The following is a 46,727-nucleotide window of genomic DNA, read 5'->3' on the forward strand; positions in this document are numbered from 1 at the left end:
ACGCGGGCCTACTCGGTGACCATCACAGGATCAACCGGGAAGGTACGCCTGCCGCGCTCCTCCCGTCGTCGATCCACAGGTCTTGAGCATTGCTCGCTGCACACGATCGAGGGGCGGTCCCAGGAAGACCGCCCCTGACGGGCATCAGCCCACTACACTCACCGCGCAGCCTTCTGATCAGGCAAAACGTCGAAGTCCTGCTGGAGTACTAGCTGTCCCTGTGCAGACCGTCTCCCCTGAGGGCGGCGTCGCAAGACCTTCGGCGACGCCCGCCTCTGCGCGGCCATCGCCGACCGGATCACCTTCCGCTGCACCCTGATCCAGACCGGCACCGAGTCCTACCGCTACCAGGCCACCCAGGAATCCCTCTTCCCAGCCCCGAACTGACGCACTGTTGGGCGAATCTCTGCGTGAGCACGTAGGCGGGGTCGGCGTCACCGGGGGTGGACATGAGGGCTGGGCAGGGGCTGGGTGGGCAGCGGTCAACAACATCGCCTGAGTCCCTCATCGCCGCCTTCACCCAGGAGAACGGCATCGTCGACGCGCCTCTCTTGTCCGACTACAGAATCAGCAACGGTGGCACTGGTGCCACCATGGATTCGGATGCCAGGCTCATGGCAGACCCCCGTCGAGGTGTCCTAGCGTCGATCCCATGAAACGCAATCGCCGTATCAGCGCTGTCGCGGTGCTGACGCTCGCCGCCCTCATCACCGGAACCGGCGCCGGGTTCGCCGCCACGACCACACCGTCGGCCACACCGGTGGCCACGCACGCGTTCGACACCGCACCGGCCACGGCCACGGCCACCGCGCCCACGCCGTCCTTCCACGGCACGCTCCCCGCGCCGACCGGCCCCTACGCCGCCGGCGAGGACATCATCCACCTCACCGACACGAGCCGCCTCGACCCGTGGGTGCCGTCGTCCGGCCCCCGCCAACTGACCGTCACGATGGTCTACCCCGCCGTCCCCGGGACCGGGACTCCGGCCCCTTACATGACCGTCGCCGAGGCAGCCGGAATCACCGAGCGCCGGAAGATGCCGGCGAGCTACGGCGTCACCCCGCAGACCCTTTCCAGCGTCACCACTCACGCCTTCGACGGCGCGCGGCCGCAACGCGGCAAGCATCCGCTGGTGGTCCTCTCAGCCGCGTCCGAGAACCCGCGCATGATGCTCACCTCGCTCGCGACCGACCTGGCCAGTCACGGCTACGTCGTCGCGCTCGTCGGCCACACCTACGAGGACAGCGGCGAGACGCTGGCGAACGGCCAGACGCCGCCGTGCGCGATCTGCGACCACCCGGAAACGATCGACTTCGACGCCGAAGCTGTCAGCCGCGGGCGGGACGTGTCCTTCGTGATCGACCAGTTGACGCACGGCAACACCGCGTGGCGCCTGGCACACCTCATCGACAAGCACGAGATCGGCATGGCCGGACACTCCCTCGGCGGAGCGGCGGCGGCCGCCACGATGATCGCCGACCCGCGAGTACGGGCCGGAGTGGACATGGACGGCACCTTCCACCCGGTCCCGATGCCCGGCCAGATCAACCGGCCCTTCCTCATGCTGGGTAGCGACGGCCACACGCCCGGCAGCGGCGACAGCATCGTGGGGCGGGCCTGGGCCGCCCTCGGCGGCTACAAGAAGTGGCTGACGGTCGCCGGCGCCGACCACTTCAGCTTCTCCGACCTGGACGTGCTTCAGGAGCAGGCCGGGTTCCCGACGGGGCCCCTCTCCCCGGAACGCGGGGTGGTGATCACCCGCGAGTACGTGACGGCGTTCTTCGACCAGACGCTGAAGGGGATCCACAGTCCGCTGCTGGACGGCCCCTCGCCGAACAATCCGGAAGTAGCCTTCCAGTCCTAGTGCAGCGCCGCGTTGATCCTTCGGGGGTTCATGCGGCTTTGAGTGGGCTGCCGTCGTAGGTCCGGCGGTAGGGCTTGGCGTCGTGTTCGTCGTAGGCCAAGACGAAGGTGTCGATGGCCGCGGCCAGTTCGTTGCGGGAGGCGAACTGGCGCTGATCACCGCCGCGTTCGCACCGGGGCATAGTGCCTGTTCCACCGGGCCCGGTTACCTGCCAGCGGCCAGCAGAAGTCGACCTACCGACCCGAGATGCTGTCCGCCCACAGGCCGAGATCAAGATCTACAGCTGGTACTAGGTTCACCATGAGATCGGGTACAGGTTTCATGGCACCGTCCTCCTGCGGTGCCCTAGCGTCGTGCCATGACGATTCCAGCTGGACTGAGACGCACGGTCCTCCGGGCGCGGCGGGACACCGGCTTTCTTGTCGCTGGTGTGCTGCCGCACCTGGCGCTGGTGCCCGTGTGGGCCTGGGCGGCGGCGACTACCGCCAAGACGGGGAACTGGCTCCTTACGGTTTCCGTGTCGGCCGCCCTGGTCCTGCTCGGCACCCCGGTGCTGACGGCCGTTCAGCGGGCTCGCTACCGGGTGCTCATCGGTGTGGACGTCCCCCGGCTCACCCCCACCGCGCCGGAACAATGGACGTGGGCCTCGACCGCCCGGCGGCTCGCGGCGGCGCGGCCTTGGCGCAAGATCGGCTACCACCTCCTGCTGGGCCCGCTGCTCGCGCTGCTGGAGCTGCTGGTGCTCGCGGTGGCAGCGGCGTGCCTGGCGGGCGTCATCGCCTACACCTGGTCATGGGCGCTGCCAACCGGAATCCGCCAGGACTGGTTCGGCTACCTGACCCAGCTGCCGGCGTACACAGGGGCTGGACTCCTCCTCCTGTGCGCCCTGCCCTGGACCGCGCGGGCAGTAGCCCGGGCCGAGGCGCGGCTGGCGTTGGGCCTGCTCGGGCCCAGCCAGACGCAGCGGCTCCAGGAGCGGGTCGATCAGCTGGCCGTGAGCCGGACCGACTTGATCGAGGCCGTCGACGCGGAGCGCCGCCGGATCGAGCGCGACCTGCACGACGGCACCCAGCAGCGGTTGGTGTCTCTCGCGGTCAACCTGGGTCTGGCCATTGCCACCCGCCCGGACCTGCCGAGTGATGCCCGCGAGGTGATCGCGAGAGCGCACCTGGAGGCGAAGGAGGCGATCGCCGAACTCAATGACCTGGTGCGGGGGCTGCACCCGGCCGTGCTCGAAGACCGAGGTCTGGACGCGGCGTTGTCCGGGCTGGCTGCCCGCACGCCCCTGCCGGTGCGGCTGCGGGTCAATCTGGAGGAGCGGGTGGCGCCCAGCGTGGAGTCGGTCGCGTACTTCGTGATCTCTGAGGCGCTGACCAATGCGACGAAGCACGCCAACGCGATGCGTGCAGAGGTGATAGTCCGTCAGGTCGGCGAGGTGCTGCGAGTGCGCGTTACCGACGACGGGCTGGGCGGTGCCGACGCCGCCGCCGGCACGGGGCTGACCGGGCTGGCCAAGCGGGTCGGCTCCCTCGACGGGGCCTTCCACGTCAGCAGCCCCGTTGGCGGGCCCACCACCATCACCGCGGAGCTGCCATGCGCGCGGTGATCGCCGAGGATTCGGTGTTGTTGCGGGTTGGCCTGATCAAGGTGCTGGAGATGGCCGGGTTCCAGGTCGCCGCGGAAGCCGGCGACGCGGAGGGGCTGTTGGCGGCAGTGGCGGAGCACCGGCCCGAACTCGCCTTGATCGACGTCCGGATGCCGCCCGGCTTCACCGACGAGGGGGTGCGGGCGGCGATGGAGATCCGTCGGCGCTGGCCGGGGACGCCGGTGGTGCTGCTTTCGCAGTACGTGGAGGAGCGGTACGCGGCTGACCTGCTGTCTGCGAACACCAGCGGTGTGGGCTACCTGCTCAAGCAGCGGGTTGCCGATGTCGCCGACTTCGTGGCGGCGGTCCGGCGAGTGGCGGACGGGGGCACGGCCCTGGACCCGCAGGTCGTCGCCCAGTTGCTGCTGCGGCGCGACAGCGACCCGCTCGCGCGGCTGACCCCCCGCGAACGGGAGGTGCTCGGCCTGATGGCCGAGGGGCGCTCCAATGCCGGCATCGCGCAGGCGCTGGTGGTCAGCGAGAGCGCCGTGGCGAAGCACATCAACAACATCTTCGCCAAGCTTGACCTGCCCGTGGTCGACGCGGACCACCGCCGCGTCCTGGCCGTGCTGCGGTTCCTCGGAACGTCCCGGGCCTGACCTTCCCATCCGTGATCACGATCTACGGCTGGAGTAAGCGGCAGCCCGGGCTCCCGCCCCCGAGCCATGGGGCTCCGGGCGCCCGTACATGCAGTGGACGAGGGCGCCGGCCTTCACACGGGTGTGGCCCATCTCCAGCCCCGAGGCATCAGGACGGTAGCCACCGGTTCACCCCACTACACGCTGCGCGACTCCCCGTCGGACGCCGTGCCGACGGGGTCGGGCACGGCGCCGTTGCGCGCCCGCCTGGCACGGTACTCCGCCTCGTAGGCAGCGGCCAGGGGCAGGGCGGCGGAGGTAAGCCCCAGTGCGAGCACGACCGGGGTGACGTAGCCGGGGACGGTGTCGACGGCGTAGCTGCGACCCCCGGGGACGTGGCAGACGAAGTCGATCGGCAGGTAGTCGACTTCGTAGCCGTCGACCTCGACGGCCTTCTCCATCCCGGCCGCCCGGCAGGGCCGGATCGGGGAGGAGTCCGTTCCGCCGTCCTCGCCCTCCAGGACGGCGAGGCCGACGTGCAGCGCACCCCAGACATACATGGCGACGGCGCCGGCGCCCGCGAGGGCGGCGAGGCCGCGAACGGTCCGAGGTCGGCCGTCGCGGCGGCGGGCCAGGGTGGCGCAGCCGTATCCGCCGAGTCCGAAGGCGACGACCGGCCCGGCCAGGATGATCAACAGAAGGACCACGACCCCCACCCCCTCGGGCGCCGCCGTCCGGCGCCGCACAACAGGATCATAGGATCACCCGAACTCGCGCCCGAGTACCCGTTGGAGGACGCCTCGCGTGCCCGGACCGGCCCGGGGACGCGGAGTTCGCGGCTCAGCCGCAGGCCGCCCGCCGGTCCGCCACGCCCCGGAGTGGCCGTGTTGCCCGAAAGGGCAACTCGCATCGCCCTTTCGGGCAGGCGTCGCCATCCGCCGCCCGGGCCTTCTCCATCGCCGCGGCTCCGGCACAGGTCACTGCCGGTCCGGGTGGTCACAGCAGCACCATCCGGCTCCCCCGGAACAAGGGTTGACACCGCAAGTTGGTCTAGTCCACCGTAGGGGAAAGCACGTTCGACGAGGCGGAAAGTCCTGGCGAGACGCCCTGCCGGACAGGCGAGTTGGCCCACGACTCCGCATGTCCGCAGGCGGTGTCAACGACCCGCGAGGGGCGCCCAGCACCAGAAGGAGGAAGGAACCCCGACCCTGTCTCCGCGGGCGACCGCAGCACGCGCAGCGACGCAGCAGCACCTGCAACGGCACCTGCAACAGCAACAGCGCCCCCAGCCACGGCGTGACCGTGAGAACCCGCCCGGGAACCGCGCGCACCGCAACCCTCCCTGACGGCCCGGCAGCCCTGCCCGGGCCGTCACGCCCCGACCCACGGACGGCGGGCCCGGCCGCCCGGCCTCAGCCCGGCCTCGACCCGACCTCCCCCAGTACCCCTTCACGCCGGTCCGTTCGCGCCCACCGGCCGGTACCGCCGCTCCTCCTTCGAACGCCACATCGGATCCGCAAGCGCCGGCCCCCGTCCGCACACACGCCGGTCCATGGCGCCCCTCGACACCACCACACGCCCACACGCCCACATTCCCGCACGCCCATGCGGCCACACGCCCACACTCCCGCGCGCGCCCGGCCGGACGCGACCGCCACGAACCCACCGCCAGGCCGCAGTTCACGCCTGGCCGCACGAAGTATTCCGATCCTTGGAGTGATTGCATGCCGACCCCTGACGGATATCTCTACCGGGCCGCGTCGGACCGTCCGTACTTCAGCAACGACGGCGAGGCCTACCTCGCCCGGACGCCGCTGAAGGACATCGAGAAGTCCCGGCCACTGCGCGTGCTGTCCGAGGCGGACTTCGACTTCTGGCAGACCTACGGCTACGTGGTCGTGAAGGAGGCGATCCCCGCCGAGGCCGCCGAGCGCCTGCTGGACTTCGCCTGGGACTTCCAGGGGCTCGACCCGGAGCGGCCGGAAACCTGGTACGAGGAGCGGGAGTTCCGTGACGAGCTGGACCAGCACCTGCACGTCTACGGCTTCGTGGAGGCGTACCAGCACCAGTTGCTCTGGGACAGCCGCCAGGCGCAGCGGGTCTACGACGCGTTCGTCGACGTCTGGGACTGCGAGGAGCTGTGGGTCACGCTGGACCGGCTCAACCTCAACCCGCCGAACGTGAAGAACCGTGACCGCGCGCTGATCGAGCCGACCGACGAGGGCTTCGACATCGAGCTGCACTGGGACGTCGACACCACCCAGGGCATGCTGCCGCAGCGCGTCCAGGGCATCATCGCGCTCAACGACACCCGGCCCGACCACGGCGGCTTCCAGTGCAACCCGGAGCTGTTCCGGCAGTTCAACCAGTGGCAGGCCGCCCAGCCGGCCGGCCGGGACCCGATCCGGCCCGCCGTCGACCGTGCCGAGTTCCCGGTGGTCCGGCCCGAGCTGAGCGCCGGCGACCTGCTGATCTGGAACGGCATGCTGGCCCACGGCGTGGCCCGGAACACCTCGGCGAGCGGCGTCCGCGCGGTCCAGTACCTGTCGATGATGCCGGCGCTGGAGGAGCACGAGGAGCTGAAGCGCTCGCGGATCGAGTCCTGGCGCGACCTCTCCACGCCGACCTGGAACAAGACGCTCGTCGGGGACGCGCGCCGGCACGAGTCGCTGCGATACGGCCGCGCGGAGCTGAACGGCCTCGGCGCCAAGCTGCTCGGCCTCGACCCCTGGCACGAGCAGGACCAGAAGCCCGCCACCGACCAGGTCCCCCAGCAGACCGAGACGCAGGACGCCGAAGGGTGAACCGGAGAACCGGCATGCACAGGATCTGCCTGACCCTTCCCACCAACCGGCCCTGTGCCGACACCATTTCGGCGATCGGCGAGGAGGCGGCGTACGCGGCCGAGCAGTTCGGCGTCGAGGTCCACCTGCTGGTCCTGGACTCCTCGGACGAGCCGACGTTCGCCGTGCACGCCAAGGCGGCCGCCGCGCTGCCCGCGGCGCCGAACGTGATCGTGCACCACCTCGACGAAGCCCGCCAGCGCGCGTTCCTGCGGGCGGTGATCCACCGCTCCGGCGTCACCGAACCGGACACCGTCCTCGGCCTGATGCTCCCCGACGCCGTCTCCTACGGCGCCTGCACCAACCGGGCGTTCCTGCTCGCCGCCGCCCTCGGCTGCACCTCCGTCCACCGCCGGGACTCTGACAGCACCTACCAACTCCGCGACGGCAAGCCGGTGTTCCCGATCCACCACGAGCTGCTCTCGCTCGGCAAGCGGGCCGCCGACGCGATATCCGGCGTCACCCACAACGCGCTCGACCCGGCGCACGCCGAAAAGCCGGTGGCCATGGTGGGCAGCTCCTTCATCGGTGAACTCTCCGTCGACATCGGCGAGATCAGGGAGCTGGATCCGGCCCTCTACTACGAGGTGGTGGGCCTCTGGGCCCCGGCCGGGGCGTCGGAGGAGGAGAAGCGGGAGCTGGTGGACGACTCGTTCGTCGGCGCCGGCACCGAGCCGTTCACCGCCGACCGGTCGGTGCTGGACCTCCCCGACATCTGGCGGGTGGACATGTGCAACCTCGGCCTCGACCACGAGGTGTACGAGCGCGTCCCGCTGCCGCCCGCGACCGACACCATCGGCAGCGACTACTTCCTCCTCCACGTGGTCCGCGACGCGACACTCCCCGGCGTCGTCCACAACCGCAACATCGTGAACCACTACACCCCGGAACGGCGGACCGGCTTCGGATTCACCGCCTACCAGGTGCGGTTCACCAAGTTCCTGCTGTCCATGCTCTACCTCTACCCGGTCTACGTCGACATGGAGGAGGCGCTCGACGCCCTGCTCGACGAGGAGCACCACATCCGCGTCGACGCGATCCTCGACTCGGTCCGCCGCAGCATCGGCACCGACCGCGCCGAGAACCACCGCCGGCTCGCCGTGCTCGACTGCTGCTACCGGCAACTGGGCGGCAAGTATGCCGAGTTCGCCGACCATCTGGCCCCCAGGCGCGAGCAGCTGCTGGACGAGGCGCAGGCCGACGCCGAGTCCTTCGCCCGGCTGATCGAGGCCTGGGGCCCGCTGGTGCGGGCGAGCCGGGCCATCGGCCTCGACCGGCCGGCCCGGTAGCCGGGGGTGCTGGAGTTGTTGACGATGCATCAGAAGAGACCCCTCGGCAGTGCCACCCTGCGCGCCGCCCTGGCCGCGGCCACCGACGACCGGATCGTCTACGACCTCGACGGCATCGCGGGCCAGTACGCGGCGCTGCTGCGCGAACTGCCCGGCATCACCGTCCGGTTCGCCATGAAGGCGTGCCCGGTCGACGAGGTGCTCGCCACCCTGGCCCGGTCGGGCGCCGGCTGCGACGCCGCCAGCCCGTACGAGATCGGGCAGGCGCTGCGGGCCGGCGTCCCGGTCGGGCGGATCCACTATGGCAACACCATCAAGTCCGACCGGAACATCGCCGAGGCGTACCGGCTCGGCGTCCGCGACTTCGCGACGGACAGCCTGGCGGACGTCGCGGCGCTGGCCGTCCACGCCCCGGGCGCCCGGGTGTTCTGCCGGCTCGCTACCACCGGGGAGGGGGCACTCTGGGGCCTCAGCCGGAAGTTCGGCTGCTCGCCCGAGGACGCCGTCCTGGTCCTGGAGGCGGCGCGGGCGGCGGGGCTGACGCCGTCCGGCCTCTCCGTCCACGTCGGTTCGCAGCAGATGACCTCCGGGGCCTGGCAGAGTGCGCTGGACGAACTAATCGCCCTGGTCGAGATGTTGAACGGCCGGGGCATCCTGCTGGACCACGTCAACCTCGGCGGCGGCCTGCCCGCCCTCGGCGTCCTCGACAAGCGGGGGCGGGTACTCGACCCGCCGGTGGACAAGATGTTCGCCGTGATCCGGGAGGGCATGCAGCGCCTCCGGGAGGTGTCGGCCTCGCCACTGGAGTTCCTGATGGAACCCGGCCGCCACCTGGTCGCCGACCACGGTGCCATCCGGGCCCACGTCTCCCGCCTGTCGGCGCGGCAGCAGCTCTCCGGCGAGCGGCAGCACTGGCTCTACCTGAGCTGCGGCAAGTTCAACGGCCTGTACGAGATGGACGAGTTGCAGTACCGGCTGGAGTTCCCCACCCACGCCTCCGGAGCGAACGGCTGGGCCGGCGAGCCCGGCGATCTCGGCGGGGCCGGCCAGGACAGCCAGGCCGGCCAGGACGTGCCCGCCGTCGTCGCGGGCCCGACCTGCGACAGCGACGACGCGTACGCCCACGAGGACGGCCTGGTCCGGGTGCCGCTCGCCGCCGCCTCGGGGGACCCGGTCTGGATCTTCTCCTGCGGTGCGTACGCCACCGCCTACATGACCCAGGGCTTCAACGGCTTCCAGCCGCTTCCGTACACCTGCATCCGCGGTGGCGACGTCTCAACGGGAGGTTCCGAGTAGATGTCCGACGACATCCGCATCCGCCGGCTGGCCGCCGGCGACTGGGACGGCGTGGTCGCGCTGGAGGAGCGCGCCTACGCCGCGAGCGGCCTGTCCGAGGGCCGGGCCGCCCTGGAGTCCCGGGGCCGCGCCTCGCCCGGCTCCTGCTTCGCCCTGGAGTACCGGGGCCGGTTCGGCGGCTACCTGCTCGCCCTGCCGTACCCGCTGTTCCGGTGCCCGGACCTGAGCCTGGCGGAGGCGTCCGGCGACCTGGCGGAGGCATCCGGCGGCCCGGCAGAGGCATCCGGCGGCCTGCCCACCGGGCCGGTCGGCAGCCAGGCGAACATGCACGCGCACGACCTCGTCATCTCCGAGGAGCTGCGCGGCCGCGGGCTGGCGCCGCTGATGCTCAACCACCTCGCCGAGACCGCACGGGCCCGGGGGTACGCCACCATCTCGCTGGTGGCCGTCCGCGGCAGCGAGGTCCTCTGGGCCCCGCTCGGCTACCGGGCCAGTCCCGAGGTCGCGCTCCCGGCGAGCTACGGCGACCGCGCGCTCTACATGTCGATGGCCCTGTCACCCCTGCAGCCCGTCCCGGCCGCCACCACCATCACCGTCGCGGCAGGGGCCGGGACCGGGGCAGGCGCCGGAGCCACCCCGCACACCACCGACCCGCTGGCCGGGTCACCATCGAGAGTCGAAGTGGGCTGATGCACATGTTCCGCGTTCGCGATGACTACCGCCGGGCACAACTGGCCATCGCGGCACTGTTCCTCTTCCTCGGCTTCCAGTACGCGACCTGGGTCTCGCGCCTCCCCGCGCTCCGCACCCGGCTCGACCTGAGCGAAGCCGAGATCGGCCTGCTGCTGATGGTCTGCGGCATCGGCGCCGCCGCCTCCTTCCCGCTCGTCGCCGTCCTGATGAAGCGGCTGGGCTCGCGCGTGCTGGCGTCCGTCTCGGCGCTCGCGCTGGGCGCCGTCCTGCTCGCCCTCTCCGTGGTGCCGAACTACCCGGTCACGCTGCTGGTCGTGTTCTGTGACGGCGTCGCCGTCGGCTGCCTGAACGTCGCGATGAACGCGCAGGGCGCGGCGCTGGAGGTCAGGTACGAGCGGACCGCGATGTCCCGGCTGCACGCGACGTTCAGCGGCGGCTCGCTGCTGGCCGCACTGCTCGCCTCCGGCATCAACGCCTTCACCACCACCCTCGCCGTCCACTTCGGCGTGGCGACCGCGCTGCTCGTCCTGGTGCTCGGCCTCGCCCAGCCGGGGCTGCTCCGGGAGGACCGACCCGCCGAGGAGACCGCCCCGGACGAGCCCGCGACGGAGAAGCGCCGCAAGCTCTCCCTCCCCTCCCGGGTGACGATCTGGATGGGCCTCGCCATGGTGTTCGGCACCGTCACCGAGGGTGCGATGAACGACTGGTCGGCGCTCTACATCAAGGACGTCGTGCACGCCGCGCCGTCGCTGGCGCCGATGGGCATCGCGGTCGTCTCGGTGATGATGGTGCTGGCCCGGATCTTCGCCGACGGCTGGCGCAGCCGCATCGGCGACGGCCTGATCGTCCGGGTGGGCAGCGTGCTGGCCGGGGCCGGCCTGGCGCTCGCCCTGCTGGTCGGCGGCCTGGTGCCGACGCTCATCGGCTTCGCCTTCGTCGGCGTGGGCGTCGCCGCCGTGACCCCCTGCGTGTACGTGGCCGCGGCCCGGCAGGGCTCCGACGCGCTCTCGCTGGTCGCCGCCATGGGCACCACCGGCCTGCTGGCCGGCCCGGCCGTGATCGGCTTCATCGCCAGCGCCACCAGCCTGACCTGGGGCATGGGAGCGGTCGCCGCGTCGGCGGTGATCGTCTCGCTCTGCGCCACCCGGATCCGCTGGCCCGCGCTCAAGGAGCCCGCCGTACAGGAGAAGCCCGCCGTACAGGTTGAGCCCGCCGGCGACACCGCCCCGGGCACGGCAGCAGCCCTCACGGAGGCCTGAGCCACCCCAAGGTCCGTACGCCCCGGCCCCCGCCCTCACCGGGCGGGGCCCCTTGGCGTCCTGACATCCTGGCACCCCGGCGGAAACGCGGTGGAACCGGCGCCGCCCCGCTGGCTAGGGTCGAGGGATGACCACTCGCACCTTCCGCATCATGGTCCGCGGCGTCTTCGACGAACTCACCGCCGACCAGCGCGCCCGACTCCTCGCCCAGGCCGACGAGCACAGCATCCTGCGTGCGGCCTTCACCCCCGAGGGCCACCTCAGCTACGACCTCACCGCCCGTACCGCCTTCACCTTCCGCTTCCTCGACTCCGGCGAGGCGGAGGAGGACATCCTGGACGCGACCGATCGCGCCGAGGAGGCGGCGAAGGCCTGGCTGGCCGAACGCGGCTTCGGCTACAAGAACCTGCGTTCCCAGGCCGAGGACCTCTCCCAGGCGGCCCTCGGCAAGCGGCAGCGCCGCGCCGCCGCCGGCCGCACCGACTGACGCCGACCCCCTCCCCCCCTTCTGCCCGTCCTTGACTGCTCAGTCCGCTGATATACTTGAGCAGTCAAGGAGGCAGCAATGAGTGAGACCCTGGACGCATCCCTGCGCCTGCTGCGCGCACAGGCGGCACTGGTGAAACGGTTCGACGCGAGCCTGAGCGGTCTGCACGGCGTGAGCCTGGCCGACTTCACCCTGCTGCTCCGCCTCGGGCAGGCGCCCGGCGGCCGCCTGCGCCGGGTGGACCTCGCGGAGGCACTCGGCCTCACCGCCTCCGGCGTCACGCGCGGGCTGGCCCCGCTGGAGCGCATCGGCCTGGTGACCCGCGAGTCGGACGCCCGTGACGCCCGGGTCGCCTACGCCTCGCTCACCGACACCGGCCGTGAACGGCTCACCGACATGCTGGCCACCGCCCGGCACGTGGCCGACGAGGTGTTCGCCGCGCCGCAGTGGAGCCCCCAGGACGTCGGCCTGCTCTCCGAGCTGACCACCCGCCTCGGCGGCACCGGCCTGGACACCACCCCATCGGCCGGCACCCGCCGCCCGCAGACGTAGCCCGTAGCCCGTAGCCCGCAACCCGCACTGACCGGATCGTTCCGCACCCGGCCCCGATGATGCCTTCAGGCACGCGCCCGCAGCCACCATGATCGAGACATGAACAGCGCACTCGTCGTCATCGACGTCCAGGAGTCCTTCCGGCAGCGGGCCAACTGGGCGGCCGTCTCCAACCCCGGCATCGTCGGCCAGGTGAACCGCCTCGTCGAGCACACCCGCGCCAACGGCGACCTCGTCGTCTGGGTGCTGCACGCCGAGCCCGGCACCGGCAACGTCTTCGACCCCGCCCTCGGCCACGTCCGCCCGATCGATGGCCTCGCCCCCGCCGCCGGCGAGCCCGTCATCACCAAGACCTCGCACAACGCTTTCACCACCACCAACCTCCAGCAGCTCCTCACCGAGCGCGGCATCCGCGAACTGGTCGTCAGCGGCATCCGCACCGAGCAGTGCTGCGAGACCACCACCCGGATCGCCGCCGATCTCGGGTACCGGGTCACCTTCGTCACCGACGCCACCGCGACCCACCCCATCGAGCACCGCGACGCCCCGCCCGGGCGCAGCCTGGACGAGATCCTCGCCGACCCGCGCACCCTCTCCACCGACGAGGTCATCGCCCGCACCGAGTACGCTCTGGCCGGGCGGTTCGCCCGGGTCGCCACCGTCGAGGAGCTGACCGGATCGTGACGCGCGTCGTCTTCCTGCTCGTGCCGCAGCTGCACCTGCTCGACCTCGCCGGGCCCGCCCAGGTGCTCTCCACCGCGGCCGATCACGGCCTCGGGTACGAGACCGGCTACGTGGCCGAGCAGGAGGACGTCCCGACCGCCCAAGGCCTCACCCTCCGGGCCGCCACCGCGTGGCCCGAGCTGACCCCCGACGACCTGATCGTCGTCCCCGGCTGGCGCGCCCCCGTGCTGCGGGCCAACGGCGAGCTGAGGCCCGCCACCCTGGCCCGCCTCGCCGGTCACCACGCGGCGGGCGGCACCGTCGCGAGCGTCTGCGCGGGCGCCGACGCCCTCGGCCGCGCCGGGCTGCTGGACGGCCGCCGCTGCACCACCCACCACGACGTGCAGGACGAACTCGCCCTCCGCCACCCGCGGGCGACGGTCGTCCGCGACGTGCTGTACGTGGTGGACGACCGCGTGGTCACCTCCGCCGGCATCGCCAGCGGCATCGACCTCGCCCTGCATCTCGTCGCCGTCCGCCACGGGCCCGCGGCCGCCGCCCGGATCGCCCGCGAGATGGTCGTCTACGCCAGGCGCAACGGCGACGAGCAGCAGACCAGCGCCATGCTCCGGCACCGCGGTCACCTCGTCGACGCCGTCCACCGCGTGCAGGACCTCATCGACGCCCGCTTCACCACCCGCCTCGGCCTCGCCGGCCTCGCCGCGGCCTCCGGCGTCAGCGAACGGACCCTGACCCGCCACTTCACCGAGGCCACCGGGCTCACCCCGCTCCGTTACCAGCAGGAACTCCGGGTCGAACGCGCCGAACACCTCATCGCCCACGGCGAGACCGCCGAATCCGCCGCCCGGGCCGTCGGCTTCCAGGACGCCCGCATGCTCCGCCGCCTCCGCGCCCGCGGCTGAGGCGCTGCCGTCCGGACCGCACTGCCGGAAGCCTCCCGACAGTGCCAGAATGAGCGCTGACATCAGGTCAACCACTCCCCCGGGCGGATCCGTTGAGCGCAGAAATCGCCGAACTCCTGACCCAGGCCGGCCCCTACCTGACGGGCGCCCTGGGCGCCTACGGCACCGCCGTCCTCACCCGCGCCGAGGACGCCGCGGCCGACGCCACCGCCAACGCCGGCCGCCGCCTGCTCCAGCGCGTCTGGCACCGCGGCGACGCCACCCGGCGCGCCGAGCTGGAGGCGGTGGTCGTGGACGCGGACGAGGACCCGGACGCCGTCGCATCGGCACTGCGCCTGCACCTGCGGCGCGCCCTGCGCGAGGACCCGGACCTCCGCCGCGACCTCGCCGAGTTCCTCGCCGCCCAGCCGGCGCCCACGATCACCATCACCGCCACCGGCGAACGCTCCATCGCCGCCTACACCATCGGCACCGCCATCACCGGCGACGGGCATCACACCGACTCGTGACCGACGCCGCCGCCACGTCCGACCCCGCCGACCCCGCCGCCGCCGCGTCCGCCACCGCCGCGGGCCTGCGCTCGATCGCCGCCGGTTCGATCGGCACCGCCATCACCGGCAACGTCGTCCTGGCCGCCGACGCGCTCACCTCCGCCCGCGACACCCCGGCCCCGCCCGGCACCAACAACCTCGGCCCGCGCCCGCTCTGCGTCGGCCGCGAGGACGAACTCGCCTGGCTGCGGCGCGTGCTGGCCGCCGACGGCAGCTCCGCCGTCACGCAGGCGCCGACCGTCCACGGGCTCGGGGGCATCGGCAAGACGACCCTCGCGCTGTACTACGCCCACCGCCGGCGCGACGACTACGCCCTCATCTGGTGGATCAACGCCGAATCCCCCGCCCGCATGGAACAGTCCCTCGCCGCGCTGACCGCACGGCTCGCCCCCACCTGGGCCGCCCAGGCCGCCGAGCAGGAACGGATCACCTGGGCGCTCAACTGGCTCCACTGGCACCCGGGGTGGCTCCTCGTCCTCGACAACGCCGAGGACCCGCGCGACCTTCGCCCCTACCTGGGCTCCCTCACCGGCGGCCACCTCCTCATCACCACCCGCCGCGCCACCGGCTGGCCACGCGCCGTCCCCACCCGGGCGCTCGGCACCCTCGCCCCCGGCGAAGCCGCCGCCCTCCTCTGCGACCACGCCTTCGACGGCGCCGAACCCACCCCGCGCCAACTCCTGGACGCCCGCGCCCTCGCCGCCGACCTCGGCCACCTCCCGCTCGCCCTCGACCAGGCCGGCGCCTACCTGGCACAGAACCGCACGGTCTCCATCGACGCGTACCGCCGCAAGCTGGCCGGCAAGCTCGACCGAGCCGCCGAAGGCACCGACGCCGAACGCACCATCGCGCGCGTCTGGAGCCAGACCCTCTCCGCCCTCACCACCCGAGCCCCCCTCGCGATCAATGTGCTCCACACACTCGCCTGGCTGGCCCCCGACGACATCCCCGTCACCCTGCTCCGGCACCTGGACGACGAGGACGACTCACTCGCCGAGGCACTCGGCGCCCTCGGCAGCTACAGCATGATCACCCTCACCCCGGAGACCGTCTCCATCCACCGCCTCCTCCAGACCGTCCTGCGCACCGCCCCCGGCCACCCCGGCCGCACCCACGCCGAACACGCCCTCACCGCCGCCTTCAACGCCCTCACCGAGCCACCCGAGTACCTCCCGGCCCCCGCCTGGGACGCTCTCGTCCCCCACCTCATCGCCCTCGCCGCCACCACCCCGCCCGGCCACCACGACGATCCGGCCGTCGAGCACTACAACACCGCCGCGCGGTACCTCCGTCTCCGCCGCCACAACGCCCGCACCATCGCCCTGCGCGAGGCCCATCTCGCACACTGCGAGCGGACCCTCGGGCCGGCGCACCCCAGCACCCTGAGCCGCCGCGGTGACCTCGCCTACGCCTACGAGAACGCCGGCGACTTCCAACGCGCCCTCCCCCTCTACGAAACCACCCTCGCCCAGAGCCGACAGGTCCTGGGTGACACCCACCCCGACACGCTGAACAACCGCAGCTACCTCGCCTTCGCCTACCGGTCGGCGGGCGACGTCGAACGCGCCATCGCACTTTTCGAGGTCACCCTTGCCCAGGCCGAGCGGACCTTCGGCGACAACCACCCCAAAACTCTCAACAGCCGAACAAACCTCGCCTACGCCTACCGGAGCGCGGGCAAACTCGAACGCTCCATCGCGCTGCATGAGACGATCCTCGCCCAACGCGAGCTGGCCCTCGGTGACACCCACCCCGACACGCTGAACAGCCGCAGCGACCTCGCCTACGCCTACCGGAGCGCGGGCAAACTCGAACGCGCGATCGCGCTCTACGAAACCACCCTCACCCAACGCGAACAGACCCTCGGGAACACCCACCCCCACACCCTGCAGACCCGCAGCGACCTCGCCTACGCCTACGAACGCGTCGGCGATCACGAACGCGCGATCGCGCTCTACGAAAACACCCTCACCCAACACGAACAGACCCTCGGGAACACCCACCCCCACACCCTGACCAGCCGGAGCAACCTCGCCTACGCCTACCAGAGTGCGGGCGACCCCGAACGCGGCCTCGCACTCTTCGAGGTCACCCTTGCCCAGCGCGAGCAGGTCTTCGGCGACAACCACCCCGACACGCTGAACAGCCGCGACAGTCTCGCCTTCGCGTACCGGACGGTGGGCGACCTCGAACGCGCCATCGCGCTCTACGAAAACACCCTCGTCCAACGCGAACACGTCCTGGGAGACAACCACCCCGACACCCTGCACACCCGCAGCAGCCTCGCCTACGCCTACCAAACCGCGGGCGACCTCGAACGCGCCATCGCGCTCTACGAATACACCCTCGCCCAATGCGAACACGTCCTGGGAGACAACCACCCCGACACCCTGCACACCCGCAGCGACCTCGCCTACGCCTACGAACTCGTCGGCGACCTCGAACGCGCCATCCCCCTCTACGAAACCACCCTCACCCAACGCGAACGGACCCTCGGCGACGCCCACCCCCACACACTGCGCAGCCGCAAGCTCCTCGCCCGAGCCCGCGCACACCTCGACGAGCGTCACACCCGCCCCTGACCCACCGGCCCCGTCCCACCCCAGCACCACCCCCGCCGGCACGTCGTCTACCACCGCAGCCCGCTCGGCGACCGGCTCACCGCCGCCCACCCTCACCCTCGGCCTGAACGAGCGCGACGGCCACCGCCCGTACCTCGCCTACCGGTCGTACCACGAGGGCGGCCGCCACACCGCCCTCGGTGCGGACGTGTACTGCGCCGACCCGCCCATCGAAGAGCTTCGCACCCAGGCCGCCGCTCTCCTCATCGCGCTCGCAGCGCCCTGACGGCCCAGTCCAGCACGGGCGCCGAACTCTCCGGAGCCGCCCAGCCGTTGACCACCGCGAGCAGCTCCAGGTAGCGCTCCCGCCGCGGGTCGTTGATCCGCTCCAAGCGCGCCACCAACTCGTCCTCCCCGTCCACGAGTTGCGCGCACCGCAGGACAATCTCGGCGGCCACCTCCCCCGCCCGCGAGGAGCCGGGCACGACCCCCGCCGCCACCGCCGGACCGGCCGACTCCCGTACTACCGCTGCCAGATGGCGGCGAAGCACCGCGTCACCCACCCGCGCCCGCTCGGCCGCCTCGTCCTCGACCAACCGCCGCAGCACGGCCCGGAACTCCGCATCCCGCAACAGCTCGGCCAACTCCAGCCACGCCTCCACCTGTTCGGCCGTCGGATCGTCCGGCAGCTCGGGCGTCAGCGAGCGCCGTACGCCGTCGAACCCGTCGAACCCGTCGAACCCACCGGGCCCACGATTCCCCCCACTCCTGTCCCTACCGCCCCTCCCGTCCCTCCCGCCGAACACCGCATCCAGGAACTCCCCCGTCAGCCGGTGCCGTTCACCCTCCGAGAGCCGTGCCAACCGGTGCATCAGATTCGTCTCCTCCTCGGTCGATCCGCGCCGCGCCACCGCCGTCAGCACCGCCCGCCGCAGCCGCAGCACCCGAATCTGCACCTCCAGGGCCTCGGCGTGCGCCGCGGCGACCTCCGGCAGCGGGCGTTCCCGCTCCACCACCTGCCGGATCGCCGGGAGCCCGAGCCCCAGCTCGCGCAGTGTCCGGATCAGGTCCAGGCGGGCGACCGCGTCGACGCCGTACCGTCGGTGACCGGCCGGGTTGCGGCCGGTCGGGGCCACCAGCCCCTGGTCGGAGTAGAACCGGACGGTCTTCACCGTGAGCCCGGTCCGCCGCGCCAGATCACCGATCGAATAGAGCGTGTCGCCGTCCATGCCCCCACCCTCGCGCCTCCCCCTACGGGAGATGCAAGCCCGCCCGCCGAACGCCCCACCGAAACGCCGGGGCGCCGAGCACCGGCCGCCACGCGACCAGTCCTCGGCGCCCCTTTGACACCCTGCCCCGACCGCCTACGCGGTCCGCCGCAGCAGTGCCAGGTACATCGCGTCCGTCCCGTGCAGGTGCGGCCAGAGCTGCACGTCCGGCCCCTCGCCCAGCGACGGGACGCCCGGCAGCAGCGGGCGCGCGTCGATCCACTCGACCCGGCCTCCCTGCTCGCGCAGCACGTCGTCCACCACCGCGCGCGTCTCCGCGAGGTGCGGCGAGCAGGTCGCGTAGCCGACGACGCCACCGACGCGGGTGGCGTCGATGGCCGAGCGCAGCAGGTCCCGCTGGAGCGGGCCGACGGCGGCGATGTCCTGCGGGCGGCGGCGCCAGCGGGCCTCCGGGCGGCGGCGCAGCGCGCCGAGGCCGGAGCAGGGGACGTCCACGAGAACCCGGTCGAAGCCGCCGGGCTTCCACGCCGGCCGGGTGCCGTCGGCGGCGATCACGGTGTACGGGCCCGGGTTGCCTTCGAGTGCGCGGGCGACCAGCCGGGCGCGGTGCGGCTGCTTCTCGCTGGCGACCAGGGCGGCGCCGCGCTCGGCGGCCAGTGCGCCGAGCAGCGCGGCCTTGCCGCCGGGGCCGGCGCAGCCGTCCAGCCAGAGCCGGTCGGGGCCGTCGAGGGGCGCGGCGGCGAGTGCGAGCGCGACCAGCTGGCTGCCCTCGTCCTGGACGCCGGCCCGGTTCTGCTGCACGGCCTCCACCGAGCCGGGGTCGCCGCCTTCGGCGAGCCGCAGCGCGTACGGGGACCAGCGGCCGGACTCGGCCTCGGGGAGGGCTTCGGCGAGTTCACCGACGGTGGCCCGGCCGGGGCGGGCCACCAGGGTGACCTCGGGCCGTTCGTTGTCGGCGCGCAGCAGCTCTTCCACGGCGGCGCGTCCGGAGGCGTCGGGCTGCCAGCGGCCGAGCGAGTCCCAGAGGGCGGCGACGACCCAGCGGGGGTGGGAGTGGACGACGGCGAGGTGGTCCTCGGCGTCCTGGTCGTACGGCGGGGCGACCTGCCCGATCCAGGTGTCGAGGTCGTGGGCGCTGATCCGGCGCAGCACGGCGTTGACGAACTTGGCCTTGCCGTCGCCGAGGACCACCCGGGCCAGTTCGACGGTGGCCGAGACCGCCGCGTGGCTGGGGATGCGGGTGGTGAGGAGCTGGTGCGCGCCGAGCGAGAGCACGTCGAGCACCGGCGGGTCGACCTTGCTGAGCGGGCGGTCGATGCAGGCGGCGATGACCGCGTCGTAGGTGCCCTGCAGGCGCAGGGTGCCGTAGACGAGTTCGGTGGCGAGGGCGGCGTCGCGCCGGTCCATGCCCTTCTGCTCGGCCTCGCGGAGCAGGGAGGGCAGGATCAGGTTGGCGTAGGCGTCGCGCTCGTCGACGGCGCGCAGGGCGCGGAAGGCGACGATCCGGGCCGGGTCCTTCTTGGGACGGCGGTGCGGGCGGGGCGCGCGCTTGGCGCCGGGGGTGCTGCTGGGCGTGCTCATACCTGTGTGCCTCAAAGTGCTGCGGGGTTATCAAGGGAACAGTAACGCGAAACCCGCGCCCGGGCTCCCAGGCCCGGCTTCCGGCGCTCTCCGCCGCCTGTTCGTCCAAGTAGGGTGATCATCTGCCCGCCGGGGAGGCGGGCCGACGACAAGGGGGTTCGACGGGAATGAGTTCACGCCTGGTTTCGGGACGGGTTTCGGGAGTTCCGGGACGGATCGCGGCCGCCGCCGCGGCGCTGCTGCTGGCCGGCGCCTGCAGCAGCGGGGGCGGCGGCCAGAGCGGCGGCAACAGCCAGGGCGGCACCGGCGGCACCACGGGAACGGCCACGGCGACAGCAACGCCCACCGCCTCGGCCACGCCCCGCAAGAGCTTCGACCCGCCGTCCGCGTTCGACCGGGCCAAGGGCGTGCCGTTGCCCGTCCAGGCCAAGGCCTCCGCGGTCCTCCTCGACGGCCTGACCGCCTACTTCCCGGCCAAGGAGGGCCTCCAGGCGGTCGACCTGACCACCGGCCAGGTGGTCGGCACGGCCGCCACCCAGCAGCCCTCCGGTCTCGCCGAGGTCCCGGTACTCGCCGAGGTGGGCGGCAAGCGCCTGGTGATCGGTTCCTTCCCGGAGCTCGTCCACGGCCAGGGCACCGCCGTGGACCACGCGGTCGCAGAGCTGGTGGCCATGGACGCCGGCACCCGCGCGCCCGCCTGGTCGCTGCCGCTCGACCTGCCCCAGGGCTTCGCCGAGTCCAAGTACGCGACCCTGCTCGGCGTGCGCGGCAACACGGCCGTGGTCGCCGTCTCGGACTCCGACCACGGCGCCGTCCTCGCCGTGGACCTCGCCACCAGGAAGACCCTCTGGACCCAGAACGGCTTCTTCGGCGCCGCACTCACCGAGGGTCAGATCGTCGGCATCGTCACCCAGGACGGCGTCAGGCAGAAGCTGTCGGCGCTCAACCTCGCCGACGGCAAGACCGCGTGGAACGCGGAGGCCGACTCGTACCAGACGACGGTGCGCCCGGGCGGGCCGGCCACCGTGGTCGTCCAGGGCCGGGACTACGGCTCGGCCAAGAACTTCGCCTGGCTGGTGGACGGCACCACCGGCAAGCGGACGCTCGACTTCTCCGGCGGGTTCACGCACGTCTGCACCTACGACGGCCGCTCGGTGACCGTCTGCGCCACCGACTCCACGGCCTTCGCGGTCGAGCCCGCCACCGGCAAGGTGCTCTGGAAGCTCCCGGACGACGCGAACACCCGCGTCGCACCGAGGGTCACCGCGGTCCGGCACGGCGTCGTCTACGGGACCACAAAGAACGGCCCGGTCATGCTGGACGCCTCCACCGGCCAGGACCGGCCCAGCAGCCCCCAGCTCGCGCCGGTCGCCGTCAACGAGTACGTCGGCCTCGCCCCGGCCGAGGGCACCGGCCAGGTCCTCACCGCCTACCCCGCCACCGGCTGACTCCCGCACGGGTGGCGGCCCGGCGCGGCCGGCCCGCCACCCGGTCAGTCCTCGCCGACGAGGCCGAACCGCTCGCCGGACTCGATCCGCGCCCCCCGGGCCCAGTCCGCGGCCCGCATCGCCTTCTTGCCCTGCGGCCGCACCTCGCCCAGCTCGACCTCGTGGCTGCCGGTGCCGACCCGGACGCTGTTCTTGCCGACGGCCAGCTCGCCGGGTGCGAGCGCCGACGAGTCCGTCACCAGCTTGACGGGGCCGGTGACCTTGAGCCGCTCGCCGCGGAATGTGGTCCAGGCGCCGGGGGCGGGGGCGCAACCGCGCACCACCCGGTCGACGCGGAGCGCGGGGTGGGCCCAGTCGATCCGGGCGTCCTCGACGGTGATCTTCGGCGCGAGTGTGATGCCCTCGGCGGGCTGCGGGACGGCGTGCAGGGTGCCGTCGGCGATGCCGTCCATGGTGGCGGTGAGCAGGTGGGCGCCGGAGTGGGCGAGCCGGTCGAGCAGTTCGCCGCTGGTGTCGGTGGCGCGGATCTCCTCGGTGAGGCGGCCGAAGACCGGGCCGGAGTCCAGTCCCTGTTCGATCAGGAAGGTGGACGCGCCGGTGACCTCGTCGCCGGCCAGCACCGCGTGCTGGACGGGGGCGGCGCCGCGCCAGGCGGGGAGCAGCGAGAAGTGCAGGTTGACCCAGCCGTGCTTGGGGATCTCCAGCGTGCCGGGGCGCAGCAGCGCGCCGTAGGCGACCACCGGGCAGCAGTCGGGGGCGAGTTCGGTGAGGCGGGCGACGAACTCCGGGTCGCTGGGCTTCGCCGGCTTGAGGACCTCGATCCCGGCCTCCTCGGCGCGCTGGGCGACGGGGCTGGCGACCAGCTTGCGGCCGCGTCCGGCGGGGGCGTCGGGGCGGGTGACCACCGCGACGACCTCGTGCCGGTCGGAGGCGAGCAGGGCGTCCAGGGCGGGAACGGCGACCTCGGGGGTGCCGGCGAACACGAGGCGCATCAAGTGCCTTTCTGGTGGCGGAAGTTCAAACAGTCAGAACTGAAGGAAAGAGGCTGGGGCCGGCCGGGCGTCAGCGCGCCGACCCGAAGGTGGTGTGCGGCGAGACCTTGACGACGGGCGCGGGGCCGCCGCCCCAGTCGGTCTCGCGGATCGCCTTCATCGCGGCCTTGCGCTGCTCGCGGTCGAGGCGGTCGATGAAGATGATGCCGTCGAGGTGGTCGGTCTCGTGCTGGATGCAGCGGGCGAGCAGCTGGGTGCCCTCGACGGTGACCGGGTCGCCGTACATGTTGAAGCCCTTGGCGACGACCCCGTACGCGCGCTTGGTGTCGTAGCGCAGGCCGGGCAGCGAGAGGCAGCCTTCGGGGCCGTCCTGCTCCTCCTCGGTGAGCGACAGGTCGGGGTTGATCAGGTGACCGGTGACGCCGTCCACGTGGTAGGTGAACACCCGCAGGGAGATGCCGAGTTGAGGCGCGGCCAGGCCGGCACCGGGGGCGTCCAGCATGGTGTCGGTGAGGTCCCGGACGAGGGTGCGCAGCTCCTTGTCGAAGGTGATCACCGGCTGCGCGGTGGCCCGGAGGACGGGGTCTCCGAAGATGCGGATCGGCTGGATCGCCACGGGCTACGGGCTCCTGTCCGTCGGGAGGTCGGGGCCGGCGGGGCTGCTGGACATGGGCCGGCCACCGCCAAGTCTATGCAATCCCACCGGTCCTCCTCCGTCCGCGCCCAGGCATCTGGCATATCCCGACTCGCCCGGGCTGCGTGACCCCGGCCCCCCGTCGGGCGTTGGTCAAGTGAGATTGACCGGGGCCGGGGCGCGCGGGACACCGCGTTCCGGCCGAGCTGAACCGTACGGAAGGTGGCACGTAGGCCATGGCCGAGCAGATCAACCACGACGCGCGGGCGCGGGCGAGCCTGCACCTGCTGGTGCGGGACATCGAGCGGGTGAGGCGGCAGGTCGACGCGCTGCGGACGCTCACCGCCCAGTTGGGCAACGTCTACCGTCCGCGCCGACCCAGCACCTCGGCGGGGTTCGTGGTGTACGGACGGGCGCCGGCGCCGACGGTGCGCCTCGCGCAGGAGCTGCGCGAGAGCGTGGAGACGCTGGTGGCGGCGGCGGTCGAGTTCGACCGTGCGCTGGGCTTCTCCTGGGACTCGGTGGGCTCGGCCCTCGGGGTCACCAAGCAGGCGGTGCACCGGCGGTACGGGATGCGTCGGCCGACCAGCGAGCTGCTGGCGGCGGGCGGGGTGCCGGCCTCCGGCGTGCCGGGCCCGAGCCGACCGGACCGCTCCGAGGAGCTGCCCGCCGCCGCGCCCGCCCCGACCGGGCTGGCCGCGACCGTCCCGGCGGCCCGCCAGGGCGGCCTGGACCGCGCCGCACTGGACCGCTCCACCCTGGACCGCTCCACCCACGAGCGCTCCCCCCACGACCGCGGCAACCTGGACCGCAGCACCCTGGACCGCACCGGCGTCCCCCTACGCGGCTGAGCGGCCGCACGCCCCGGGTGGGGGGCGGAGCATCCCGCCGTCCCTCACCCGATGTCCGTCGGATCGATCCGCACCTTCACCGCCTCCGGCGTCCGCAGCGCGATCCGCGCGATCTGCGCCGCCTTGAGCGCCGCCGCCAGCGCCGCGCCCTGCCCGGGCGGCACCCTCAGCAGCGCCCGCTCCTGCTCCTCCCCGCGCAGCGCCGGCACCGGCACCGGCCCGAGCACGTCGGCCTCCGACGGCAGCCGGATCAGCCCGAGCAGGTCCGCGACCGCCGCCGGGCTGCCGGCCACCGAGGCCATCCGCGACACCGGCGGGAAGTGCAGCTGAGCCCGTTCGTCCAGCTCCAGCCCGGCGTGGCCGAGCGGGTCCCAGCGGACGAGCGCCTGCACCGGCCGCGCGGTCGGCTCGGCGACGACGACCACCGTGCCGCCCTCCGTCGACGGCTTGACCAGGGCGGCGGCGGCCAGCCAGAGCCGCAGCGTCTCCTCCCCGGCCCGCAGGTCGGGGCGGCCGAGCAGGGCCCAGCCGTCCAGCAGCAGCGCGGCCGCGTACCCGCCGCCGCCCTCGACCACCGGTTCGGCGCCCGGTGTGGAGATCACCAGCGCCGGCTCGTCCGGGACGGTCGCGAGGACGGCGTCCCGCCCGGAGGTACGCACCGGGACGCGCGGGAACGCCTTGCCCAGCTCCTCCGCCGTCCGCCGCGCGCCGACCACCTGGGCCCGCAGCCGGAACGAGCCGCACTCCTGGCAGTGCCAGTCGTTCTCGGTCTCCCCGCACCAGGCGCAGCGCAGCGGCGCATCGGCGGAGGAAGCCTCCAGCGGCCCTTCGCACCGCCGGCACCGGGCGGGCGTCCGGCACCGCCCGCAGGACAGCCGGGGGACGTAGCCCCGCCGCGGCACCTGGATCAGCACCGGCCCGCCGCTCGCCAGTGCCTCCCGGGCGACCTCCCAGGCCACCGAGGGCAGCCGGGCGGCCTGCGCGGCGGCGTCCCGGTGCTGGTCCTGGTCGGTGACGGTACGGACCCGCGGCGCCACCTGCCGGACGGTCTCCCGGTCGGCGGCCAGCGGCCGGGCCCACCCGGTGCGGACCAGCTGCGCGCCCTCGACCGTCACGGCGTGCCCGCCGAGCAGCACGCCCGCGCCCTCCTCGGCGGCGCGCAGCAGCGCCACCTCGCGCACGTGCGGGTGCGGGGCGCGCGGGTCGCTGTGGCTGCCGTCGCCGTCGGACCAGACGACGACCAGCCCGAGGTCGCGCACCGGCGCGAACATCGCGGCGCGGGTGCCGACGGCGGCGTGCACCGAGCCGCGGCTGACCAGCAGCCATCGCCGGTACCGCTCCTGGGGGCCGAGGTCGGCGGCCAGGGTGGCGTGCATGCCCTCGCCCAGCAGCTCGGTCAGCGCCTGGTCCACCCGGGCCACCGAGCGCCCGTCCGGCAGTACGACCAGTGCGCCGCGCCCGCCGGCCAGGGTGGCCGCGACGGCCCGGGCGATCTCGTACGGCCAGCCGGGGCCGGGCAGCGCCGTCCAGACCGCGCGCGGCGAGCCGCCGCCGGCCAGCGAGGCGAGGAAGTCCGGCCCGGCGGGGTAGCGCGACCAGCCGCCCGGCGCCGGCGCGGCGGGCCGCGGCCGGGGCGGCGGCGAGGGCTCGGCCTCGGCCTTGGCGTGCCGGGGCGGCACGGCCAGTTGGAGGACGTCGGCCAGGGTGCCGGCGTACCGGTCGGCGACGGTCCGGCAGAGCCGCAGCAGCTGGGGGGCGAGCACCGGCTCGGGCGAGAGCACCTGGGCGAGCGGCGCCAGCGGGCCTGCGAAGTCGCTCTTCTCCAGCCGAGCGACGATGAACCCGTCGTGCAGCTCTCCGCCCTCGCGCTGGCCCTTCACCACCCGCGCCCCGAACCGAACCCGGACCCGGACCCCGGGGAGGGCCTCCTCCGCCATCGCGGCGGGCACCTCGTAGTCGAAGAACTTGTCGATGGTCAGCACGCCCTTGTCGACCACCACCCGGGCGACCGGCAGGTGCTCGGCCCGCTTGGCGCCGCGCCACGTCCGGGGCTTGGCCCGGCGGACCGTCTCCCGGATGAAGGCCAGCTGCTCCGGGCCCCCGCCCTCGTCCTCACTCCCCTGCGTGCTGCTCATCGCTCCCAGTACTACCAGGTCACACCGACACAACCCCGACAACCACCGCACGACGCCGTACAACGCCGCAGGCGGCGGCCGCCCCGATACCCGGGGGGCCACCGCCTGCGGTGAGCCGATCAGATGATCAGTCCTGCACGGCCTTCTTCAGCTGCTCGACCCGGTCGGTCCGCTCCCAGGTGAAGTCCGCCAGCTCACGGCCGAAGTGCCCGTAGGCCGCGGTCTGCGCGTAGATCGGCCGCAGCAGGTCCAGGTCCCGGATGATCGCGGCCGGGCGGAGGTCGAACACCTCGGTCACGGCCTTCTGGATCGCCAGCACCGGCACCGTCTCGGTACCGAAGGTCTCCACGAACAGACCCACCGGCTCCGCCTTGCCGATCGCGTACGCGACCTGCACCTCGGCCCGGCGGGCGAGGCCGGCGGCGACGATGTTCTTCGCCACCCAGCGCATCGCGTACGCGGCCGAGCGGTCCACCTTGGACGGGTCCTTGCCCGAGAACGCGCCACCGCCGTGACGGGCCATGCCGCCGTAGGTGTCGATGATGATCTTGCGGCCGGTCAGGCCGGCGTCGCCCATCGGGCCGCCGATCTCGAAGCGGCCGGTCGGGTTGACCAGGAGGCGGTAGCCGTCGGTCACCAGCTTGATGCCCTGCTCGGCCAGCGCCTTCAGCTCGGGCTCCACGACGAACTCGCGGATGTCCGGGGTCAGCAGCGAGTCCAGGTCGATGTCACTGGCGTGCTGCGAGGACACGACCACGGTGTCCAGGCGGACGGCCTTGTCGCCGTCGTACTCGATGGTGACCTGGGTCTTGCCGTCCGGGCGCAGGTACGGGATCGTCCCGTTCTTGCGCACCTCGGACAGGCGCTTCGACAGGCGGTGCGCCAGGGTGATCGGCAGCGGCATCAGCTCCGGCGTCTCGTCCGAGGCGTAGCCGAACATCAGGCCCTGGTCACCGGCGCCCTGCTTGTCCAGGTCGTCCTCATCGCCCTCGACCCGGGCCTCGTACGCCGTGTCGACACCCTGTGCGATGTCGGGCGACTGGGCACCGATGGACACCGACACGCCGCAGGAGGCGCCGTCGAAGCCCTTCTTCGAGCTGTCGTAGCCGATCTCCAGGATCTTGTCCCGGACGAGCTGGGCGATCGGCGCGTACGCCTTGGTGGTCACCTCGCCGGCCACGTGCACCTGGCCGGTGGTGATCAGCGTCTCCACGGCGACCCGGGAAGTCGGGTCCTCTCGCAGGAGGGCGTCGAGGATGGTGTCGCTGATCTGGTCAGCGATCTTGTCGGGGTGTCCCTCGGTCACGGACTCCGAGGTGAACAGGCGGCGAGACACAGCGCTCCCTGGGGTTGCAGCGGCTGCTGACTGAAGGCCCCCGGCGAACCGGGGACATCCGGAAAGACTTGATTCCTGGAGTGTAACGGTCAGCTACTGGCAAGCGTCACTCGATTCCAGAATTTGGAGACCGGACGATCACCGGCCGGGATCACTTCGCGATCATTTCCAGCCGCTTCGTGACCAGGTCCCAGACCACGTCCGCGAGCGCCTCCTTGGGGCCCACCGGCACCGCCGTCTCACTGCCGTCCGCGCCCAGGACGACGGCCTCGTTGACGTCCTGGCCGAAGGCCTTGCCGTTGCCCACCTCGTTGACGACCAGCAGGTCACAGCCCTTGCGGGCGAGCTTGGCGCGGCCGTTGGCGAGCACGTCGTCGGTCTCCGCCGCGAAACCCACGACCAGTTGACCCGAACGGGGACGGTGGGCGGAGATCTCGGCCAGGATGTCCGGATTCCGGACCAGTGCGACCGGCGCCGGTTCGACCCCCTCGACCTTCTTGATCTTGCCGGTGGCGTAGTCGGCGGGCCGGAAGTCGGCGACCGCCGCGGCCATCACCACCGCGTCCGCGTCGGCCGCCGCCTTCAGCGCGGCGTCCCGCAGCTCCAGCGCGGTCGAGACGTGCACCACATCGACGCCGGCCGGGTCGGGCAGCTCGGCATTGGCCGAGAGCAGGGTCACCCGCGCGCCGCGCGCGGCGGCGGTCACGGCCAGCGCGTAGCCCTGCTTGCCGGAGGAGCGGTTGCCGAGGAAGCGCACCGGGTCGAGCGGCTCCCGGGTGCCGCCGGCCGAGACCACCACATGGCGGCCGGCCAGGTCGGAGCGGACCCCGCCGTGCCGCAGTACGGCCCGACAGGCGTCGAAGATCGCGGACGGCTCGGGCAGCCTGCCCTTGCCGGTGTCCTTGCCGGTCAGCCGCCCGACCGCGGGCTCCAGCACGATCACGCCCCGGCGGCGCAGCGTGGCCACGTTCTCCCGGGTGGCCGGGTGCTCCCACATCTCGGTGTGCATCGCGGGCGCCAGCACGACCGGACAGCGCGCGGTGAGCAGGGTGTTGGTGAGCAGGTCGTCGGCGAGCCCGTGGGCGGCCTTGGCCATCAGGTCCGCGGTGGCCGGGGCGACCACGACCAGGTCGGCGGTCTGCCCGATCCGCACGTGCGGCACCTCGTGGACGCGCTCCCAGGTCTCGGTGGCGGCCGGCCGGCCGGAGAGCGCGGCCCAGGTGGCCTCGCCGACGAAGTGCAGCGAGGCCTCGGTGGGCACCACGGTGACCTGGTGGCCGGACTCGGTGAACCGTCGCAGCAGCTCGCACGCCTTGTAGGCGGCGATCCCGCCGCTGACGCCGAGGACGACGCGCGGGGCGTCCGTCCGGTCCGAAGTCGCGCTCATTCTCCCGGTCTCCTCCACCTCGGCGCCTTCCTCCACATCTGGAGCGTGCTCACCCTACGGCCCCTCGGCGAGCGCCCGCACAGGGCCCGCCTGTGGCGGACCCCACAGCCCCCGGGAACGCCGAAGGGCCCGCCGGAACAAGTCCGACGGGCCCTTCGGGAGAAGGCAACCAACTCAGGCGGCCTCGATCGCCTCGGCGGTCAGCATGCCCGCGTTGATCTCGCGCAGCGCGATCGACAGCGGCTTCTCGTGCACGTGGGTGTCGACCAGCGGGCCGACGTACTCCAGCAGGCCCTCACCGAGCTGCGAGTAGTACGCGTTGATCTGGCGCGCGCGCTTGGCGGCGTAGATCACGAGGCTGTACTTGGAGTCGGTGGCCTCAAGCAGCTCGTCGATCGGCGGGTTGATGATGCCCTCGGGCGCGGTCATGGAAGAGGACACGCGAAAACCTTCCGAAAGGGTGGAAAAGACAGACAGGTCAGGCTACACCGAGCAAGGCTAGCAGTTCGGTCGCTACCTGCTCGACGGAGGTGTTGACAAGGGTCGTGTCGAACTCCGTCTCGGCAGCCAGCTCGACCTTGGCGGCCTCCAGCCGCTTCTCGATCACGTCCTGCGGCTCGGTGCCCCGGCCCGTGAGCCGGCGGACCAGCTCGTCCCAGCTCGGCGGAGCCAGGAAGACCAGCTGCGCCTCGGGCATCGACTCGCGCACCTGGCGGGCGCCCTGCAGGTCGATCTCCAGCAGGACGGGCTCGCCGCGCTCGAGCTTGTCCAGCACCGCCGACCGCGGGGTGCCGTAGCGGTTGCCGGCGAACACGGCCCACTCCAGCAGCTCGCCGTTGGCGATCAGCTTGTCGAACTCGTCGTTGTCGACGAAGTGGTACTGGACCCCGTTCTGCTCGCCCGGCCTCGGGTGGCGGGTCGTCGCCGACACCGAGAGCCAGACCTCGGGGTGCTGCTTCCTCATATGAGCGACGACCGTGCTCTTGCCGACCCCCGAAGGGCCGGAGAGCACGGTCAGCCGCGGACGCTCACTCATGCACCGATTATCCCGGATCGCGGACGATCCCGGGACCACGGGGCACGGTCAGGCGGCACCGCCGCCGAACTCCCGCTCCAGGGAGGCGATCTGGTTCGTACCGAGGCCACGGACGCGACGGCTCTCACTGATGCCGAGGCGCTCCATGATCTGCTTGGCGCGGACCTTGCCGACGCCCGGCAGGGACTCCAGCAGAGCGGAGACCTTCATCTTGCCGATCACGTCGTTGTCGGCCTTGCCGGCCTTGATCACCTCGTGCAGGGAGGCGCCGGAGTGCTTGAGCCGGTTCTTGACCTCGGCGCGCTCCCGGCGAGCCTCGGCGGCCTTGGCGAGCGCGGCGGTGCGCTGTTCAGGGGTAAGGGGCGGAAGAGCCACGCCGTTCACCTCAGGGTGTGGAAGGAAGGGATTGAGCTATGACTGGTTTGGTTCCCAGGACACCGGCCGCAGCGGAACCTCACGGCTCTGACCTGCGAGAGCAACGGGAATCGCCGCTCTTCGATGACCTATCGCCGGACACTACCCGGATTGCGGCGCCACGTCAGGAAAAGAACACGAAAAGTCCTGGTCAGCCAAGGCCGACCAGGACTTTCCCGGGCAAAATGACCGCGATTGCGGACCTTTGGCGGCACCGATGTGACCGCGCTCACGTCAGGCCGTGAGACGCCGCGCCACCCCGTCGCGCCACTGCGCAGGGTCATCGGGCCGCTTCACCGCGTCCGCGCGGCCCGCCCCACCGCCTCCGTGCGGCTCGTCCCACCGGGTCCGCGGACTCACTTCACCGCGTCCGCGTACTCCTGGACGAAGCGTTCCGCCGCCTCCCGCAGGGCCGGCAGCGACGGGCCGTGCTTCAGCACGTCCCGGCTGACGCTCGGCACCACGTTGCGCACCGAGGTGCCGAAGACGCGCGGCAGGTCCGCCATGGTGGCGCCCTGGGCGCCGATGCCGGGGGCCAGCAGCGGGCCGTTGATCGCCAGGTCCACGCCCGCGTCGGCCAGGGTCGCGCCGACCACCGCGCCGAAGGAGCCGAGGGGCTCGGCGCCGGCGTTCTCGGCGGCGAGCTGTCGCAGCACCGAGGCGGCCACCGTCTCCCCGTCGGCGCCGGCCGCGCGCTGCACCTCGGCGCCCTCCGGGTTGGAGGTGAGCGCCAGCGCGAAGACGCCGGCGCCGTTGGCGGCGGCCAGGTCGAGCGCCGGGCGCAGCGAGCCGAAGCCGAGGTAGGGGCTGACGGTCACGGCGTCCGAGAAGAGCGGGCTGCCCGGGGCGAGGAAGGCCTCGGCGTAGGCGGCCATGGTGGAGCCGATGTCGCCGCGCTTGGCGTCCATCAGGACGAGGGCGCCGGCCGCGCGGGCCTCCTCGACGGACCTCTCCAGCACCGCGACGCCCTTGGAGCCGAAGCGCTCGAAGAAGGCGGCCTGCGGCTTGAGCACGGCCACCCGGTCGGCCAGCGCCTCGACGACGGTCCGGCTGAAGGTCTCCAGGCCCGCGACGGAGTCCTCCAGCCCCCAGGCGGCGAGCAGGGAGGCGTGCGGGTCGATGCCGACGCAGAGCTGACCGCGGGTGTCGAGGGCCTGGCGCAGGCGGGCGCCGAAGGGGGCGAGGGTCATGACGTCCTTTCCGGAGGGGCGGGAGAGCGTGAGGGGGGTTCAGGAAGCCTTGCGGGCGGGGACGGCGCTGCCGACGGCGGCGGCCAGGTTGCGGAAGCCGCCGGCCCGGACGCGGGCGGAGAGGCCCTTGTGGATGCCGCGGCACCAGAACGGGCCCTGGTAGATGAAGGCGCTGTAGCCCTGGACGAGGTCGGCGCCGTGGACGATGCGCTGCCAGGCGTCCTCGGCGGTCTCGATGCCGCCGACCGAGACCAGCGTCAGCCGGCCCTCGGTGCGGGCGCGCAGGCGCTGGAGCACCTCCAGCGCGCGCTCCTTGAGCGGGGCGCCGGAGAGGCCGCCCATGCCGATCTCCTCGACCCGGGCGGCGGGGGTGCGCAGGCCCTCGCGGCCGATGGTGGTGTTGGTGGCGATGATGCCGTCCAGGCCCAGCTCCAGCGCGAGGTCGGCGACCGCGTCGACGTCCTCGTCGGCCAGGTCGGGGGCGATCTTGACCAGCAGCGGCACATGGTGCGCGGTGGAGCGGTCGGCGGCCTCGCGGACGGCTTCGAGCAGCGGGCCGAGGTGCGAGACGGCCTGCAGGTTGCGCAGCCCGGGGGTGTTCGGGGAGCTGACGTTGACCACCAGGTAGTCGGCGTACTTGGCGAGCCGCTCGGTGGACTTGACGTAGTCGCCGATCGCGTCGGCCTCCTCGACCACCTTGGTCTTGCCGATGTTGATGCCGACCACCGGGGTGGAGGTGGTGTGCGGGCGCCGGGCGAGGCGGGCGGCGACCCGGGCCGAGCCCTGGTTGTTGAAGCCCATCCGGTTGATCAGCGCGCGGTCCTCGACCAGGCGGAAGAGCCGCGGGGCCGGGTTGCCGGGCTGCGGCTCGCCGGTGATGGTGCCGATCTCGACGTAGTCGAAGCCGATCATCGACAGGCCGTCGATGCCGACGCCGTTCTTGTCGAAACCGGCCGCCAGGCCGAACGGGCCGGGCAGGTCGAGGCCGAGGGCGGTGGTGCGCAGCGCCCGGTCGCGCGGGGCGAGCACCAGCTTGACCAGGGTGCGCAGCCCGGGCACCGAGGCGGCCAGCCGGATCCAGAAGAACGCGAGGTGGTGGGCCTTCTCCGGGTCCATCTTCTTGAACACGAGGTCGAACAGCAGCTTGTACAAAATTGGGCCTCCCGGGCATGGAAGTGGGGGGCACCCGGCGGTTCGGTGCCCCCCACTGTGGTGGTGCTACTTGCTGCGGCCGGCGTTGATCAGCTCGGCGTGCTCCTGGAGCGACATCACCCCGACCTCGTCGCGCAGCAGCGCGTCGATGCCCTGGACGGCGGCGCCCATGGCCTGGACGGTGGTCAGGCAGGGCACGGCGCGGGCGACGGCGGCGGTGCGGATCTCGTAGCCGTCGAGGCGGCCGCCGGTGCCGTACGGCGTGTTGATGATGAGGTCGACCTCACCGTCGTGGATCAGCTGGACGATGGTCTTCTCGCCGTTCGGGCCCTCGCCCTCGCTGTGCTTGCGCACCAGCGTGGACGGGATGCCGCCGCGCTGGAGCACCTCGGCGGTGCCGGCGGTGGCGAGCACCTCGAAGCCGAGGCCGACCAGCGCGCGGGCGGGGAAGACCAGGTTGCGCTTGTCCCGGTTGGCGACCGACACGAAGACCTTGCCGCTGGTCGGCAGCGCGCCGTAGGCGCCGGACTGGGCCTTGGCGTACGCCGTGCCGAAGACCTTGTCGATGCCCATGACCTCGCCGGTGGAGCGCATCTCCGGGCCGAGGACGGTGTCCACGCCGCGGCCGTGCACGTCGCGGAAGCGGCTCCACGGCATCACGGCCTCCTTGACGGAGATCGGGCAGTCGGCGGGCAGCGTGCCGCCGTCGCCCTCGGCCGGGAGCAGGCCCTCGGCGCGCAGCTCGGCGATGGTGGCGCCGAGCGAGATCCGGGCGGCGGCCTTGGCCAGCGGCACGGCCGTCGCCTTGGAGGTGAACGGCACGGTGCGGGAGGCGCGCGGGTTGGCCTCCAGCACGTAGAGGATGTCGCCGGAGAGGGCGAACTGGATGTTGATCAGGCCGCGGACGCCGACGCCGCGGGCGATCCCCTCGGTGGAGGCGCGCAGCCGCTTGATGTCGTAGCCGCCGAGGGTGATCGGGGGCAGCGCGCAGGCGGAGTCGCCGGAGTGGATGCCGGCCTCCTCGATGTGCTCCATGACGCCGCCGAGGTAGAGCTCGGTGCCGTCGTAGAGCGCGTCGACGTCGATCTCGACGGCGTCGTCGAGGAAGCGGTCGATCAGCACCGGGTGCTCGGAGATGAGGCCGGCGTGCCGCTCCAGGTAGGAGGCGAGGGAGGCCTCGTCGTAGACGATCTCCATGCCGCGGCCGCCGAGCACGTAGGACGGGCGGGCCAGGACGGGGTAGCCGATCTCGTCGGCGATCGCCTTGGCCTCCTCGAAGGAGAAGGCGGTGCCGTGCTTGGGGGCGGGCAGGCCCGCGTCGCGCAGCACGCGGCCGAAGGCGCCGCGCTCCTCGGCGAGGTCGATCGCCTCGGGCTGGGTGCCGACGATCGGCACGCCGTTGTCCTTGAGCGCCTGGGCCAGGCCGAGCGGGGTCTGGCCGCCGAGCTGGACGATGACACCCGCCAGCGGTCCGGCCTGCTGCTCGGCGTGGACGATCTCCAGCACGTCCTCCAGGGTGAGCGGCTCGAAGTAGAGCCGGTCGGAGGTGTCGTAGTCGGTGGAGACGGTCTCCGGGTTGCAGTTGACCATCACGGTCTCGTACCCGGCGTCGGCCAGCGCGAAGGAGGCGTGCACGCAGGAGTAGTCGAACTCGATGCCCTGGCCGATGCGGTTCGGGCCGGAGCCGAGGATGATCACGGCGGGCTTGGTGCGCGGGGCGACCTCGTTCTCCTCGTCGTAGGACGAGTAGAAGTACGGGGTCTTGGCGGCGAACTCGGCGGCGCAGGTGTCGACGGTCTTGAACACCGGGCGGATGCCGAGCGCGTGCCGGACCTCGCGGACCACGTCGGGGCGCAGGCCGCGGATCTCGCCGATCTGCTGGTCGGAGAAGCCGTGCCGCTTGGCGTGGCGCAGCAGCTCGGGGGTGAGCTCGCTCGCCTCGGCCAGCTCGGCGGCGATCTCGTCCAGCAGGAAGAGCTGGTCGACGAACCACGGGTCGATCTTGGTGGCCTCGAACACCTCCTCCGGGGTGGCGCCGGCGCGGATGGCCTCCATGACGGTGTTGATCCGGCCGTCCGTCGGGACGACGGCCTTCTCCAGCAGCGCGGCCTTGTCACCCACCGGGCCGGTCCAGGTGAACTGGGAGCCCTTCTTCTCCAGCGAGCGGAGCGCCTTGTTGAGCGCCTCGGGGAAGTTGCGGCCCATGGCCATGGCCTCGCCGACCGACTTCATGGTGGTGGTCAGCGTCGCGTCGGCGCTCGGGAACTTCTCGAACGCGAACCGCGGCACCTTGACCACGACGTAGTCGAGGGTCGGCTCGAACGACGCCGGCGTCTGCTCGGTGATGTCGTTGGGGATCTCGTCCAGGGTGTAGCCGACGGCGAGCTTGGCGGCGATCTTGGCGATCGGGAAGCCGGTCGCCTTGGAGGCCAGCGCCGAGGAGCGGGAGACGCGCGGGTTCATCTCGATGACGATGACCCGGCCGTCCTCGGGGTTGACGGCGAACTGGATGTTGCAGCCGCCGGTGTCGACGCCGACCTCGCGGATGACGGCGATGCCGATGTCGCGCAGGATCTGGTACTCGCGGTCGGTGAGCGTCATCGCCGGGGCGACGGTGATCGAGTCACCGGTGTGCACGCCCATCGGGTCGAAGTTCTCGATGGAGCAGACGACCACGACGTTGTCGTTCTTGTCGCGCATCAGCTCCAGCTCGTACTCCTTCCAGCCGAGGATGGACTCCTCCAGGAGCACCTCGGTGGTCGGCGAGAGGGTCAGGCCCTGGCCGGCGATGCGGCGCAGGTCCTCCTCGTTGTGGGCGAAGCCGGAGCCGGCGCCGCCCATGGTGAAGGAGGGGCGGACCACGACCGGGTAGCCGCCGAGGGTGTCGACGCCGGCCAGCACGTCGTCCATGGTGTGACAGATGACCGAGCGGGCGGACTCGCCGTGGCCGATCTTGGCGTTGACGGCCTCGACGACGCCCTTGAAGAGCTCGCGGTCCTCGCCCTTGTGGATCGAGTCGACCTTGGCGCCGATCAGCTCGACGTTGTACTTGGCGAGCACGCCGTTGGCGTCCAGCGAGATCGCGGTGTTGAGCGCGGTCTGGCCGCCGAGGGTCGGCAGGAGGGCGTCGGGGCGCTCCTTGGCGATGATCTTCTCGACGAACTCCGGGGTGATCGGCTCGACGTAGGTGGCGTCGGCGATCTCCGGGTCGGTCATGATCGTGGCCGGGTTGGAGTTGACCAGGATGACCCGCAGGCCCTCGGCCTTGAGCACCCGGCAGGCCTGCGTGCCCGAGTAGTCGAACTCGGCGGCCTGGCCGATCACGATCGGGCCGGACCCGATCACCAGGACGGACTTGATGTCAGTGCGCTTAGGCACGCTGGCCCTCCATGAGCTCAACACTGTGCTTGTCGTCGCCTCGCATGAGCGCGACGAACCGGTCGAAGAGGTAGGCCGCGTCGTGCGGGCCGGCTGCCGCTTCGGGGTGGTACTGCACGCTGAAGGCGGGCACGTCCAGCGCCTGGAGGCCCTCGACCACATCGTCGTTCAGGCAGACGTGGGAGACCTCGACGCGGCCGTAGGGCGTGTCGCTCACCTTGTCCAGCGGTGCGTTCACGGCGAAGCCGTGGTTGTGCGCGGTGACCTCGACCTTGCCGGTGGTGCGGTCCTGGACGGGCTGGTTGATGCCGCGGTGACCGTACTTGAGCTTGTAGGTGCCGAAGCCCAGCGCGCGGCCGAGGATCTGGTTGCCGAAGCAGATCCCGAAGAACGGGGTCTTGCGCTCCAGCACGCCCTGCGCCACGGCGACCTGGTGGTCGGCGGTGGCCGGGTCGCCCGGGCCGTTGGAGAAGAAGACGCCGTCCGGCTGGACGGCGTAGACGTCCTCCAGGGTGGCGTTGGCCGGCAGCACGTGCACCTCGATGCCGCGCTCGGCCATCCGCTGCGGGGTCATCGCCTTGATGCCGAGGTCCAGCGCGGCGACGGTGAACTTCTTCTCACCGATCGCGGGCACCACGTACGGCTCGGTGGTGGCGACCTCGGCGCAGAGGTCTGCGCCCTTCATCTCGGGCGACTGCTGCACCTTGGCCAGCAGCGCGGCGTCGTCCGCCAGCCCCTGGCCGGAGAAGATGCCGCAGCGCATGGCGCCGCGCTCGCGCAGGTGGCGGGTGAGCGCCCGGGTGTCGATGCCGCTGATGCCGACGACGCCCTGGTTGGTCAGCTCCTCGTCCAGCGACCGGCGCGAGCGCCAGTTGGACGCGACGCGGGCGGGGTCACGGACGACGTAGCCGGCGACCCAGATCTGCTTGGACTCGTCGTCCTCGTCGTTCCAGCCGGTGTTGCCGATCTGGGGGGCGGTCATCACGACGATCTGGCGGTGGTACGACGGGTCGGTCAGGGTCTCCTGGTAGCCGGACATGCCGGTGTTGAAGACCGCCTCGCCGAAGGTCTCGCCGATGGCGCCGTACGCCTGGCCGCGGAAGGTCCGGCCGTCCTCCAGGACGAGCACGGCAGGGACACGCTCCCGCCGTTGGCGCTGCGTGGTGGGGGCAGGTGCGGTCATGGAGCGGCCTCTTCCGTCTTCGTCTTCGTACGTGTTGCGAGTTGAGCGACCGCCTCGACCCAGGCGGCGTGCTCGTCGGGGTGGTCGGCCCGGAAACCGGAGTCCAGGGCGGTTCCCTCGTGCGTCCAGGTGACGACGAGCAGTCCGGACGGGACGACCTTGCCGGCGATCCCGGAGTCCGTCCGGGCACCGGTCAGGTGCTCGGCCGGGATCCAGAGGTCGACGTCACCGGGGCGCCGCACCAGCAGGCCGTTCTCGCCGAGGGTCAGATCGGCGCGGCTGCGGGTGCCCAGGCCGTGCGCGACGACCCGGTCCAGCCAGTTCCCGGCGGTGGTGGTGCCGTGGTACCGGCCGCTGGTCTCCAGGATGGTCCGGCCGGCCCGCTCCGGCACGGCGGGAAGCGCCGGGATGCCGGACTGCAGGGTGCGGCGCCAGTTCCAGCCCTGGCGCATCAGCCAGTAGACCAGGCCGATGACGAGCATCAGGCCGACGGCCCAGCCGATGTACCCGGGCCAGTCGGTGACCCTGGCCTGTTCCTGGGCGAGCAGCAGGGGGTGCCCCGGTCGCTCGCTCACGCGAGCCCGCCCTGCTCGACCAGCTCGCCGGCCAGCACGGTGGCGCTGCCGCGCAGGAAGGTGGCGTGCACCCGCCCGGGCAGGTCGAGGCCCCGGTAAGGGGTGTTGCGGGAGCGCGTGGCGAAGCTGTCGGGGTTCACGGCACCACGGTACGCGGGATCGAACAGCACCAGGTTGGCCGGCTCACCGACCGAGACGGGCCGCCCGTGGCCGCTGAGACGGCCGATCCGGGCCGGGCGGTGCGACATCCGGTCGGCGACGCCCTCCCAGTTCAGCAGGCCGGTGTCGACCATCGTCTGCTGGACCACCGAGAGCGCGGTCTCCAGGCCGACCATGCCCATCGCGGCGACGGCCCACTCGCAGTCCTTGTCCTCGGCCGGGTGCGGCGCGTGGTCGGTGGCGACGGCGTCGATGGTGCCGTCGGCGAGCGCCTTGCGCAGCGCCTGCACGTCGGCGGCGGTGCGCAGCGGCGGGTTGACCTTGTACACCGGGTCGTAGGAACGGACCAGCTCGTCGGTCAGCAGCAGGTGGTGCGGGGTGACCTCGGCGGTGACGTCCCAGCCCTTGGCCTTGGCCCAGCGGATGATCTCGACCGAGCCGGCCGTGGAGACGTGGCAGACGTGCAGCCGGGAGCCGACGTGCGCGGCGAGCAGCACGTCGCGGGCGATGATCGCCTCCTCGGCGACGGCCGGCCAGCCGCCGAGCCCGAGCTCGCCGGAGACCTGGCCCTCGTTCATCTGGGCGCCCTCGGTGAGCCGCGGCTCCTGGGCGTGCTGGGCGACGACCCCGTCGAAGGCCTTCACGTACTCCAGCGCGCGGCGCATGATGACCGCGTCGTCCACGCACTTGCCGTCGTCGGAGAAGACCCGGACGCCGGCCGCGGACTCGTGCATCGCGCCGAGCTCGGCGAGCTTCTTGCCCTCCAGGCCGACGGTGACGGCGCCGACCGGCTGCACGTCGCAGTAGCCGGACTCCTGGCCGAGCCGCCAGACCTGCTCGACCACGCCGGCGGTGTCGGCCACCGGGAAGGTGTTGGCCATCGCGTGGACGGCGGTGAAGCCGCCCTTGGCGGCGGCCTGGGTGCCGGTGAGGACCGTCTCGGCGTCCTCGCGGCCGGGCTCGCGCAGGTGGGTGTGCAGGTCGACCAGACCGGGCAGGACGATCAGGCCGGTGGCGTCGATGTCGATGTCGGCCTCGGCGGTGAGGCCGGTGCCGATCTCCTTGATGACGCCGTCGGCGATGTGGAGGTCCTGCGGGGCGCCGCCGAGGAGCTGGGCGTTGCGGATCAGGTAGGTGGTCACTGAGCGGTCTCCACGGAGTCGGTGCGGGGGGCGGCGTCGGCGGGGCCGTCGGCGAAGACGGCGCCACCGAGGAGCAGATAGAGGACGGCCATCCGGACGGAGACGCCGTTGGCGACCTGCTCGACCACGGTGCAGCGCGGCGAGTCGGCGACGTCGGCGGTGATCTCCATGCCTCGGACCATCGGGCCGGGGTGCATCACGATGGCGTGCTCGGGCAGCTGGGCCATCCGGGTGCCGTCCAGGCCGTAGCGGCGGCTGTACTCGCGCTCGGTCGGGAAGAAGGCGGCGTTCATCCGCTCGCGCTGCACGCGGAGCATCATCAGCGCGTCGGTCTTGGGGAGCACGCTCTCCAGGTCGTAGCTGACCTCGCAGGGCCAGTTCTGGATACCGATCGGCAGCAGCGTCGGCGGGGCGACGAAGGTGACCTGGGCGCCGAGGGTGGTGAGCAGGTGCACGTTGGAGCGGGCGACCCGGCTGTGCAGGATGTCGCCGACGATGGTCACCCGGCGGCCCGCGAGATCGTGGCCGGCGCCGGGGTTGAGGTGGCGGCGCATGGTGAAGGCGTCGAGCAGCGCCTGGGTGGGGTGCTCGTGGGTGCCGTCACCGGCGTTGATGACGCTGCCGTGCAGCCAGTCGGACTGGGCGAGCCGGGCCGGCGCACCCGAGGCGTGGTGCCGGATGACGACCGCGTCGGCGCCCATGGCCTGCAGGGTGAGCGCGGTGTCCTTGAGGCTCTCGCCCTTGGAGACCGAGGAGCCCTTGGCGGAGAAGTTGATGACGTCGGCGGAGAGCCGCTTCTCGGCGACCTCGAAGGAGGTCTTGGTGCGGGTCGAGTCCTCGAAGAAGAGGTTGACGACGGTTCGACCACGGAGCGTGGGCAGCTTCTTGACGGCCCGTCCGGAGAGCTGGGCCAGCTCCTCGGCGGTGTCCAGGATCAGCAGCGCGTCGTCGCGGGTGAGGTCGGCGGCGGAGACGAGGTGGCGCTTCACGCGGGTTACTCCGGGAGGTGCGGTTCGGACGGCCGGGAGGCCAGGGCCTGCGACGAGCGAGCCGCGTAGTCGCGGTCGCCGACCAGGACGGCGTCCACGCCGTCGGTGTCGGCGAGGCGGACCTGCACGGCCTCGCGCAGCGAGGTGGGGAGGTTCTTGCCCACGTAGTCGGCCCTGATCGGCAGCTCGCGGTGGCCTCGGTCGACCAGGACGGCGAGCTGGACGGCGCGCGGGCGGCCGATGTCGCTGAGCGCGTCGAGCGCGGCGCGGATGGTGCGGCCGGAGAAGAGCACGTCGTCGACGAGGATCACCAGCCGGCCGTCGATGCCGTCGCCCGGGATCTCGGTGTGCTCCAGCGCGCGGGCGGGCTTGAGCCGCAGGTCGTCCCGGTACATGGTGATGTCCAGGGTGCCGAGCGGGATGTCGCGGCCGGTGATCTGGGCCAGCCTGGCGTGCAGGCGGCGGGCCAGGTGGACGCCCCTGGTGTGGATGCCGAGCAGCACGACGTCCTCCGCGCCCTTGGCGCGCTCGACGATCTCGTGCGCTATCCGGGTGATCACCCGGGCGATGTCCGTGCCGTCCAGCACCTGGTGCGGCGGCCGCGGCGTGTTTTCTTGGTCTGCGGTCATGCCGAAGCGGACCTCCTTCCCCGCCTCACGGGACGGGTCTTAAAGGATGTCTGGGATGGCCCCCGCCGACGTGGCGCGGGCTCCGGCCATCGTACCAGCGCGGCCACCTGCAAACGGACCGACACCATTCCGCTTCATCGGGTTAACGCTCCGGACGTGCCGTCGATGCGGGCCATTCGCACGACTGCCCCATTCGGCTTGACGCAACTACCTCACTCTACGTAACCTCACAGTGAGTTACGAGACGGGCGTCGAACCCACCGGTAACGACGTCGGCAATCGCCCGTGACCCACCACTGAACGCGAAGCAATCTCGTCCGGGGAGACCAATGTCCAGCGACTACGCGAAGCAACTCGGAGGCAAGCTCCGAGCGATCCGCACTCAGCAGGGGCTCTCCCTGCACGGTGTCGAGGAGAAGTCCCAGGGGCGCTGGAAGGCAGTCGTCGTCGGCTCGTACGAGCGCGGCGACCGTGCGGTCACCGTGCAGCGGCTGGCCGAGCTAGCCGAGTTCTACGGCGTGCCGGTGCAGGAGCTGCTGCCCGGCGGTACGCCCGGTGGCGCGGCCGAGCCGCCGCCGCGCCTGGTGCTGGACCTCGAAAGACTGACCCAGGTCCCGTCCGAGAAGGCCGGCCCGCTGCAGCGCTACGCGGCCACCATCCAGAGCCAGCGCGGCGACTACAACGGCAAGGTGCTCTCGATCCGCCAGGACGACCTGCGCACGCTGGCCGTGATCTACGACCAGTCGCCGTCGATCCTCACCGAGCAGCTGATCTCCTGGGGTGTGCTCAACCCCGACGCGCGCCGTGCGGTGCGCGAGGAGGAGGCGAGCTGACCGCTCGCCACACCGGCCCCGCCCCGCTCTCACCTGCAGAAACGGGCGGAGCTCAGCAGAAACGTCACGGCGCGGCGCCCCGACCAGGGGCCCGCGCCGTCGCGCGTCCGTACGCCACGGGCCCGCGCCGTGGCACGGCCGTACGGCCACGGGCCCGTCGGAAGCCTCTCCGGGGCCACGCCGGGGCTTCACCGGGGCCGCGCCGAGGCTCAGCAGACCGTGCCGAGCGAGTAGCCCGGCTCCGCCGCCACCCCGTCCAGCCGCACCGTGCCCCCGGCCGGGGCCCAGTCCTGCCCGCCGCTGACCCAGGCCCACGCCGTCTGCCGGTAGTGCCCATCAGCGGCTCCGCCGCGGCCCTCGCCGGAGTCCGCCGAGCCCTGCGCGCCGTGCAGCACCGCCAGCCCCGGCAGCTCCCGGGCCAGCCCGGCACAGAGCACCGCGCAGACCAGCTCCAGATCCTCGTCGTTGATCCGTACGACTCCGTCCTCCCACTGCAGCACCCGGGCGGCCGCCGTCAGCCGCCCGCCGGGCGCGTCCACCGCGAGCCGCAGCTCGTACACCCCGGCGCCCGCGCCCACCAGCATCCGGCGGAACACCTCGGCGCCGCGCTGGTACGCCTCCCGCACCGGGCGGCCACGCTCCTCGTACAGCCCGCCGTCCAGCAGCAGGTCGGCGTGGCGCAGCGTCAGCCCGTTCTCCCGGGCCCGGACCAGCCGGGGCACGAAGTCGTCGGCCAGCTCCTCGCCCTGGTAGGCGAGCAGCTGGGTCTGGAGCGGCGGGTTGACCAGGTAGCGGTCGCGGGCGGCCGGCTCGGCCGGGTCGAGGCCGTTCAGCAGGCAGAACTCCTCGAAGTCCTGCGGGTGGAACATCCGGGCCCGGACGGTGTCGAAGCCGCGCTGCGCCTCGGTCAGCAGCTCGGCGGTGTCCCGCAGGTAGGACGCGTAGTCGGGCGCGTCGGAGAGGCGCCAGGCGCGGGCGCGCTCGAAGTCGGCGGCGCTGGTCAGGACGCCGATGACGAAGGCCTGGTCGCCGCCGGCCGGGCGCCGCTCGGCCCGCTCGTGCCGCGACCGGTGGCGGGGCCGCGGGCCGGCGGCGGTGCAGTCGGGGGTGCGACGGGCGCGGCCGTTGCGACTCATCGTGGGCTCCTGGGGGCGGACGGGCGGATCAAGGTCAGCGGTGGGTTGTACCGCTGACCGTTGTCCTCCCCAGCCCCGCGTGTCGCACACGTACGGCGTGTCACAGGAATGTAACCGAACGTGAAGCGGGCGTGTCGGCCCGCCCCGTCGGCACCGCCGCGCCGGGCGCGGCCGTCACGCCGGGCGCGGCACCCGGGCCAGCTGGCGGGACTGCGCGACCAGCCGGCCGGCCTCGTCCCAGACCTCGGCGTCCTCCTCAAAGTAGCCGCCGGCCACGTTGCGGGTGGCGTGGGTGACGCGCAGCCAGCCGGGCACCGGCCGGGCCCGCAGGTGGACGGTCAGCTCGATGGTGGGCGCCCAGCCTGGCAGGCCGAGGTCGAAGGTGACCGGCGGCAGCGCGTCGGCGACCAGCAGGAGCAGCAGCGGGTCGGGCTGGCGGCCGTCGGCGAGCCGGAACCAGCCCTGGATCCGCCCGTTGCCGGAGGGCTGCCCGAGCGCCCAGCCGATGGTGGCCGGGTCGAGCCGCAGGTCGAACCGCTCCAGCAGGGCGGCCTGCGCGATCAGCTCCTTGGGGGCGTGCTCGACGCCGATGCACTGGTCCGGCGGCGGCAGCTGCGGCGGCTGCGCGGTGGTGCGCACCTCGCCGTCGGCGGCGGCGAGGTCGCCGTGGCTGGCGACGACGCGGAGGCGCTCGACACCGTTCTGGCTGAGCGAGGCGGTGCCGGTGGAGAGCGAGCGGCCGCTGCGCAGCACCTCGGTGCGGACGGTGGCCGGGCCGGGGGTGGAGGCGGAGAGGTAGTAGCCGCTGATCGAGACCGGGTCGGCGTGGCCGCCCGGCTCCCGCGCGCCGTGCTCCAGGGAGAGCGCGTGGCCGGCCATGGCGAGCAGCAGCCCGCCGTTGACGCCGCCGCCGATCTGCCAGCCGGCGCCCAGTTCGCCGTCGTAGCGGCCGGGCTCGTCCGGGTGGCGGGTCAGGGCGATGCCCTGGTCGAACTCGCTGCGGATCGCCGTGGTCATGAGGGGTGGCCTGCCCTTCGCTGCGGGGTCGCCGGCGAGCGGGGTCACCGGCGCACCAGGTTACTGGCGAGTAGGGTCCCACCATAGGCCACCCGGGCGAAACGCACGACGGCCGCCGGACCCCTTGCCGGGATCCGACGGCCGTACGTCGGGTGCTGCTACCGGCGGATGCTCGGCTTCAGCTCCAGGAAGCGGGCGAGCAGGCCGTTGACGAAGGCCGGGGAGTCGTCCGTGGAGAACTCCTTGGCGATCTCGACGGCCTCGTCCAGGACGACCGCGTCCGGGACGCCGTCCTCCCAGATCAGCTCGTACGCACCGAGCCGCAGGACGTTGCGGTCCACGATCGGCATCCGGTCGAGCGTCCAGCCCACCGCGTACTCCGAGATCAGGTCGTCGATCCGGCGGGCGTGCTGGACATAACCCTCGACCAGCTCCATCGTGTACTCGCCGACCTGCGGGGTGCCCTCGTCCGGCTTGGGCTCCCGGGCACGGGCCACCCAGTCCGCGAGGACGGTCAGCGGGTCGACGTTGCGGTGGTCGGCCTCGAAAAGGATCTGGAAGGCCCTGGTACGGGCCTTGCTGCGTGCGGCCGACACGGACTTACTTCACCCGGCCGAGGTAGCTGCCGTCGCGGGTGTCGACCTTGATCTTCTCGCCGGTCACGATGAACAGCGGGACGGCGATCTCGGCGCCGGTCTCCAGGGTGGCCGGCTTGGAACCACCGGTGGAGCGGTCGCCCTGGACGCCCGGCTCGGTGTGGGAGATGGTCAGCTCGACCGAGGCCGGGAGCTCGATGTACAGCGGGGAGCCCTCGTACATGGCGACCAGGGCCTCGAAGCCCTCGAGCAGGTACTTGGCGGCGTCACCGACGACGGCCGGCTCGACCGTGGTCTGGTCGTAGGTGTCCGTGTCCATGAACACGAAGTTGTCGCCGTCCTTGTACGAGAACTGCATGCCGCGCTTGTCGACGTTGGCGGTCTCGACCTTGGTGCCGGCGTTGAAGGTCTTGTCGACGACCTTGCCCGTCAGGACCTCCTTGAGCTTGGTCCGCACGAAGGCCGGGCCCTTGCCGGGCTTGACGTGCTGGAACTCGACGACGGACCAGAGCTTGCCGCCCTCCAGCTTGAGGACCATGCCGTTCTTGAGATCGTTCGTGGAAGCCACGGGCGCACTAACTCCTGGATATAGCTGTCAAGGAACCAAGGGGTGCGTCCTGCCGCCTGCGGCAGCCTCCCGGGCAGCCGCGGGCCTACAGGGCGAGGAGCTCCTTGGTGGTGATGGTGAGCAGCTCGGGTCCGCCCTCTTCGAGGGGGCGCACGACGAGCGTGTCCTCGATCCGGACCCCGCCCTTGCCTGGGAGGTGGACCCCCGGGCCGACGGTGACCGGTACGCGGCTGTCCAGTTTACCCATGTCCGACGGACCGAGGCGCGGCGCCTCCCGGATCTCCAGCCCGATACCGTGGCCGACCGGGTGCGGCGAGCTCTCGGTGTGCCCGGCGGCCTGGAGGATCTCCCGCGCCGCCTGGTCGGGTACGTACTGCTCGACCCCGGGCCCGAGCGCCTCCCGCCCGGCCCGCTGCGCGCGGAAGACCAGCCGGTGCAGCTCGACCTGCCAGGGCGCGGGGGCGGCACCGATGACGAAGGTCCGGGCGGTGGAGACGCCGTACCCCCGGTACTGCGCGCCGAGCACCACGGTGAGGAAGTCGCCCTCCTCCACCCGACGGTCGGTCGGCTGGTGCGCCTGCTGGCCGGAGTGGCTGCCGGTGCCGACCGAGACCGGGAAGGCCGCGCGGTCCGCGCCGTGGTCGATCATCCGGCGCTCCAGCTCCATCGCCAGGTGCCGCTCGGTCCGGCCGACCAGGATCGACTCCAGCAGCTCGCCGAGCGCCTGGTCGGCGATCTCGGCCGCGATCCGCAGGTCGGCGATCTCGTGCTCGTCTTTGACCACCCGCAGCCGCTCGACCGCCTGCGCGAGATCCGCCAGCCGGATCCCCTCGGCCAGGCCCGCCACCGCGCGGTGGCGGCTCACGGTCAGATCGTGCTCCTCCACCGCGAGGTCCGACACCCGCAGCCGCGCCGCGGCCGCGGCGGCCGCCAACGCGGTGTCCGCCCCCGCCGCCACCGGCACCTGGGTCACGTCCTCCGCGATCAGGTGCTCCCCGGTGTCGTCCGGCGGCAGGTCGTCCGGCAGCGCCAGCAGCACCCGCTCCCGGGTCAGCAACAGCGTCGCCCCGCACGGCGGGCACCCGGTCAGGTACCGCACGTTCGCCGCCCGGGTGATCAGCGCCGCATCGGCCCCGGCCGCACTGCAGTGCTCCCTCAGGCGCTCCCGCCGGCCCGCGTACGCATCAGACATGCGTCGAGCCTACGGAGCCCCACCCCGATCCGCCCGCCGAGCACCCCCACCCGGGCACGTGTCGCCCCGGGCCCGGTGGCCCGGGAATGAGCAGGACGGAGGCCACGTTAGAGCAGGTGAAAATGACTTCCATTTCGGTGCACGGTTCCGACCGACGCCGAACGGCCCCGACCACCAGGAGGACACCCATGGCCCGCAGCGAACTTCGCCCGATCATCAAGCTCAGGTCCACGGCCGGGACGGGCTACACGTACGTGACCCGCAAGAACCGCCGCAACGACCCGGACCGCATGGTGCAGCGCAAGTACGACCCCGCCGCCCGGCAGCACGTCGACTTCCGCGAAGAGCGCTGAACCCCGGCCCGTCCACACCCCGAGAGGAGCCCCGCCCATGAAGCCCGGCATCCACCCCGCCTACCGCCCGGTCGTCTTCCGCGACAAGGTCGGCGACCTGGCCTTCCTGACCAGGTCGACGCTGACCAGCGACCGGACGGTCGAGTGGGAGGACGGCAACACCTACCCGGTTATCGACGTCGAGATCTCCTCGGCGAGCCACCCCTTCTACACCGGCCAGTCCCGCGTGATGGACACCGCCGGCCGCGTCGAGCGGTTCCGCCAGCGGTACGGCGACCGGCACAGCTGAGCCCGTCCGCGCGAAACGCCGAAGCGGGGGGGGGGGGGGGGGGAGGGGGGGGGGGGGGGGGGGGGGGGGGGGGGGGGGGGGGGGGGGGGGCGGGGGGGA

Annotated in this window: 44 protein-coding genes and 1 pseudogene; 20 read left to right on the plus strand and 25 right to left on the minus strand. The window is 72.5% G+C overall.

Features of this window, described 5'->3' with window-relative positions; genetic code table 11:
- Positions 1–264: 264 nt before the first annotated feature.
- A pseudogene (locus ACZ6NC_RS12475) lies at positions 265–387 on the plus strand (hypothetical protein); the annotation flags it as partial.
- A 265-nt stretch (positions 388–652) separates the two neighbouring features.
- Positions 653–1,864 (plus strand): alpha/beta hydrolase family protein, encoded by a 1,212-nt coding sequence (locus tag ACZ6NC_RS12480; protein ID WP_465731766.1) that lies wholly within the window; start codon positions 653–655, stop codon positions 1,862–1,864.
- 28 nt (positions 1,865–1,892) lie between these two features.
- Here the strand turns inward: ACZ6NC_RS12480 and ACZ6NC_RS12485 are convergent, their stop codons facing one another.
- The gene (locus tag ACZ6NC_RS12485; RefSeq protein ID WP_465731768.1) at positions 1,893–2,045 is read right to left on the minus strand and encodes a hypothetical protein; all 153 of its coding nucleotides are present in this window, start codon (positions 2,043–2,045) and stop codon (positions 1,893–1,895) included.
- A 177-nt stretch (positions 2,046–2,222) separates the two neighbouring features.
- Here ACZ6NC_RS12485 and ACZ6NC_RS12490 point away from each other — a divergent pair, with 177 nt between their 5' ends.
- A complete protein-coding gene (locus ACZ6NC_RS12490; RefSeq protein ID WP_465731770.1) occupies positions 2,223–3,470 on the plus strand; it encodes a sensor histidine kinase in 1,248 nt (415 codons plus the stop codon).
- Positions 3,458–4,108, plus strand: coding sequence for a response regulator (locus tag ACZ6NC_RS12495; RefSeq protein ID WP_465731772.1), 651 nt, complete (start codon positions 3,458–3,460; stop codon positions 4,106–4,108). The genes ACZ6NC_RS12490 and ACZ6NC_RS12495 overlap by 13 nt, the downstream gene beginning before the upstream one ends.
- 176 nt (positions 4,109–4,284) lie before the next feature.
- Here the strand turns inward: ACZ6NC_RS12495 and ACZ6NC_RS12500 are convergent, their stop codons facing one another.
- Positions 4,285–4,794: a hypothetical protein gene (locus tag ACZ6NC_RS12500; protein ID WP_465731774.1), complete on the minus strand. Its 510-nt coding sequence runs from the start codon at positions 4,792–4,794 to the stop codon at positions 4,285–4,287.
- Between the two features lie 1,017 nt (positions 4,795–5,811).
- Between ACZ6NC_RS12500 and ACZ6NC_RS12505 the strand changes: the two genes are divergently transcribed.
- From ACZ6NC_RS12505 to fxsT, 11 genes are all read left to right on the plus strand, one after another.
- Positions 5,812–6,891: a phytanoyl-CoA dioxygenase family protein gene (locus ACZ6NC_RS12505; protein ID WP_465731776.1), complete on the plus strand. Its 1,080-nt coding sequence runs from the start codon at positions 5,812–5,814 to the stop codon at positions 6,889–6,891.
- 14 nt (positions 6,892–6,905) lie between these two features.
- Positions 6,906–8,219 (plus strand): DUF6271 family protein, encoded by a 1,314-nt coding sequence (locus ACZ6NC_RS12510; RefSeq protein WP_465731778.1) that lies wholly within the window; start codon positions 6,906–6,908, stop codon positions 8,217–8,219.
- Between the two features lie 24 nt (positions 8,220–8,243).
- Positions 8,244–9,515: a type III PLP-dependent enzyme gene (locus ACZ6NC_RS12515; protein WP_465731780.1), complete on the plus strand. Its 1,272-nt coding sequence runs from the start codon at positions 8,244–8,246 to the stop codon at positions 9,513–9,515.
- The gene (locus ACZ6NC_RS12520; protein WP_465731782.1) at positions 9,516–10,205 is read left to right on the plus strand and encodes a GNAT family N-acetyltransferase; all 690 of its coding nucleotides are present in this window, start codon (positions 9,516–9,518) and stop codon (positions 10,203–10,205) included.
- A 5-nt stretch (positions 10,206–10,210) separates the two neighbouring features.
- On the plus strand, positions 10,211–11,467 hold the full coding sequence (locus ACZ6NC_RS12525) for an MFS transporter (RefSeq protein ID WP_465731784.1): 1,257 nt from the start codon (positions 10,211–10,213) through the stop codon (positions 11,465–11,467).
- A gap of 127 nt (positions 11,468–11,594) precedes the next feature.
- A complete protein-coding gene (locus ACZ6NC_RS12530; protein WP_465731786.1) occupies positions 11,595–11,954 on the plus strand; it encodes a DUF6204 family protein in 360 nt (119 codons plus the stop codon).
- Between the two features lie 78 nt (positions 11,955–12,032).
- On the plus strand, positions 12,033–12,506 hold the full coding sequence (locus tag ACZ6NC_RS12535; RefSeq protein WP_465731788.1) for a MarR family winged helix-turn-helix transcriptional regulator: 474 nt from the start codon (positions 12,033–12,035) through the stop codon (positions 12,504–12,506).
- A 99-nt stretch (positions 12,507–12,605) separates the two neighbouring features.
- Positions 12,606–13,190 (plus strand): cysteine hydrolase family protein, encoded by a 585-nt coding sequence (locus ACZ6NC_RS12540; protein WP_465731790.1) that lies wholly within the window; start codon positions 12,606–12,608, stop codon positions 13,188–13,190.
- Positions 13,187–14,092 (plus strand): GlxA family transcriptional regulator, encoded by a 906-nt coding sequence (locus ACZ6NC_RS12545; RefSeq protein ID WP_465731792.1) that lies wholly within the window; start codon positions 13,187–13,189, stop codon positions 14,090–14,092. Before ACZ6NC_RS12540 ends, ACZ6NC_RS12545 begins: the two co-directional genes overlap by 4 nt.
- Positions 14,093–14,184: 92 nt before the next feature.
- Entirely contained in the window at positions 14,185–14,601 is a 417-nt protein-coding gene (locus ACZ6NC_RS12550) for a hypothetical protein (RefSeq protein ID WP_465731794.1), read from the plus strand.
- Entirely contained in the window at positions 14,598–17,225 is a 2,628-nt protein-coding gene (gene fxsT, locus ACZ6NC_RS12555; protein ID WP_465731796.1) for an FxSxx-COOH system tetratricopeptide repeat protein, read from the plus strand. Before ACZ6NC_RS12550 ends, fxsT begins: the two co-directional genes overlap by 4 nt.
- 242 nt (positions 17,226–17,467) lie before the next feature.
- On the opposite strand, the gene ACZ6NC_RS12560 is transcribed toward fxsT, so the two are convergent.
- Together ACZ6NC_RS12560 and ACZ6NC_RS12565 are read right to left on the minus strand one after the other, a co-directional pair.
- Positions 17,468–18,433, minus strand: a complete 966-nt coding sequence (locus tag ACZ6NC_RS12560; protein WP_465731798.1) for a MerR family transcriptional regulator — start codon at positions 18,431–18,433, stop codon at positions 17,468–17,470.
- A 135-nt stretch (positions 18,434–18,568) separates the two neighbouring features.
- Positions 18,569–20,014 carry an RsmB/NOP family class I SAM-dependent RNA methyltransferase gene (locus ACZ6NC_RS12565; protein ID WP_465731801.1) on the minus strand — a complete coding sequence of 482 codons (1,446 nt, stop codon included), beginning with the start codon at positions 20,012–20,014 and terminating at the stop codon, positions 18,569–18,571.
- A 167-nt stretch (positions 20,015–20,181) separates the two neighbouring features.
- Here ACZ6NC_RS12565 and ACZ6NC_RS12570 point away from each other — a divergent pair, with 167 nt between their 5' ends.
- Positions 20,182–21,462, plus strand: coding sequence for an outer membrane protein assembly factor BamB family protein (locus ACZ6NC_RS12570; RefSeq protein ID WP_465731803.1), 1,281 nt, complete (start codon positions 20,182–20,184; stop codon positions 21,460–21,462).
- 44 nt (positions 21,463–21,506) lie between these two features.
- Here the strand turns inward: ACZ6NC_RS12570 and fmt are convergent, their stop codons facing one another.
- Both fmt and def read right to left on the minus strand, forming a co-directional pair.
- Entirely contained in the window at positions 21,507–22,454 is a 948-nt protein-coding gene (fmt, locus tag ACZ6NC_RS12575; RefSeq protein WP_465731805.1) for a methionyl-tRNA formyltransferase, read from the minus strand.
- Between the two features lie 70 nt (positions 22,455–22,524).
- The gene (gene def, locus ACZ6NC_RS12580) at positions 22,525–23,070 is read right to left on the minus strand and encodes a peptide deformylase (protein WP_465731807.1); all 546 of its coding nucleotides are present in this window, start codon (positions 23,068–23,070) and stop codon (positions 22,525–22,527) included.
- 254 nt (positions 23,071–23,324) lie between these two features.
- On the opposite strand from def, the gene ACZ6NC_RS12585 reads away from it, so the two are divergent.
- The gene (locus ACZ6NC_RS12585; RefSeq protein WP_465731809.1) at positions 23,325–23,939 is read left to right on the plus strand and encodes a hypothetical protein; all 615 of its coding nucleotides are present in this window, start codon (positions 23,325–23,327) and stop codon (positions 23,937–23,939) included.
- A 44-nt stretch (positions 23,940–23,983) separates the two neighbouring features.
- Here the strand turns inward: ACZ6NC_RS12585 and ACZ6NC_RS12590 are convergent, their stop codons facing one another.
- From ACZ6NC_RS12590 to pyrR, 14 genes are all read right to left on the minus strand, one after another.
- Positions 23,984–26,074: a primosomal protein N' gene (locus tag ACZ6NC_RS12590; protein WP_465731811.1), complete on the minus strand. Its 2,091-nt coding sequence runs from the start codon at positions 26,072–26,074 to the stop codon at positions 23,984–23,986.
- Between the two features lie 127 nt (positions 26,075–26,201).
- Positions 26,202–27,410, minus strand: coding sequence for a methionine adenosyltransferase (gene metK / locus ACZ6NC_RS12595; RefSeq protein ID WP_465731813.1), 1,209 nt, complete (start codon positions 27,408–27,410; stop codon positions 26,202–26,204).
- A 151-nt stretch (positions 27,411–27,561) separates the two neighbouring features.
- Positions 27,562–28,797 (minus strand): bifunctional phosphopantothenoylcysteine decarboxylase/phosphopantothenate--cysteine ligase CoaBC, encoded by a 1,236-nt coding sequence (gene coaBC / locus ACZ6NC_RS12600; protein ID WP_465731815.1) that lies wholly within the window; start codon positions 28,795–28,797, stop codon positions 27,562–27,564.
- 174 nt (positions 28,798–28,971) lie between these two features.
- Complete coding sequence (gene rpoZ / locus ACZ6NC_RS12605; protein WP_030240625.1) at positions 28,972–29,238, minus strand: DNA-directed RNA polymerase subunit omega; 267 nt, start codon at positions 29,236–29,238, stop codon at positions 28,972–28,974.
- A 37-nt stretch (positions 29,239–29,275) separates the two neighbouring features.
- Positions 29,276–29,833, minus strand: coding sequence for a guanylate kinase (gene gmk, locus ACZ6NC_RS12610; protein WP_465731817.1), 558 nt, complete (start codon positions 29,831–29,833; stop codon positions 29,276–29,278).
- Between the two features lie 48 nt (positions 29,834–29,881).
- Complete coding sequence (gene mihF / locus ACZ6NC_RS12615; protein ID WP_030056187.1) at positions 29,882–30,208, minus strand: integration host factor, actinobacterial type; 327 nt, start codon at positions 30,206–30,208, stop codon at positions 29,882–29,884.
- 395 nt (positions 30,209–30,603) lie between these two features.
- Entirely contained in the window at positions 30,604–31,437 is an 834-nt protein-coding gene (pyrF, locus tag ACZ6NC_RS12620) for an orotidine-5'-phosphate decarboxylase (RefSeq protein WP_465731819.1), read from the minus strand.
- A 39-nt stretch (positions 31,438–31,476) separates the two neighbouring features.
- Entirely contained in the window at positions 31,477–32,589 is a 1,113-nt protein-coding gene (locus ACZ6NC_RS12625) for a quinone-dependent dihydroorotate dehydrogenase (RefSeq protein ID WP_465731821.1), read from the minus strand.
- Positions 32,590–32,655: 66 nt separating this feature from the next.
- Positions 32,656–35,967: a carbamoyl-phosphate synthase large subunit gene (gene carB / locus ACZ6NC_RS12630; protein ID WP_465731823.1), complete on the minus strand. Its 3,312-nt coding sequence runs from the start codon at positions 35,965–35,967 to the stop codon at positions 32,656–32,658.
- Positions 35,960–37,150, minus strand: a complete 1,191-nt coding sequence (carA, locus tag ACZ6NC_RS12635) for a glutamine-hydrolyzing carbamoyl-phosphate synthase small subunit (protein ID WP_465731825.1) — start codon at positions 37,148–37,150, stop codon at positions 35,960–35,962. The genes carB and carA overlap by 8 nt, the downstream gene beginning before the upstream one ends.
- Positions 37,147–37,725 carry a PH-like domain-containing protein gene (locus ACZ6NC_RS12640; protein WP_465731827.1) on the minus strand — a complete coding sequence of 193 codons (579 nt, stop codon included), beginning with the start codon at positions 37,723–37,725 and terminating at the stop codon, positions 37,147–37,149. Before ACZ6NC_RS12640 ends, carA begins: the two co-directional genes overlap by 4 nt.
- A complete protein-coding gene (locus tag ACZ6NC_RS12645; RefSeq protein WP_465731829.1) occupies positions 37,722–39,026 on the minus strand; it encodes a dihydroorotase in 1,305 nt (434 codons plus the stop codon). The genes ACZ6NC_RS12640 and ACZ6NC_RS12645 overlap by 4 nt, the downstream gene beginning before the upstream one ends.
- The gene (locus ACZ6NC_RS12650) at positions 39,023–40,015 is read right to left on the minus strand and encodes an aspartate carbamoyltransferase catalytic subunit (RefSeq protein WP_465731831.1); all 993 of its coding nucleotides are present in this window, start codon (positions 40,013–40,015) and stop codon (positions 39,023–39,025) included. Before ACZ6NC_RS12650 ends, ACZ6NC_RS12645 begins: the two co-directional genes overlap by 4 nt.
- Before the next feature lie 5 nt (positions 40,016–40,020).
- Complete coding sequence (gene pyrR / locus ACZ6NC_RS12655) at positions 40,021–40,644, minus strand: bifunctional pyr operon transcriptional regulator/uracil phosphoribosyltransferase PyrR (protein ID WP_465731833.1); 624 nt, start codon at positions 40,642–40,644, stop codon at positions 40,021–40,023.
- Between the two features lie 329 nt (positions 40,645–40,973).
- Between pyrR and bldD the strand changes: the two genes are divergently transcribed.
- On the plus strand, positions 40,974–41,477 hold the full coding sequence (bldD, locus tag ACZ6NC_RS12660; RefSeq protein ID WP_031072501.1) for a transcriptional regulator BldD: 504 nt from the start codon (positions 40,974–40,976) through the stop codon (positions 41,475–41,477).
- Positions 41,478–41,686: 209 nt separating this feature from the next.
- Here bldD and ACZ6NC_RS12665 read toward each other — a convergent pair whose 3' ends face one another.
- The 5 genes from ACZ6NC_RS12665 to ACZ6NC_RS12685 all read right to left on the minus strand — a co-directional run bounded on the left by ACZ6NC_RS12665 (position 41,687) and on the right by ACZ6NC_RS12685 (position 45,986).
- On the minus strand, positions 41,687–42,613 hold the full coding sequence (locus tag ACZ6NC_RS12665; protein WP_465731835.1) for a hypothetical protein: 927 nt from the start codon (positions 42,611–42,613) through the stop codon (positions 41,687–41,689).
- A gap of 174 nt (positions 42,614–42,787) precedes the next feature.
- Positions 42,788–43,630, minus strand: coding sequence for a thioesterase family protein (locus ACZ6NC_RS12670; protein WP_465731837.1), 843 nt, complete (start codon positions 43,628–43,630; stop codon positions 42,788–42,790).
- 158 nt (positions 43,631–43,788) lie between these two features.
- A complete protein-coding gene (nusB, locus tag ACZ6NC_RS12675) occupies positions 43,789–44,226 on the minus strand; it encodes a transcription antitermination factor NusB (protein ID WP_148647555.1) in 438 nt (145 codons plus the stop codon).
- A gap of 4 nt (positions 44,227–44,230) precedes the next feature.
- Positions 44,231–44,794, minus strand: coding sequence for an elongation factor P (gene efp, locus ACZ6NC_RS12680; protein ID WP_465731839.1), 564 nt, complete (start codon positions 44,792–44,794; stop codon positions 44,231–44,233).
- Between the two features lie 85 nt (positions 44,795–44,879).
- The gene (locus ACZ6NC_RS12685) at positions 44,880–45,986 is read right to left on the minus strand and encodes a M24 family metallopeptidase (RefSeq protein ID WP_465731841.1); all 1,107 of its coding nucleotides are present in this window, start codon (positions 45,984–45,986) and stop codon (positions 44,880–44,882) included.
- Positions 45,987–46,174: 188 nt separating this feature from the next.
- On the opposite strand from ACZ6NC_RS12685, the gene rpmG reads away from it, so the two are divergent.
- Together rpmG and ACZ6NC_RS12695 are read left to right on the plus strand one after the other, a co-directional pair.
- Entirely contained in the window at positions 46,175–46,339 is a 165-nt protein-coding gene (gene rpmG, locus ACZ6NC_RS12690) for a 50S ribosomal protein L33 (RefSeq protein WP_465731843.1), read from the plus strand.
- Positions 46,340–46,376: 37 nt separating this feature from the next.
- Positions 46,377–46,628: a type B 50S ribosomal protein L31 gene (locus tag ACZ6NC_RS12695; RefSeq protein ID WP_465731845.1), complete on the plus strand. Its 252-nt coding sequence runs from the start codon at positions 46,377–46,379 to the stop codon at positions 46,626–46,628.
- Positions 46,629–46,727 lie beyond the last annotated feature (99 nt).

It is taken from the genome of Kitasatospora sp. NPDC041988, assembly GCF_055588525.1.

Excerpts from the sequence above, each read along its gene's own strand:
- ACZ6NC_RS12560 (WP_465731798.1), bottom strand. The coding sequence starts at position 18,433 with ATGGACGGCGACACGCTCTATTCGATCGGTGATCTGGCGCGGCGGACC.
- ACZ6NC_RS12535 (WP_465731788.1), top strand. The coding sequence starts at position 12,033 with ATGAGTGAGACCCTGGACGCATCCCTGCGCCTGCTGCGCGCACAGGCG.
- ACZ6NC_RS12570 (WP_465731803.1), top strand. The coding sequence starts at position 20,182 with ATGAGTTCACGCCTGGTTTCGGGACGGGTTTCGGGAGTTCCGGGACGG.
- ACZ6NC_RS12485 (WP_465731768.1), bottom strand. The coding sequence starts at position 2,045 with ATGCCCCGGTGCGAACGCGGCGGTGATCAGCGCCAGTTCGCCTCCCGC.
- ACZ6NC_RS12670 (WP_465731837.1), bottom strand. The coding sequence starts at position 43,630 with ATGACCACGGCGATCCGCAGCGAGTTCGACCAGGGCATCGCCCTGACC.
- coaBC (WP_465731815.1), bottom strand. The coding sequence starts at position 28,797 with ATGAGCGCGACTTCGGACCGGACGGACGCCCCGCGCGTCGTCCTCGGC.
- ACZ6NC_RS12490 (WP_465731770.1), top strand. The coding sequence starts at position 2,223 with ATGACGATTCCAGCTGGACTGAGACGCACGGTCCTCCGGGCGCGGCGG.
- fmt (WP_465731805.1), bottom strand. The coding sequence starts at position 22,454 with ATGCGCCTCGTGTTCGCCGGCACCCCCGAGGTCGCCGTTCCCGCCCTG.
- ACZ6NC_RS12565 (WP_465731801.1), bottom strand. The coding sequence starts at position 20,014 with ATGAGCACGCCCAGCAGCACCCCCGGCGCCAAGCGCGCGCCCCGCCCG.
- ACZ6NC_RS12515 (WP_465731780.1), top strand. The coding sequence starts at position 8,244 with ATGCATCAGAAGAGACCCCTCGGCAGTGCCACCCTGCGCGCCGCCCTG.
- bldD (WP_031072501.1), top strand. The coding sequence starts at position 40,974 with ATGTCCAGCGACTACGCGAAGCAACTCGGAGGCAAGCTCCGAGCGATC.
- ACZ6NC_RS12665 (WP_465731835.1), bottom strand. The coding sequence starts at position 42,613 with ATGAGTCGCAACGGCCGCGCCCGTCGCACCCCCGACTGCACCGCCGCC.
- ACZ6NC_RS12510 (WP_465731778.1), top strand. The coding sequence starts at position 6,906 with ATGCACAGGATCTGCCTGACCCTTCCCACCAACCGGCCCTGTGCCGAC.
- ACZ6NC_RS12585 (WP_465731809.1), top strand. The coding sequence starts at position 23,325 with ATGGCCGAGCAGATCAACCACGACGCGCGGGCGCGGGCGAGCCTGCAC.
- ACZ6NC_RS12525 (WP_465731784.1), top strand. The coding sequence starts at position 10,211 with ATGTTCCGCGTTCGCGATGACTACCGCCGGGCACAACTGGCCATCGCG.
- ACZ6NC_RS12590 (WP_465731811.1), bottom strand. The coding sequence starts at position 26,074 with ATGAGCAGCACGCAGGGGAGTGAGGACGAGGGCGGGGGCCCGGAGCAG.
- ACZ6NC_RS12495 (WP_465731772.1), top strand. The coding sequence starts at position 3,458 with ATGCGCGCGGTGATCGCCGAGGATTCGGTGTTGTTGCGGGTTGGCCTG.
- ACZ6NC_RS12530 (WP_465731786.1), top strand. The coding sequence starts at position 11,595 with ATGACCACTCGCACCTTCCGCATCATGGTCCGCGGCGTCTTCGACGAA.
- carA (WP_465731825.1), bottom strand. The coding sequence starts at position 37,150 with ATGACCGCACCTGCCCCCACCACGCAGCGCCAACGGCGGGAGCGTGTC.
- ACZ6NC_RS12480 (WP_465731766.1), top strand. The coding sequence starts at position 653 with ATGAAACGCAATCGCCGTATCAGCGCTGTCGCGGTGCTGACGCTCGCC.
- gmk (WP_465731817.1), bottom strand. The coding sequence starts at position 29,833 with ATGAGTGAGCGTCCGCGGCTGACCGTGCTCTCCGGCCCTTCGGGGGTC.
- ACZ6NC_RS12540 (WP_465731790.1), top strand. The coding sequence starts at position 12,606 with ATGAACAGCGCACTCGTCGTCATCGACGTCCAGGAGTCCTTCCGGCAG.
- pyrR (WP_465731833.1), bottom strand. The coding sequence starts at position 40,644 with ATGACCGCAGACCAAGAAAACACGCCGCGGCCGCCGCACCAGGTGCTG.
- ACZ6NC_RS12685 (WP_465731841.1), bottom strand. The coding sequence starts at position 45,986 with ATGTCTGATGCGTACGCGGGCCGGCGGGAGCGCCTGAGGGAGCACTGC.
- ACZ6NC_RS12505 (WP_465731776.1), top strand. The coding sequence starts at position 5,812 with ATGCCGACCCCTGACGGATATCTCTACCGGGCCGCGTCGGACCGTCCG.
- pyrF (WP_465731819.1), bottom strand. The coding sequence starts at position 31,437 with ATGACCCTCGCCCCCTTCGGCGCCCGCCTGCGCCAGGCCCTCGACACC.
- ACZ6NC_RS12695 (WP_465731845.1), top strand. The coding sequence starts at position 46,377 with ATGAAGCCCGGCATCCACCCCGCCTACCGCCCGGTCGTCTTCCGCGAC.
- ACZ6NC_RS12520 (WP_465731782.1), top strand. The coding sequence starts at position 9,516 with ATGTCCGACGACATCCGCATCCGCCGGCTGGCCGCCGGCGACTGGGAC.
- rpmG (WP_465731843.1), top strand. The coding sequence starts at position 46,175 with ATGGCCCGCAGCGAACTTCGCCCGATCATCAAGCTCAGGTCCACGGCC.